Genomic DNA, 57671 nt, shown 5'->3' with positions numbered 1-57671 from the left:
GATCTACGGCGCCTTCGACGCCGCGACCCCCACGATCGCCTACTGCCGCATCGGTGAGCGCTCCAGCCACACCTGGTTCGTGCTGACGCATCTGCTCGGCTTCGAGCGGGTCCGCAACTACGACGGCTCGTGGACCGAGTGGGGCAATCGCGTGCGCGTCCCGATCGCCGTCGGCGAGGAGCCGGGCGACGCCCCGGCCAAAGCCTGATGTCGTTGCCACCCGAGCTCGCGGAAATCGTCGACGACTTTGCCGCACTTGGTGATTCGGACAAGGTGACGCTGCTCCTCGAATTCGCCGAGGAGCTCCCGCCGCTGCCCGACCACCTCACCCAGGAGTCGATGGAACCGGTACCCGAATGCCAGTCGCCGGTATTCCTGTCGGTCGACGCCGCCGACCGCGACGCGGTGCGCGTGTATTTCAGCGCGCCGCAGGAATCGCCGACGACGCGCGGCTTCGCGGCGATTCTGCATCAGGGTCTCGACGGGCAGTCCGCCGAGGTGATCGCAGCGGTGCCCAGCGACTTCTACTTCGACCTCGGTCTGGGCGCGGTGGTGTCCCCGCTGCGCTTGAACGGGATGGCCGGAATGCTGGCCCGTATCAAGCGGCAGGCCGCGCAGGGCCACTGATCCACCGCAGCCGCACCCGCCGACGAAGGTTCGCCATGGTCACCAGCCGCCTGTTCCGACTGTCCGTCGCGCTGCTCCTCGCCCTGCCGGCGCTGCTGCTCACCTCCCCGGCGTCGGCGTGCGCATGCGGCGGGATCGCCAGCAACGACGCGACCGCGCGGGTGCACAGCGAGACTTCGATACTGTCGAAACGCGGCGATCGCGAAACCATCGACATGCGCTTGTCGATGACGTCGGTGGCGCCCGACGCCGCGCTGCTGGTCCCCACGCCCGCCCCGGCCACCGTCTCGGCCGGCGACGCCGCCACATTCACCCGCTACGACGAGATCAGCGCGCCCCGCGTCGAGACCCGCACGCATTGGTGGATCCCGTCGTCGGACACCGATGGCGTGACGGCAGGCGCGGCACCGCCCGGCGGTGCGTCGACCGGCGCCCCGACCGTCGTGCAACGAGTCACCCTCGGCCCGCTCGAGGCCGCCGTGCTCGCCGGCGGCGACGTCGACGGCATCCGAAAGTGGCTGTCGGACAACGGATACCGACTCCAACCCAAGCTCGTCCGCGCGCTGGCCCCGTACGTCGGGCAACACTGGTCGTTCGTCGCGCTCAAACTCGCGTCGCCCACGCCACTGTCCGGGCCCCTCGATCCGATCCGCCTGACCTTCGACTCCAGCAGCCTCGTGTACCCGATGCGCATGTCGGCGGTGGCCGACGCGCCGCAATACGTGACCACCTACGTCGTCGCCGAGCATCGCCAGCAGCGCATCGACGCCGACGCTGCCGGGCAGTCGGTCACCACCGTCTACGCCGGCCGGATCGACGACGCCTACCTGACCAAGATCACCACCGCTGTTGCGCGTCCGGACACCATCACGACCGACTTCGAATTCGCCCGTGCCCCGACGGACGACCCCGTTGCCCAAGTCACCTACGCCGACGAAGACGTGCGGATCTTCGGCGTGATGGCCGGGCCGTTCCTGACCGCCGTCGGGATCGTTCTCGCGGTCCTGGCGACCACCGCGGTCCTGCTCGTCGTCACCCGGCGGCGCACCGTCCGACGCCGATAACGCACGTCACGGTCACACCGGATTGTCCGACCTGGTTGGATGAACAGTGTCCGCCGCGCCCTCGGCGTCGCACCCGCATGTCCAGACCCCCTCAGATCGGAGCGCGCAGGTGTCCGTTGTCCGTCGTCACCGGCCCAGCGCCCGATGAGGTTCATCCAGATCCTCGAAGACACCGTCGCGCCCGGTGCACTGGTCGAGTGGACCCCGATCACTCCGCCGCGCGACGAATGGCACAGCGATTCGCGGCTGACCTCGCATAATCACGAGGCCCACCTGCGCGGCGCGATCGCGCACTATCGGGCGACCGGCACCGAAGGCGGCCGCGAATCGTGGTTGGGCTTGGCGATCGAGTTCGACGAGCCGATGTCGGTGCCCGCGATCCGCGCCGCGCTGACCGAGTGGATCGACCGGCACGAGGTGCTGCGCAGTCACGTGGTGATCCGGGGCGAAGGATCCACCGGGGAGGGACTGCGTCGTGTCAGCGTCGCGCCCGGTGCGGTCAAGTTGAAGATGGGCCGCATCGGCTGGTATTCCTCACCCGACCTGCTGATCGAGCAGATCGCCGGTTCGTTCGACCGCGCCACGGCACCCACCCGATGGCCCGCGTACGTCTTTGCGACGGTGGCCCGGGAGGGCACGTTCACCCTGTTGTTCGCCGCCGACCACTCGTTGCTCGACGGCTACTCGCTCATCATGTCGCAACACGAATTGGTCGAGTTGTATCGCGCCAACCGCGACAAGGCCATGTCACGCGTCGCCGTCAATCCCAATCCTGAACCGCCACAACTCATTTCGGTTGGCAGCTATGTAGACTTCAGCGCTCAGGAGCGTCGTACCGCCGACGCCGCCGACGCCACGCATCCCGCGCTGACGGTGTGGTCGGCGTTCCTGCAGGGCGCCACCGAACTGCCCGCGTTCGGCATTCGGCGGGCCTCCGCCGACGCCGCACCCACACCGCAGGCGTCGCTGACCGCCGAGGTCGCCGACGACGAGCAGACCAACCGATTCACCGCGGTCGTCGCCGAAGCCGGTGGAAACCTCCAGGTCGGCATCATGGCCGCACTCGCCGTCGCCTATCGTCGGGCGTTGGGCCTCAACGACTTCCGGGTCATCATGCCGCGGCACACGCGCCACGAGGAACGGTGGCTCGGCTCGCTCGGCTGGTTCGTGGCCCTGGCGCCGTTCTCGCTGGACACCTCCGACGACCCCACCTTCGACCACGCCGTCGCCCGGGCCGCCAAAGAATTGCGCCGTACCAAGCCGGCGGCGTCGCTCCCGTTCCTGCGGGTCGCCGATCTGCTCGGCATCACCGGTGCACCGCGGTTCGTCGTGTCGATTCTCGACACCCGTTACGCCCCGGGAGCCCGCGAGGCCGACGCCGGGCGCGCGACGGTCCTGCGGTCACACGCCTACGCACCCGACGAGCTCTACATCTGGGTCAACCGCACACCGTCGGGGCTGCGGCTGTCGGCCCGTTATCCCGGCGACTCGCCGATGACCGACGATGTGCTGCGCTACCTCGACGAGTTCGGCCGGCTGATCGCCGAGATCGGCGACGCGTCGACCTATTCGACCTGACCACCCGCACCGACCAGCCGAAATGATTCGCGAAAAGACAGACCGAGCAATCGTTCGGGGGTTGCCGGAAGGCGTCGATGCCGCCCCGCTAGTATCAGGTGTTGTGCGTCACCCGGCGCAGTGTCACTACATGTCCAGGAGATCAAGTGCCCACTGAACAAGCAGCGATCACGAAGGTCCTCATCGCCAACCGCGGCGAGATTGCGGTGCGCGTGATCCGCGCGGCGCGCGATGCCGGAATCGCCAGCGTGGCGGTCTACGCCGAGCCCGACGCCGATGCGCTGTTCGTGCAGCTGGCCGACGAGGCCTTCGCACTCGGAGGCCAGACCTCCGCCGAGTCGTACCTCGTCTTCGACAAGATCCTCGACGCCGCGGCGAAGTCGGGCGCCAACGCCATTCACCCCGGCTACGGCTTCCTGTCCGAGAACGCCGACTTCGCCCAGGCCGTCATCGACGCCGGGCTGATCTGGATCGGCCCCTCGCCGCAGTCCATCCGCGACCTCGGTGACAAGGTGACCGCCCGTCACATCGCCGAACGCGCCAGCGCACCGATGGCCGCGGGCACCAAGGACCCGGTCGCCGATGCGTCCGAGGTCGTCGAGTTCGCCAAGGAGTACGGCGTTCCGGTCGCCATCAAGGCCGCATTCGGCGGTGGCGGTCGCGGCATGAAGGTCGCCCACACCATCGAAGAGATCCCCGAGCTGTTCGAGTCCGCCACCCGCGAGGCGATCGCGGCCTTCGGTCGCGGCGAGTGCTTCGTCGAGCAGTACCTGGACAAGGCACGCCACGTCGAAGCGCAGGTCATCGCCGACCAGCACGGCAACGTCGTGGTTGCCGGTACCCGCGACTGTTCGCTGCAGCGCCGCTTCCAGAAGCTCGTCGAAGAGGCACCGGCACCGTTCCTGACCGATGACCAGCGCGCGCGGATCCACAGCTCGGCCAAGGCCATCTGCCGCGAGGCCGGCTACTACGGCGCGGGCACCGTCGAATACCTCGTGCAGGGCGACACCGTCTCGTTCCTGGAGGTCAACACCCGGCTGCAGGTGGAGCACCCGGTCACCGAGGAGACCGCGGGCATCGACCTGGTGCGTCAGCAGTTCCGCATCGCCGAAGGGCTCGCCCTCTCCATCACCGAAGACCCCACTCCGCGTGGCCACGCCTTCGAGTTCCGCATCAACGGCGAGGACGCCGGCCGCGGCTTCCTGCCCGCACCCGGCCCGGTGTCGGTGTATCGCGAGCCGTCGGGCCCGGGCGTGCGTGTCGACTCCGGCGTCCGCCAGGGCGACGTCATCGGCGGCCAGTTCGACTCGATGCTGGCCAAGCTGATCGTCACCGGTGAGAACCGCGACCAGGCTCTGCAGCGGGCGTCGCGTGCGTTGCGCGAGTTCGAGGTCGAGGGTCTGGCGACGGTCATCCCGTTCCACCGCCACATCGTGGAGAACCCGGCGTTCATCGGCGACGGTGAGAAGTTCGACGTCTACACCAAGTGGATCGAAACCGACTGGGACAACCCGATCCAGCCCTACACCGGTGGCGAAGCGATCGACGAAGACGACAACGCACCGCGCCAGACGGTGATCGTCGAGGTCGGGGGCCGACGCGTCGAGGTGTCGCTGCCCGGTGACCTCGCGCTGGGCTCCGGCGGTGCGTCGAGCAACGGCGTCGTCCGCAAGAAGCCGAAGGCGCGTACCCGCAAGAAGGGCGGCGGCGCCGCGGCCTCCGGCGACAGCGTCGCCGCACCCATGCAGGGCACCGTGGTCAAGGTCGCCGTCGAGGAGGGACAGGAAGTCGCCGAAGGCGATCTGGTGGTCGTGCTCGAAGCGATGAAGATGGAGAACCCGGTCAACGCACACAAGGCGGGTGTGATCACCGGACTCGCAGTCGAGGCCGGCGCCGCCGTCACCCAGGGCACCGTCCTGCTCGAGATCAAGTAGTCCGCACGACGATGGAACCGGTCGAGATCAACGCCGGGGCGTGGTATCTGCGGGCATTGCGTGACGACGAACGCGTCACCGACGTCCCCGCGCTCACCGACCTCGGGATAGGTGATCCGGCCGGATTCGTCGTCTCCGCTGCCCGCGGCTGGGCCGACGAGACTCGATTCACCTGGGCCGTCTGCGAACCCACCACCGGCGAGATGCTGTCGCTGATCGTCGTCGACGCCACGCCCGCGGTTCTGCGCGCTCAGGCGCGCTCGGGCAGCGAGTCGACGCTCGACGACGCGGTTCCAGCGGTCACGAGGTTCGTCGAAGGGGCGCTGGGGATCGCCTTACCGTCGTAATCGGAGTCCCTTCCACAAGATCGACAAGACAGCCCAGCTCACTATGCGTGGAATACCAGGCATAGGCCCGAAAATTCGGCCCCCTTGCACACTTTTCGTGGTACTATGATTGTAATTTAAAGCATAGGAGCAGCATGCCACGGCCGCGGAGAACTTCGTCGACTCACGTCTCCGCTACGCCTGAAATATCACGCATAAGCAGCCACCTAGTCGAGCGTCGCGTCAAATTGGGCCTCACCCAACAGGTCCTCGCCGACCTCAGCGGAGTGTCGCGATCGAGCATCCAATCTCTCGAGCACGGCCTCGGCGGAATTCGTTTGGAATCACTGATCGCCATTGCCGACATCCTCGGTATGCGTGTCGACGTGACCTCGGCCGAAACCCCATCCGTCCATGCCGATTGACGACTACGCGGCCCTCAAAGACGTTCCCGCCGCGGATGTACTCATCAGCGGGACGCACGCCGCCACCCTCACGCGAGGGCAACGCGACACAATCACCTTCCGATACGACCCGACGCAACTCAAACTGGCTGGCCCGGTTCGTACCCACTCGGTGTCGTGGTCATTGCCCGCCGGAGGCGACGCCACCCCCGTGGTCACAACGGCGGGAGCCGTGCCCGCGTTCTTCGCCGGACTACTGCCCGAAGGAGTGCGACTCGGCGCTGTCGTGGCCTCGACGAAAACCTCCATCGACGATCACCTCACACTGCTCATCGCCGTGGGCAGCGACACAATCGGCAACGTGACGGTGGTACCGACCGGATCCACGCCCGAGGTCGTCGAACCTGCGGTCGATGTATCGAAAGAGGTTGACTTCCACTCCCTTTCGGAGCTGCTGGCCGTATCTCTCGACGTCGATCCGGTGGCACTCAGCGGCGTACAACCAAAGGTGTCCACGAGCCGTCTGACGTCCACTGCCCGCTCCAAATCCGGTGCCGCCATCCTCAAACTGGGCCCGCCCCAATTTCCGCGCATCGCCGAGAACGAGCACTTCTTCATGACCGCCGCACGAGCATGCGGACTACGCACCGCCGACACCGAGGTCGTCCACGACACCGAAGGGCGAACCGCGCTACTCGTAACCCGCTTCGACCGCACGACAAACCGGAAGGGCGACACTCATCCCATCGCCCAAGAAGACGCCTGCCAGGTGCTCGGCCTCTATCCGGCTGCGAAGTACCGACTCAAGACCGAGCAGGCAATCACCGGACTCGCACGGGCGTGTGCCGACGGCGGCGGTTCAGCCGCGGCGGCAACGCTCGACCTACTCACCACGGTTGCCTTCTCGTGGCTCATCGGCAACGGCGACTTGCACGGCAAGAATCTCTCGATCTTCGCACCCGACGATTTCTGGCAACCCACACCCGCCTACGACCTGCTCACTACTCAACCGTATTCCGGGTGGCGCGATCCCATGGCAATGAACCTCTACGGACGCGCGAATCGGTTGACCCGAACACATTTCATCGAATCCGGCGTACGGCTCGGTCTCCGCGCGCGTGCCGTCGAACGTATGCTGACGACCCTCGTCGCAGCATTCGAGCCGTGGCCCGGGCGATGCGGAGAGATTGGTTTCGACGACGCCGCAACCGAGCGACTATCCGCACTGCTGGAGCATCGCCGCACAACCTTGAGGTAGTCCCTACTCTCGCCAGTACATCGCCCCCAATGCCGTCGCCGCGGTTCGTCGAAACGCGGACGCGACCAGTCACTCGGCGAGGGGCTGCGTGGCAGACTGTGACCGTGGACATCACTCTCCGGCCGGTCGGCTACGTGCGAAGTTCCCGCCACGACGCCGTCGACGACGATTGGGATTCCGAGACGGCCTCGATCGTCCTCGACGCGGACGTGTTCACCCCCGGAGCTCTCGCCGAGCTGGATACTTTCAGCCACATCGAGGTGATCTACCACTTCAACCGGGTTCCATCGGAGAAGATCGAGTTCGGGGCACGCCACCCGCGTGGCAATCCCGAGTGGCCGCGAGCGGGCATCTTCGCCCAGCGGGGCAAGAATCGCCCCAATCTTCTGGGCCTCACCGTCTGTGCGGTCGTCGGCGTCGACGGGCTCACCGTCGACGTGACCGGACTCGATGCGATCGACGGAACCCCGGTCTTGGACATCAAGCCCTACCTGCGTGAATTCGCGCCACGAGGCACGACACGGCAGCCCGCATGGTCCACCGAGCTGATGAGCGAATACTGGTCGTCGGCGGACTGAACGTGCGGCCGACTCCAGTCCCCGCCGGTCGGACCGTGATACCGCGACCGGAAACCGCGCAGCGGTGATCGTCGGAACGTCCGGACAGGACGAGTTGCACCGGTTGCTGTCGGCTTTCGGTGGGTTGGGCACCGTCCGGCGATGCCTGATCGCAGTGGACGGCAGTGCCGGACCGCAACTGCTCGGCACGGCAGGGGTTGCGATTTCCGCCGAGGCGATGATCGCCGCGGCGGCGTCGACCGCGGGTCGCCTCTGGATGGACGTCGGGTGGCTAGCACCGATCGTCGTCGACGGGGAACGTGTGGGGGCGGTGCTCGTGGACTGCGCCGACGCCGACAACACCCGGCAGACGTCGGCGGCCCTCGCCGACGCGGCGGCGAGCGTGATCAGGCATGCGGTGGCGGAGTTGGACCATGTCAAGGCGCTGCGCGCCCTCGTCGACGTGGCAAAACAGCTGCATGCCGCTGAGGTCGACGCCGAGCGGGTGTTGGAGTTCATCGTCGAGCAGGCTCACGAGCTCGTGGGCGCCGACGCGACATGGCTCGCACTCGCCGACGTCGAGCACAACGTGTCGCGGCCAGTCGCGGTCCGCGGCGCGCGCACACCGGGGCTGCTGGCGCTGCGCGTCGAACTCGGTCAGGGAGTCAACCAGATGACTCTGGCAGCTGGCGATGTCGTCCTCATTTCGGACGAAAACCACACGGACCCAAGGCTTCCCGCACATGCACGGGATGTGTTGAGCGACGAGGGCATCGTATCGCTGGTGGGAGCCGCGCTGGTGCACCACGACGATGTGATCGGCAATCTGTTGGTCGGCTTCCGCCGGAACACGGCACTGCCACAGGATGTGAAGTATCTGTTGGGTGCATTGAGCAGCCAGGCCGCGCTCACCATCGCCAACTCCCGGCTCTATGAGTCGCTGCGCGCACAGAATGATCTTCTGCGACGCCATTCCGAACTCAGTGCACTGTTGACCGAATCATCGCTGGCGGGCGGAGATCAGCACACCATCGCCACCGACCTCGCGCGAGCGCTCGGCAGCGATGTGATCGTCGAACGGTGTGACGAGCCCGCAAGCGTATGGCGGTATTCGGCATCGGAGTCGGCACCGCGTGCGGCCGTCACCGACACCCCGGACACGAGTGCGCGCGCGGACATCCGCGTCGGCGGAGAGCGCGTCGGCTGGCTGTATTTGGCGCGAGCCGAGCCGCACACCGATTTCGACATGGCGGCACTCACCATCGGGGCCGCTGCGATAGCTCTGGAACTGACCAAGCAGCGTGCGGCGATGGAGGCCGAATGGCGGGTCAGCGGCGAGTTGCTCGAGGAACTGCTCCGGGCCGGCGGCCGGTATTCCGAGAGCGTGCAGCGGCGGGCTCGGCAGGCCGGATTCGACGTCACCGCGCGGTCGGTCGTCGCGGTCGTCGAGGCACGGCCCGGTGCCGACCCGGCCGCCGCGTGGGCGCTGTTTCGAGCGGCCGGCACCGCTGCGGGGATACTGGTCGGCACCCGCGGCGAGCGAATCCTTGTCGCGCTGCCGCACGATCGTGACCCTCGTGGATGGCTTCAACAACTCGTCGACCGCGCTCGGTCGAAGGAGATAGCGCTGGTCGCCGGGCTGAGTGAGTCCCACGCCGATCTCGGACACGCACTGACCGAGGCGATGGCAGCGGTCAAGTTGGCTGCCGAGGGCAATCAATCGGCGATCGTCGTGGACGCGGCGGCGTTGGGTCCCCTACGCATCCTGCTCGATGCCGCCGACACGTCGCAGATGGTCGACCTGGTGCGACGCACTCTCGGTCCATTGGCCGATTACGACCGTCGGCGACACAGCGACCTCCTGGCGACGCTGCGCGCATTTCTCGATGCCGGCGGAAACCATCCGCTGACCGCCGAGCGCAGCAATGTCCATCTCAACACCGTCAAATACCGTCTCGGTCGGGCCGCCGAGGTTCTCGACCGCCAATTCGCCGATCCGGCAACACGATTCGAATTCTCGCTCGCGTTCGCGGTGTGCGACGTGCTCGACGATCTCGGTATTTCTCCCTGGGCGTTCAGCGACGACTGACGCAGCTCCGTCGGAAGTGTTGGCCCACTAGGCCATAGTCGTGGTCGAAATCTAGTCCTGACCGGACATGGCTGGGCAGGTCGTCGCGGGGCATCGTATGTCTCAGACAAGGGCGACCAAGTCTCCCGCCGGATCGAAAGGACTCTCCCATGATGCTCACCACACGACGAATGCCGGCGCCACTGGAAGCGGCCTGCGCGACGGTGACGCTGCGCGTGCTGTCCGCACAGGCCGGGTTCGTCACTGGAGGTACCGCGTTGATCGAGGTGTCACCGACCGAGCCGGCGACCGATCTGCGGCTCACTCTCAACGGCGCCGACGCGACAGCACAACTCGCGCCCGCGGCAGCCGACGGTACCCGTCGAGGCGTGCTGCGCGGCTTCGTCGTCGGCGAGAATCGGCTCGTCGCCGAGTCCGACGGCGGGCAGGCCGTGCTCGTCGTGACCGACTACCCGACCGAGGGGCCACTCTTCAGTGGGCCGCACCTGCAGCCGTGGTCGGTCACCACCGAGGCCAACGGACTGGGACCTGCCACCGACGAGTACGGAAACGCGCCCTCGCACATCGACTATCACTACCTGAGCAGCCGGACGGAGTCATTCGAGACATACGACCTGGGGAATCCGCCGCGACCGGACGAGATCGCCACGACGACCACCGACACCGGTCACACCGTTCCCTACGTGGTACGCAGGGAGATCGGGGCCGCCAACCGCGGAATCTTCGAGCTGGCGGTCCTCTGTGACCCCGACCGCCCGTGGTCGGCGGTGAGCCCGCAACCGGGGTGGAATCACAAACTCTGGATCTACGCCTACGGCGGCTGGAACCAGATGTGGTCGCAGAGTTCGTTCAATGAGCTGGCACGCTACACGTCGGTCGACGACACGAATGCGCCCGCGCCGAATATCAACGTGTTCAACGACATCGGATTGCGGCGCGGCTTCATGGTGGCTCGCACCACCCTCATGCAGTCACGGACCAATTCCGACCCGATCCGCGCCGCGGAGTCGCTGGTCATGCTCAAAGAGCACATCATCAAGAACTACGGCACCATCCGGTACACGTTCGCATCGGGCGCGTCGGGCGGTTCGATCATGCAGCAGATGATCGCCAACCAGTACCCCGGGATCCTGCAGGGCATCATCCCGATGTCCAGCCTGCATTCGACCTGGTATCTGCCCGGTCTGCTCAACGAATGTCGACTCCTCGAACGCTATTTCACCCAGGTCTCACCGACGTTGTGGCGCGACGCATCGCAGCGGTTGGCCGTCGACGGCCACCGCTCCGAGGAGGTCCGCGACTTCTTCAACACGGTCTTCGACACGCACGCGGTCGGCGGAAACACTCCGACGCGGGGAACCGGCCTCCCGGACGAGGTCGTCTACCACCCGATCGACAATCCTGGCGGCGCCCGCGGGACCCTGCAGGACTATCAGGTCAACTACCTCGGCCGACGCCCGGAAAGTCAGTGGACAGCATCCGAACGCGAAGCCGGGCGAGGATTCGCACACCTCCCGTGGGACAACACCGGCACGCAATACGGCCTGCGGGCGATGCTCGACAACGCGATCACGGTTGAACAGTTCGTCGATCTCAACGAGCACATCGGCGGCGTCGACATCGACAACGCGATCACCGCGACCCGCACCGAGGCGGACCCCCAAGCGATGGCCCGTCTACACCGCACCGGGCTGGTGAACGACTTCACCAACCTGGACACCGTCGCCATTCTCGACCTGCGCAACCCGGAGTTCGAGGACCCGATCCGCAGCCACACGCAGTTTCACACATGGGTCACGCGTGCGGGCCTGACCGATGCGCACGGACATGCCGACAACCACGTCGCATGGATCGTCCCCGGATTCGCAACCGGTTCCACGCCCACCGACGCGGCCTTCTCGGCCATGGATCGCTGGCTCGCCGCCGTCGAAGGCGATACCGACACGCGGCCACTCGCCGAGAAGATTGCGGTCAACAGACCAGCCGACGTCGTCGACGGGATCTGGAGCCTCGACGGGCACCGGACCGGCGACCTGGACGATTACAACCGGCGTTTCCCGTCATATGGCGACGCGACGCTGGTCGCGGCCTGCGGCGACCTCAGCGCCTATCGCACACCGAAACCGCAACTGAAACCACTGGATCGCGCCGACTACGGGGACGTCGAATTCACCGACGCACAGTGGGAACGAATGCGGCGCACCTTCCCGAACGGCGTCGCCGACTGGAGCAAGGCGGGAATCGGCGCAACCGCCGCGGTGCCGTGGCTGACGTATCGGCACGGACCCGACGCAGACTCGCTGTTCGATTAATGCGCAGAGCCGCAATCCATCCCACAACCATCGCCGACGCCGCTACAAGACAAAGGATCTATGAATCATGGCTGAAATCTATCGCACCCATCTCGCTGACTACGCCGAGCAATTCGGCTCCTTCCTGCGGTTTCGCCGGGAAGACGGGATTCTCGAAGCACGATTGCACACCGACGACGGACCGCTGCGCTGGAACCTCGAGGTGCATCGCGGCCTCATTCCGGCGATGGCCGCAATCAATGACGATCCGGAAAACGAATGCATGATATTGACCGGAACCGGGGACACATTCCTGGCCGAATTCGATCGCCCGAGCTGGGAAACACACGGCTTCAACGGGAAGTTCGGCGCCTATCAAGGCTACGACATCTTCTACCGCGACCAGACCCGCGAGCCGTTCGCACTGCTGAACCTGCAGATTCCGGTCATCGCCGCCATCAATGGCCCGTCTATCGTGCACGCCGAACTCGGCCTGCTCAACGACATCGTGCTGGCATCGGAGAACACGCATTTCTACGAAGGACATTGGGACGGATTGGGAATAGTGCCCGGTGACGGTGTGCACACGCTTTTCCGTGAGCTCCTCGGCCCCAACCGCGGACGCTACTTCCTCCTCACCGGCCAACGGCTGAGCGCTCGTCAAGCGCTCGACCTCGGCCTGGTCGGAGAGGTACTCCCCCAAGACCAATTGCTCGACCGCGCCTGGGAATTGGCCCGCTCGGTATTCATGAGCAAGAACCGTATCCAGCGCAGACTCACCCGCTCACTGCTCATCCAGCCATGGCGAGAGCTGTTCGTCAAAGAATTGCCCTCGGGAATGGCTCACGAAAGTCTCGGCTGCTACGACTACTGGCCGATGTCCGACGAGCCCGGCTACGACATCAGCACCCTGATCAAACGCGAACCCAGTACACCGTAGTCACGTCCGCGTGAGGGCACTGACGCTGGGCCGAGCGTTGGCGAACGCCACCCACCCCGCGGGTTGAGCCGGGCGAACGCCACCTAATCCGCTGGTTGAGCCGCGAGGAGCGCTAGCGACGAGCGTGTCGAAACCCCTGTACCACAATGCATTTGATGCTAGCGCACGTGTCGAACTGTGATGGTATCGACCATTGAAGCGTGTGCACCAAAAGGGTGCACACGCGTCACTTGCCGGGTGTCATCGCCGATGTTGGCGCGCATCATCGAAAGTCGTTGTGGCTGAGAGGTTTCGACACGGACTCGGCTAGCGCTACTTCGACTCGGCTAGCGCCTCGCTCAGCACGGCGCTCGTCCGGCTCAACCAGCGGAGCGGGTGCCATCGGTGGAACCAGGTTGAGCCGGGTGAACGCCACCCAATCCGCTGGTTGAGCCGGGCCGAAGCGCTAGCGAAGGCCCGTGTCGAAACCCCGCAAGCCGACGACGCCAACGCACCAAACACCCAGCGACAGTGGGCAACTCGTCTCGCCAGGGTTTCGACACGGGCGCGGCGAGCTGCGCTCGTCGGGCCCGGCTCAACCAGCGGAGTGGCTGGCCGTCGCTGCGCTCGTCGGGCCCGGCTGAACCAGCGGAGTGGGCGCTTCGTCAACCAGCGGCTAACCACCTTACGACCGCGCGTACGGACGCAGCGGTGGTTCGCGATCGACCATCGTCGGCGCCGTCCAAGTGGTGGTGAATCCAGAAGCGTACAGCTCAGCGATCGCGCCCGGCGCGGCTTGTGGGTCGACCCCCACGCCGAAGCGTTCACCGCAGACCCGCTTGTCGATGGCAGCGGGTCGAACATGCCCCGGCGCGGAAAGCGCACGAACGACGATCGCCGCCGCCACAGCGTCGAACGGAGCCATACCGTGCGTGACGATGCGGCCCGGGCATACATCCTGGATCAAGATATTCCCGCCGGTATTGCCGGGAATGAAGTAATTCTCGCCCGTCTGAAGTGGCCTGATCAGCTCGTCGGATGTGCTGCCGATAGCGGTGTAGACCGGCCCGGTCGGCACGGGCGCACGATTGAGCGCTTTGATGAATGCCGACCCGGGCTGGAATTGCCACAGAGCGGGAGCACATTTGCCGAGTACGCAATTGAAGTTTCCGGCGAGGGTCCCTTGGTTGGCGCCTTCGAGCGTGATCAGCCGATCGGTGCGAGCCCGGACGTCGGGCCACCAACGGTTGGCCCATCGAATGAGCGGGCCCCCTTGGCTGTAACCGACGACCGACACCTGCTTTCCCGTGCGGGCCGAGATGCTGCGCACCGCCGCGACCACGTACTCCGCGTTCGTCTGGATGTCTCCCATTTCTCTGTCGGGAATATTGACCATGCACCAATCGAAGCCCTCATGAGAGAGCGTCTTCGCGAGTCCCTGCCCGTAATGGGTCGGGCCGTCACCCGCAGTACCGTGCACGAGCAGAACGGTCTGGCGGCTCGGATGAGCCGCGGGCGGACAGGTCAACGCGGCGCGCAGGCTTGCGGCCGGAACATCGAGCTCGGGCCCTTGCACTGGCTGGGCCCCTCCCGAACCTGCGCCCAGCACCGCGGACCCGCATGCGAGGACTACCCCCATCAGCGCTCCGGCAAGGCGTTGTATTCCACGTTCAGACATCACTTCTCCCTAGCGGTGCTCGTTGACAGCAGTCCGTCAGTCGCCGACCGACGCACCACGACGTCGCGCCGCCAGTGTGAGGTACATCACTGAGGTTCGGACTGGGACGAGCATACTTCCGAACCAAATGGTTCGGCAAGAGGCCCGAGGAACCTGTGAGCATGCCGCCCGACCCAGGTCGGCTGATCTACGATGGGCCGATGCGGCAGGCCGGGGTCGAGACGATGTCCAGAATTCTCAGCGCCGCCAAGACCGAGTTCGCCCAGTACGGCCTGGCGGGTACGCGCATCAATCGGATCGCCGCCAACGCGCGGGCCAGTAAGGATCGCCTCTACTCCTACTTCGAGAGCAAAGAGGATCTCTATGCCGAGGTGCTGCGCAAATGGATGACGACGACGGCTGAGACGACCGCGTTGGCCGAAGACGACGTCCTCGGCTACGTCGCACGGCTGTTCGACGACTACGTCGCCAATCCCGAGAACGCGCGGCTTCAGCAGTGGGCCCAACTCGAGATCACCGAATCACTCGATCCGGGCGATCCTCGGATCGTCGCCGCCCGGCACGCGGTCGGCAAGATACGTGCCGCTCAATCAGCCGGGTACGTCGACCCGTCGTGGGACGCCGCGGAACTGCTGTCGATGCTCACCAATATCGCCCGCGTTCTCGCCCTCCCCGAGCGTCATCCCTACCTCGCGGGTGGCGGCCGCCCCACAGCCGAGCGCCGACAAGCCGCATTGGAAGCCGCGCGACGACTCACCGAGACCCGATAGCCCGCACGGACGATTCATTCTCGCCAGTACATCGCCTCCAATGCCGCGGCAACCGCAATCGCGTTGTGCTCCAACGGAACCGGCAGCAGTTCCGTCGCACGCGCCACTCGTCGTACGACGGTGTTGCGGTGCGTGTACAGCCGGGCCGCCGTCGTCGTCGAGTTGCACCGTTCGACGAACCACACCCGAAGGCATTCGCGCAGTTCAGGATCCGCCGCGGCGAGCTCGCCGAGGGTCTGCGCGACGAAGCCGTCGACCACCTCCCGGTCCTCGCTCATCGCGCCGATCAGCGCGAGGTCGTCGTAGCGCACCACCGTCCTCGACGACCCCAGACGCACCGCCGTCCGATCCGCGGTGAGCGCCTGGAAGTGGCTGCGCCGAAACCCTTCTCGCCCCCGGCCGGACTGTCCGACGGCGATCCGGACGCCGTCGGCGAAGATGCCCGCGGCGTCGAACGTCGACGTCGGAAACCACACCCACAGTCGATCGGCTCCGGCCAGGACGGTGAGCCGCGCGGTGATTCCGTTCGCCGTCATCAGCGAATCGCACAGTGCCTCGAGCTTGTTCATCGACGCCCCGACGCCGGTGAGCACGACGGCGGTCTGCGGACCCGACAATCGGTAGTGCAGCTGCGACTCCGCGCGCGCCTGCTGGATCGGCGCGCCCTCCAGGATCAGTGCCACCGCCGCCCGGCGCTCCGCGTGCGTGTCACCGGCCAATTGTGCTCGGGCGACGTCGATTTGGTCGGCGATCGCTCGCACCGTGTCGTCGATGAACGTGGTGATCGACCTCGACGTCAGATCGAGCACCTCGCGCAGCAGCTCGGCGTCGTCGCACACGGTGAAGCAGATCTCCATCCATCGACGCCACGCCGTCGCCTCGGCGGTGCGAAACGCGTCGAGCATGCCGGCGTCGAGGCCGCGGCGAACCATTTCACGCACCATGGCGGCGCCGTCGTCGACGACGCGAACCGGCACCCGCGCTCCCGGCGCCGCGAAGTTGTGACTGACCCAATGCTCCAGATTGGCCTCGTTGGCGGCCAGCAGCGCTTCGATGAGCACTGCGTCGTCGGCGATCTCGTCGAGTCGGACGCCGCGCAGCGCCGAAGCGTTGTACTCGGTGATCCAGTCTTCGGGTGGATCGGCCACCCGAATCAACGCTGATCGGATGACCTCGACCGCGGCTGGCGAGGGCAGTTCCCACTCGGATTCCATTGGTCGATTATGAACCTCACGACCAGCGATCCTGGTTCAAATCGCCATTGCTCAACTGCTGCGACGACACGCACCATTGAAGTCAGAACAACGACAACGCACCAGGAGCAGCCATGCCAGACACCACCACCGATGTCTTCGACGTCGTCATCCTCGGCGCCGGCATCTCCGGCATCGGCGCCGCCCACTACCTGCGCACCGAGCATCCGGAGAAGTCGTTCACCATCCTCGAGTCGCGCGAGACCATCGGCGGCACCTGGGACCTGTTCCGCTACCCCGGCATTCGCTCCGACTCCGACCTGCACACCTTCGGCTACGAGTTCAAGCCCTGGCGCGACAAGCAGGCGATCGCCGACGCTCCGCGCATCCTCGACTATCTGAATGAGGCGGTCGCCGACGACGACCTCGCCGGCCACATCCGATTCCAGCGCCGGGCGATCGCCGCGGACTGGTCGACGTCGGAGCAGTTGTGGTCGATCACGGTGCGCCACAACGACTCTGACGTCGTCGAGACCGTCAAGACGCGGTGGATCTTCGCCGGCACCGGCTACTACGACTACGACGAGGGGTTCACCCCGCATTTCGAGGGCCGCGAGCGGTTCACCGGCCAGATCATTCACCCGCAGCATTGGCCCGAAGATCTCGACTACCGGGGCAAGAAGGTCGTCGTCATCGGCAGTGGGGCAACGGCCGTCACGCTGGTCCCGTCGATGGCGGCCGACGCCGCGCACGTCACGATGTTGCAGCGCACCCCCACCTACATCCTGCCGCTGCCCCGCGAGGACGCCATCGCGAACACCCTCAAGCGCACCTTCGGCGACAAACGCGGATTCGCGATGGCCCGGCAGAAGAACATCCTGCAGCAGAAGGCCCTCTACAAGCTCTGCCAGCGATTCCCGGATCAGGCACGCAAGGTCATCCGCAGCACCAACGCACGGCTGCTGCCCGACGCATTCGACGTCGACACCCACTTCAACCCGCCGGACAACCCGTGGGACCAGCGACTGTGCGTGGTCCCCGACGGGGATCTGTTCCGTACCCTGCGCCACGGCCAGGCGTCGATCGCCACCGGGCATATCAAGACCTTCACCGAGACCGGCGTCGAGCTCACCGACGGCACCGTCCTCGACGCCGACATCATCATCACCGCAACCGGTTTGAACCTGCAGCTGTTCGGTGGCATGGCGATCAGCACCGACGGCGAGGCCGTCGATCTGTCGAAGTCGGTCGCCTACCGCGGCGCGATGCTGTCCGGAGTGCCGAACTTCCTGCTCGCCATCGGCTACACCAACTCGTCGTGGACGCTGAAGATCGGTCTCCTCTGCGAATACTTCTGCCGAATCCTGACCCACATGGACGAGCGCGGCTACACCTCGGTGCAGCCGGTGCCGGACCCGTCGATGGAGACACTTCCCCTGCTCAACTTCGGGGCGGGGTATGTGAAACGGTCCCTCGACTCGCTGCCCAAACAGGGCACCATGGCCCCATGGCAGATGACGATGAGCGTCTCCGCCGACGTCAAGCAACTGCGCAAGGGCGAAGTCGACGACCGGTTCCTGCGCTACCAGCGAGCGTCGGTGCCCGCGGCGAACGCGGCTCGATAGACGATTTCAGCCCGATACGCGCAAACCGGTCCCCCTGGGCGTCGCAGCTGCTCCCCCACAGCATCTGCTCGGCCCGCGGGGACCGGTTTTGCGTTTACCTGCGCCCTGCCCCGACATCGACGCGAGCAACCGGCACCGATAGACTCGCCTGTGCAATCGGTTTGTTCCCGCATCGGGCATAAGGAGCCCCTCCCCGACACCGGGAACATCGACGCTGGTGCACCGCATCAGCACAAGAGGGAATCCGGTGTGAATCCGGAACTGTCCCGCAGCGGTATGTCGAAACGACCGCCGTCATGAGCACTGGGCCACGGCCTGGGAAGCGACGGCCAGTAGGCGCACGCATTTGTGCCCGTCGACGAGTCCGAATACCTGCCGGTTGTACCGGGCACGCCGTGCCCGGTGGCTCACCGCCTCGTGGACCGGGCGACGTCGAATCGGCAATATTCGTGGTGCTCATATGCGGTGCCACACCGGGGCCGTCTCGACTCTCCCGCGATGGGCGGTGATCCGTCCGATTACCTTGCAGGAGTACAACTCTCATGTCTGATCCACAGACGTTCACCACCACCGTCCTGGGCACGGCCCGGATTGGCCGCAACCGCGAGCTCAAGCGAGCCACCGAGTCCTACTGGGCGGGTCGCATCGACGCCGCCGCACTGCACGACGTCGCCGCCACCATCCGCCGCGACACCACCGCCGATCTGATCGCCGCCGGACTGGATTCCATCCCGGTCAACACCTTCTCCTACTACGACCAGATGCTCGACACCGCGGTCCTGCTGGGCGCGCTCCCGCCGCGCTACGACGACATCGCCGACGACCTCGACCGCTACTTCGCGGCCGCACGCGGCAACGCCGACGTGACGCCGATGGAGATGACCAAGTGGTTCGATACCAACTACCACTATCTGGTCCCCGAGATCGGTCCCGAGACCACCTTCGCCCTGCACCCGGAGAAGGTGCTCGCCGAATTGGCCGAGGCCGTCGCGCAGGGTGCGCCGGCACGTCCCGTCGTCATCGGTCCGATCACCTTCCTGGCACTGGCGAAGGCGGTCGACGGCGGCGCTGCTCCGCTGGGGCAGCTCGACGAGCTGGTCGGCGTGTACGAGGAACTTCTCGCGCGGCTCGCCGACGCCGGAGCCGACTGGGTGCAGATCGACGAACCCGTGCTCGTCACCGACTTCGCCGAGGGATTGCCCGGCCTCGCGGCCTCGGTGTACCAGCGGCTCGGTGAACTTTCCGCGCGCCCGAAGATCTTGGTGGCGACCTACTTCGGCGACGCGGGAGCGTCGCTGGCCGCACTCGCCGGCACCCCGGTCGAGGGTATTGCGGTCGATCTGGTCCGTGGCTCGGTCGAGTCGGTCGCCGCAGTTCCCGCACTGGCCCGCAAACTCGTGGTCGCCGGAATCGTGAACGGCCGCAACGTGTGGCGCACCGATCTCGACGCCGCGCTCGCCACGCTGGGGACCGTGCTGGGATCCGTCGGCTCGCTCGCCGTGTCGACGTCCTGCTCGACTCTCCACGTACCGTACGCGCTGACTGCCGAAGAGGGCATCGACGACAACCTGCGGGGCTGGCTCGCCTTCGCCGATGAGAAGTTCACCGAGGTCGCCACCCTCGCAGCGGCGCTGCGGGACGGGCGCGAAGCCGTCGCCGATCGGTTCGAGGCGTCGGCGGCGGCATTGGCGACGCGCGCCGACGATCCACGGCTGAACAACACCTCGGTGCGCGAGCGGCTGACCGCGATCACGACCGCGGACATCACGCGCGGCGACGCGGCACAGCGCGCAGCCGAGCAGCGGGCACGCCTGGATCTGCCCGAACTGCCGACGACGACCATCGGGTCGTACCCGCAGACGGGCGACATCCGCAAAGCCCGCGCCGACCTGCGCGCCGGCCGGATCGATGACGCGCAGTACCTCACGCAGATGCGCCAGGAGATCGCCGACGTCATCGCACTGCAAGAGAAGATCGGCCTCGATGTGCTCGTGCACGGTGAGCCCGAGCGCAACGACATGGTGCAGTACTTCGCCGAACAGCTCGACGGATTCCTCTCCACCCAGAACGCCTGGGTGCAGTCGTACGGCTCGCGCTGCGTGCGCCCGCCAATCCTGTTCGGCGATGTGGTGCGCACCGCGCCGATGACCGTCGACTGGATCACCTACGCCCAATCGCTCACCGACAAGCCCGTCAAAGGCATGCTGACCGGTCCAGTGACCATCCTGGCGTGGTCGTTCGTCCGCGACGATCAGCCGCGTTCGGCCTCGGCCTTCCAGATCGCGCTGGCGATCCGTGACGAGACCGTCGACCTGGAGCAGGCCGGCATCGGCATCATCCAGGTCGACGAGCCCGCGCTGCGTGAACTGCTTCCGTTGCGCGACGCCGACAAGGCCGCGTACTTGAAGTGGGCGGTCGACGCGTTCCGGCTGTCGACGTCGGGGGTCGACGACGGGACGCAGGTCCACACCCACCTGTGCTATTCGGAATTCGGTGAGGTCATCGGTGCGATCGCCGAACTCGACGCCGACGTGACGTCCATCGAGGCGGCCCGATCGGCGATGGAGGTGCTCGACGACCTCAACGCGATCGGCTTCTCCAACGGTGTGGGGCCAGGCGTCTACGACATCCACTCCCCGCGGGTGCCCTCCACGGACGAGATCGTCGAATCGCTGCGTGCTGCTCTCAAGGCAGTGCCGGCTCAACGTCTCTGGGTCAACCCGGACTGCGGCCTGAAGACCCGGGGTACCGCCGAGACTGTGGCATCGCTCAACAATCTGGTCGCCGCGGCGCGGTCGGCGCGCGAATCGCTCGGCTGAGCGAGCGCTGCTCTGCTGCCGGTTGAGCGAGCGCAGCGAGTCGCTCTGCCGGTTAAGCGAGCGCAGCGAGTCGCTCTGCCGGTTAAGCGAGCGCAGCGAGTCGCTCTGCCGGTTGAGCCTTGATCCGCCGATGGTGGGCCCTCTCCGCTGGTTGAGCCGCGAGGAGCGCTAGCGACGAGCGTGTCGAAACCCCTGTACCACAATGCATTTGATGGCAGCGCACTTGTCGAACTGCGATGGAATCGAACATCGAGGCTGTGCACCCATAGGGTGCACACGCGACACTTGCCGGGTGACATCGCGACATTGGCGCGGACCGTCGAAAGTCGTTGTGGCTGAGAGGTTTCGACACGGACTCGGCTAGCGCTACTTCGACTCGGCTAGCGCCTCGCTCAGCACGGCGCTCGTCCGGCTCAACCAGCGAGATGAGTTCTCCATCGGTGGATCCAGGTTAAGCGAGCGCAGCGCTCCCCTCTGCCGGTCGAGCGAGCGCAGCGCTCCCCTCTGCTGGTTGAGCGAGCGCAGCGAGTCGAAACCACAGTCCCACAACAGATTTCGGTATGTCGACGGCGAGTCCGGCAGTATGACATGAGAACTGTCGAGTGCACCGCCTGGGTGCACGACGCAGATGATCACGACACGCCGGACTCCGGCGGGAGGATCGTGCGAAATCGATTGGGTCACAGTGGTTTCGACTCGGCTACGCCTCGCTCAACCAGCGGGGCGGGGTCGGGCCGGTATCGACTCACACGCTCGCAACCAGCGGGGTCGGACGGGCCGGGTATCGACTCACACGCTCGCAACCAGCGGGGCGGGGTCGGGCAGGTATCGACTCACACGCTCGCAACCAGCGGCGTCGGGCCGACGTCGACTCGGCTGTGCCTCGCTCAACCGATCGGGCGCCGCTCGACGGTGACCGAAGGGTTACCGGGGCGGAGTCCACCGCTGTTCGATGTTGCCGAATCGCCAGATCGCCACGGCAAGAGTCCATGCCACGACGAACAGACCCACGATCACGTAACCCGCGTAGTCGAGGTTCGTGTCGGCGACGGCTGCCAGCGGGCCCGAGGTGATGTCGAGCCGGTCGGCGAGGACTCCGATCAGTTCGATGGTGCCGATGACGAGCGCGACGGCCACCGAGATCGACGTGATGGTCATGTTGTAGAAGATCTTGCGGACGGGTGTCACGAACGCCCAGCCGTACGCGTAGTTCATCAATACACCGTCGGTGGTATCCATCAGGCACATCCCGGCGGCGAAGAGGATCGGCAGCACCAGTACCGCGTAGAAGGGCAGGTTGAATGCCGCGGCTCCCCCGGCCAGAACCAGCAGCCCCACCTCGGTGGCGGTGTCGAAGCCGAGACCGAAGAGCACCCCGATGGGATAGATATGCCACGGCTTGGTCACCGACTTGGTGAGTCCACCGAGGAACCGGTTCATGAATCCCCGTGAGTCGAGCTGCTTTTCGAGTTCGTGTTCGTCGTAGCGGCCGCGGCGGAGTTCACGGAAGACGCGGATGATGCCCAGCAGCGCGATCAGATTCACGATTCCGATGACCCACAGAAACACTCCGGACACCGACGGACCGATGAGACCGGTGACGGTATGCAGGGCCGAATCATCGTTCTCGACGGGCCCGACGAGCGCTCGAACGCCGAAGGCGAGTAGCACCGACAGGGCGAACACGATCGTCGAATGTCCGAGCGAGAACCAGAATCCGACCGACAACGGCTTGCGGTCGATGTGGTTGTCGAGGTTGTCGGCGATCAGTTTGCGCGTCGTGTTGTCCACGGCGGCGATGTGGTCGGCGTCGAATGCGTGACGCAGCCCGAAGGTGTAGGCGAGCAATCCGACGCTGACGGTGAACACCGGGTGATCCCCGCCGAGGTGAAAGTGCTGTGGCGCGACAGCCAGGAGAAGCACACCGAACCCGACGACGTGGAGCAGGACGATGAATCCGGTCATTCCCGCGAGTGACATCTTGTCTGCTCCCGAGAGGCTCGCCCGGAATTGCCGCAGCGGGTGTGATCGGTCGGGTGTGGCCGCAGTGGTCATCGAACTCCCTGGAGACAATCGATCTGTGGTGATCGCCGGACGTCGGGGACAAGTCTGTCGCGTTCGGAGCATAACCGCAGCGCGAACCGCCCCGGACGGCGAGATCTCCGTCCGGGGCGCTCTGGTGGGTCGTCGCTAGCCGAACTCGACGATCAGATCACCGCCGTCGACTTGCGCCGACTTTCCCAAGGGCAGCGTCGCGATCACACCCGAACGCGGCGCCGTGATGGTCGACTCCATCTTCATCGCTTCGATGGTGCCTACCGGATCTCCCGCGGCGACGTCGTCGCCGACTTCAACCGAGAGCACCACTACGCCGCCGAACGGTGCGCCGAGATGAGTCGGATCGTCGGGGTCGGCGCGTCGTACCTTCTCTGCCGTGACGTCGAACGACCTGTCACGCACCGCGACCGGACGCAACTGGCCGTTGAGCTTGCACATGACGGTGCGGATTCCGCGTTCGTCGGCATCGCTGATCGCTTCCAGACCGATGAGCAGGTCGACGCCGGGTTCCAGGGGGACCCGTTCTTCTCGTCCGGACCGCAAGCCGTAGAGGAACAGGTTCGCCGACAGCACCGACGTGTCACCGTACAGTCGGCGATGTTCTGCCAGCTCGGCGGTCGGTCCGGGGAACAGCAGCCGATTGAGTGCATCCCGTCGCCCAGCGCCGGACTGCCCAAGTGCCTCCCGATCGGCCGCGGTCAGATCCGTCGGCGGCACCGCCGGCGCCCGGCCGCGCAGCACCTCGGTCCGCAGCGGCTCCACCCATCCGCCTGCCGGCTCACCGAGCTCGCCGCGGAAGAAGCCGATGACCGAGTCGGGAATGTCGAACGACGACGGGTTGGCTGCGAACTCATCCGCACTGGCACCTTTCGCGACCAGCGTCAGCGCCAGATCGCCGACGACCTTCGACGACGGCGTGACCTTGATCAACCTGCCCAGGATTCGGTCCGCGCCCGCGTACGCGTCTTCGACCCGCTCGAACTGGTCGGCCAGCCCCAGCGATGCGGCCTGCTGGTACAGGTTGGACAACTGCCCACCGGGAATCTCGTGCCGGTAGACGCGACCGGTCGGAGACCCGTGACCGGACTCGAACGGTGCGTACACCTTGCGCAACAATTCCCAGTAGGGCTCGAGAGCGCACACCGCATCGAGGTCCAGCCCGGTGTCCTTCTCGGTACCGGCCAGCGCGGCGACGATCGCGGAGAGCGCTGGCTGACTGGTCGATCCGGCCAGCGGTGCACTGGCGCCGTCCACGGCGTCGACACCTGCCTGCACGGCGGCCAAATACGTCGCGACCTGTCCGCCCGCGGTGTCGTGGGTGTGCAGGTGCACCGGCAGGTCGAAATTCGACCGAAGCGCGGTGACGAGCGTCGACGCCGCCGCCGGTCGCAACAGCCCCGCCATGTCCTTGATCGCGAGGACGTGCGCACCCGCGTCGACGATCTGCTCGGCCAGTCGCAGGTAGTAGTCGAGCGTGTACAAATCCTCGGCGGGATTCGACAGGTCACCGGTGTACGACATCGCCACCTCGGCGACGGCACTGCCCTGTGCCACCACCGCGTCGATCGCCGGTCGCATGGCGTCGACGCTGTTGAGCGCATCGAAGATGCGGAACACGTCGACGCCGGTTCGGGTCGCCTCGGCGATGAACGCGTCGGTGACCTCGGTCGGATACGGCGTGTATCCCACAGTGTTCTTGCCGCGCAACAACATCTGCAGGCAGATATTCGGAATCGCCTCGCGCAGCTTCTCCAGTCGTTCCCACGGATCCTCGTGACAGAACCGCAGCGCCACGTCGAATGTCGCACCACCCCAGCATTCGACCGACCACAGCTGCGGGGTCATCGACGCCACGTACGGAGCAACGGCCGTCAGACCGCTGGTGCGGACTCGGGTTGCCAACAGCGACTGGTGAGCATCGCGAAACGTGGTATCGGTGACGCCGACCGCCGATTGCGAACGCAGTTGAGCCGCAAACGCTTTGGGCCCCAGTCGCAACAGGTCGTCGCGGCTGCCCGGGCTCGGTTCACTCAACTGCAGTCCGGTCAGCTTCTCCCGGGGACGCACCACACGATCGGGCAGGCCGTGCGGTCGGTTCACCGTGACGTCGGCGAGGTAGTTGAGCATCCTGGTGGCGCGGTCCGACGATACGTGTGCATCGAGGAGTTCGGGGTGATCGGCGATGAAGCTCGTCGTGACCCCACCCGAGTTGAACTCCGGGTGCGCCAGCAACGCCTGCAGAAAGCCGACATTGGTGGCGACACCACGAATCCTGAACTCCGCCAACGCTCGTCGGGCACGCGCGAACGCCGCGCCATGGTGACGCCCGCGGCAGGTGACTTTCACCAACATCGAATCGAAGAAGCCGGTCACCTCGGCGCCGAGGTTGGTGCCGCCGTCGAGGCGGACACCCGCGCCACCCGGCGCACGGTAGGCGGTGATGCGCCCGGTGTCCGGGCGGAAATCGTCGGCGGGATCCTCGGTGGTGACCCGGCACTGAACAGCGCTGCCCCGCAGCGTGATCGAGTCCTGGCTGATGCCGAGCTCGGCCAGCGTGGCACCGGCCGCGATCCGCAGTTGAGCGGCGACGAGATCGATGTCGGTGACCTCCTCGGTCACCGTGTGCTCCACCTGAATCCGTGGATTCATCTCGATGAACACGTACCGCCCGGTGACATCTCCCGTCGCTCCGCTCGCCCCGGTGACATCTCCCGTCGCTCCGCTCGCCCCGGTGACATCTCCCGTCGCTCCGCTCGCCCCGGTGACATCTCCCGTCGCTCCGCTCGCCCCGTCCGGACCGAGGAGGAACTCGACGGTACCCGCACCGCAGTAGCCGATCGACCGAGCGAAGGCGACGGCGTCGGCGCACATCGAATCACGCAGCGCCGGATCGAGATTCGGCGCCGGAGCGATCTCCACGACCTTCTGATGGCGGCGCTGCACGCTGCAATCACGCTCGTACAGGTGCACCACGTCGCCGGACTGATCGGCGAGAATCTGCACCTCGATGTGCCTCGGCGAGGTCACCGCCTGTTCGATGAATACCGTGCCGTCGCCGAATGCCGACGCCGCTTCGCGCGATGCGGCTTCCAACGCGGCACGCAACTGCGCCGGGTCGTCGACCAGCCGCATCCCGCGGCCGCCGCCGCCCGCGACCGCTTTGACGAACAGCGGGTAATGCATGCCCTCGGCGGCCGCGATCAATGCGTCGATGTCGGTGCCGGGATCGGTCGAGGCCAGCACCGGGACACCGGCCGCGCTCGCCGCCGCGATGGCCCTCGACTTGTTGCCGGTCAGTTCCAGTACAGACGCCGGCGGGCCGACGAACGTCAGACCGGCGTCGGCGCACGCCCGCGCCAGATCCGGGTTCTCCGAAAGAAATCCGTAGCCCGGATATATCGCGTCCGCACCGGCGCGGCGCGCCACGTCGATGATCGCCGGGATGTCGAGATACGCCCGTACCGGATGTCCGGGTTCGCCGATCTGATATGCCTCGTCGGCCGAATTGCGATGCAACGCATTGCGATCCTCGTACGGGTACACCGCAACCGTCGACAGGCCCAGCTCGTAACACGCACGGAAGGCGCGCACCGCGATTTCGGATCGGTTGGCGACGAGCACCTTCCGCATGGTCATGCCCCCAATGCCCGTTGCGGCTGACCGTCGTACGCCGAGAGCGGACGGATCAGCGCGTTGTGCGCGGTCTGCTCGATGATGTGCGCGGTCCACCCGGTGATCCGGGCCATGACGAAGATCGGTGTGAAGGATCCGATGTCGAAGCCCATCAGGTGATATGCGGGACCGGTCGGAAAGTCCAGATTCGGCTTGATCCCGGTCCGCTTGACCATCTCGTCCTCCAACTCGCGATAGATGCCGAGCCATTTGCGTTCACCGAAATGTTCGGATACCTCGACGAGCGCCTCGTACATCGTCGGCACCCGGGAGTCCCCGTTCTTGTACACGCGGTGGCCGAAGCCCATCACTTTGTCCTTGGCGGTCAGCTTGGCGTCGAGCCAGTCACGAGCACGCTCGGGACGATCGATGTCGATCATGTCGTGCATGACAGCCTCGTTGGCGCCCCCGTGCAGCGAACCCTTCAGGGCACCGATCGCGGCAGTGACGGCGCTGTAGATGTCGGACTGGGTCGACGTGACCACGCGCGCGGCGAATGTCGAGGCGTTGAAACTGTGCTCGGCGTAGAGGGTCATCGACTTCTCGAATGCCTTGACGATCACCGGATCCGGGATCTCGCCGAAACACATGTTGAGGAAGTTCTCCGCGTACCCGAGGCCGTGATGCGGCTTGATCGGATCCAGGCCGCGCCGGCGGCGCATGTCGGCGGCGACGATCGTCGGCAGGACGGCGAACATGCGAAGCGCTTTGTCCAGGTTGGCTTCCGCGGAAGGCACGTCCTCGTCGGGGTCCTCGGCTCCCAAGTAGCTGATCAGGGTCCGTACGACGTCCATCGGGTGGCAGTTGTCGGGAATCCGGGCCAGTACCGATTCGCCGTTGCGATCCAGGCGCCGACTCGCCCGCTCCCGCTGGGTGAAGAGCTGAAGTTGCCCCGGGGTAGGCAACTCGCCGTACCACAGGAGATACGCCACTTCCTCGAAGCTGCGATGTGCGGCCAGGTCTTGGACCGCGTAGCCGCGGTAGGTGAGCGAGTTGGTCTCCGGGACCACCTTCGAGATCGCCGTGGTGTCGACGACGACACCGGCCAGTCCCTTGTAGATGGTCGGGGTTGGTTTCGTTTCGGCGGTGGTCATCGGTCCGCGCTCCCTGCGGTTGAGTGTGACGGAATCGTGAAATTGAATGTGGCGGTGTCGAACTGGTTGTATTCGGAGTAGCGCAGCAATTCGTAGAGCCGTGACCGATGCTGCATCCGATCGAGAAGTTCTTCTTGCGTGCCCGCTGACGCGATCTGCCTCAATCCGTCTTCGACGGCCCCCATCGCGATGCGAAGAGTGGTCACCGGATAGATCACGGCGTTGTAGCCGACGTCGGAGAGCTGGGCGGCGGTGAGCAGTTCGGACTTGCCGAACTCGGTCATATTCGCCAGCAACGGCACATCGACGGCGCTGCGGAACTTCTCGAATTCGGCCAGATCCGTCAGTGCCTCGGTGAAGATCAGATCTGCTCCGGCGTCCGCATACGCTTTGGCTCGGTCGATCGCCGCATCCAACCCCTCGATGGCTCGGGCGTCGGTCCGGGCGCAGATGACGAAGTTCTCGTCCCGCCGCGCCGCCACGGCCGCCCTCAGACGTTTGATCATGTCGGCCGCGGGGACCACCGCCTTGCCGTCGAGGTGACCGCAACGCTTCGGGTTGACCTGGTCTTCCAGGTGACAGCCCGCCAGGCCGGCGTCTTCGAGTGCGGCGACGGTGCGCGCGGCACTCATCGGCTCGCCGAAGCCGGTGTCGGCGTCGATCAAGGTGGGTAGCGCGCCGGCCCGGGCGATTTGCCCGCCACGCGAAGCGACCTCGGTCAGTGTGGTCAATCCGATGTCGGGCAGTCCCAGGTCGGCGGCGAGGACGGCCCCGGACACGTACACACCCTCGAATCCGAGGTCGGCGATCAGTTTCGCGACCAACGGGGAGAACGCTCCCGGCCAGCGCTGCAAGGTGCCCGACGCCAGGCCGGCCCGCAACGCCCGCCGCTTGTCGGCGTCGCTGACCGCGGAGGAGAACAGGTCGGTGGCGAAATCCTCAGTGTCGCTCATCAGAAGATGCCCTCGCCGATAACCGGCGCGGCGTCGAGCACCGACTGCTCGACGGCGATGTTCAGCGCGTCGAGTTCTCCGGCGGGGATGTCGGCGAGTCCGGCCGCGACGTCGAGGAAACGTCGCTGTTCACCCGTGCCGATCACGCCGTCGGCGAGCCCGGTGAACTTCGCGACGTACTGATCGCGCGCAAAGGGCCGGGCCCCCAGGGGGTGCGCGTCGGCGACGGCGAGTTCGTCGACGATCTCGCTGCCGTCTTTCATCGTGATCACGGCGCGCGCGCCGAACGCCTTCTCGTTCGGATCCTCCGAGTGGTAACGGCGAGTCCACTCGGGATCCTCGACGGTGGAGATCTTGTTCCACAGCGCGACGGTGTCCGGGCGGGAAGCACGCTCCGGCGCATACGATTTCACGTGGTCCCAGGACCCGTCCTGCAGCGCGACGGCGAAGATGTACATCACCGAATGGTCCAGGGTCTCCCGGCTGGCCGTCGGATCGAACTTCTGGGGATCGTTGGAGCCGGTGCCGATCACCACGTGGGTGTGATTCGAGGTGTGCAGCACGATCGATTCGATGTCGTCGATGTGGGGAATGTGCGCACGCATCCGCCGAGCGAGGTCGATCGGAGCCTGGCTCTGGTACTCGGCCGAGTGCTCTTTGGTGTAGCTCTCCAGGATCGCGCGTTTGGGCTCGCCGAGCCCGGGCAGCGGCACGGTGTATTCACCGTCGGGGCCGTCGAGCAGCCAGGCGATGACACCGTCCTCCCCCTCCCAGATCGGCGCCGGGGAGCCCTCACCGCGCATCGCCCGATCGACGGCCTCGATGGCGACCTTGCCCGCATACGCCGGGGCGAACGCCTTCCAGCTGGAGATCTGCCCCTTGCGGGACTGCCGGGTGGACGTCGTCAGATGCAATGCCTGCCCGACGGCCTGGTAGATGGTCTGATCGTCGAGTCCGAGCATAGTTCCGAGGCCGGCGGCGACCGACGGGCCGAGATGGGCGACATGGTCGATCTTGTGCTTGTGCAGGGAGATTCCACGCACGAGGTCGATCTGGACCTCATAGGCGGTGGCGAGCCCGCGGATCAGATCCCTGCCGCTGACACCCTTGTGCTGCGCGACGGCGACGAGGGGCGGGATGTTGTCGCCGGGATGCGAGTACTCGGCGGCGAGGAAGGTGTCGTGGAAATCGAGCTCGCGGACCGCGACTCCGTTGGCCCATGCCGCCCACTCCGGCGAGAAACTACCGGGAACGCCGAAGACCTGTGCACCCCGACGATCTCCCGTCGCTTCGCTCGCCCCGGTTTGGGCGGGATGCGCCAGGGCCTGTGAACGCGCGGTGGTCACCGGTCGCCGGATGACCGACGCGGCGCTCACCGAAGCGTTGTCGATGACGCGGTTGATGATCATCTCGGTGGTGTCCGCGGGCACGTCGACGGGGTCGACGGCGAGCTGAGCGATCTTGTACGCAAGATGCTCGGACTGGGGGAAGTCGTCGGCGCTGCGGCGGGTTCGTACGGTGTGATTGATCATGTTTGCACCGTACGCAGAGCCGCTACTTCCTCGAAAGACCCTGCACAAGCGTAATTTCGCGAACATTTCGCGCGATTTTTGCGAATGTTGTGTACACGAGGACGCGTAAGCTGCGTAGTCATGGCCAAGATGTTCGCCGGCGCTCGCCTTCGACGCCTCCGCGAGGAGCGCGGTATCAGTCAGGCGGCGCTGGCCAGGCGGCTCGACCTCTCGACGAGCTACGTCAACCAGCTGGAGAACGATCACCGGCCCTTGACCGTCGCGGTGCTGCTCACATTGAGTCGCGAATTCGACCTTGCGGGCGACTATTTCGCCGCCGACGCCGACGCGCGGCTCATCGGCGACCTGACCGAAGTCTTCGCCGCGCACTCCGACCTCGGCGACGCCGAACCGGGCCAGATCGACGAACTCGTCGCGCGAATGCCGGACGTCGGCCGGGCGTTGGTGACCATGCATCGCCGATTACTCTCGGCGACAACAGAATTGGAGACGCGAAACGCACGGGCCACCGGTCAGCCCGACGACTATCCGCGAACGCCGATGCCGTTCGAAGAAGTACGGGACTTCTTCTACGACCGCAAGAACTACATTCACGAGCTCGACGTCGCAGCGGAGGAATTCTTCGATCACCACGGATTGGACATCGGTGGCCTCGATGAGCAACTGGCGGTGATCTTGGAGCGCGAGTTGGGATTTCGCGTCGTCGTCGACGACGGCGACCGCAAGCGGGTCTTCGATCCGGTCAATCGGGTCATCCGCATCGCCCGGCGTCTGGGTCCGGGACAACGCGCATTTCAGCTCGCTACCCAGCTCGCATTTCTGACCCAGGACTCGTTGCTCGACACGATCGTCGCCTCGGCCCCAGACCTGACCGACCAATCGGCGTCGGTCGCACGAATCGGATTGGCGAACTACTTCGCGGGCGCACTGGTCCTGCCGTACAAGCGATTTCATGCGGCGGCCGAGGAACTCCGGTACGACGTCGAACTGCTCAGCCTCCGGTTCGAAGTGGGATTCGAGACGATCTGCCACCGGCTGTCGACATTGCAGCGCTCCCGGCTGCGTGGCGTTCCGTTCATCTTCGTCCGCACCGATCGAGCGGGAAACATCTCCAAACGCCAGTCCGCCACCGCATTTCACTTCTCGCGGGTCGGCGGAAGCTGTCCCCTGTGGGTGGTACACGATGCGTTCGCCACGCCGGGCCGCATCGTCACCCAGGTGTCGTCGATGCCCGACGGCCGCTCATACTTCTGGCTCGCCCGCACCACCGACGAAGCGCGGCGGGGATATCTCGGTCAACGCAGCAGCTTCGCCATCGGACTCGGCTGCGACCTCGCCTACGCCGATCGGCTGGTGTACTCGACCGGCGTGGACCTGACCGATCCACGCCGCATCGTGCCGATCGGCGCCGGTTGCAAAGTGTGCGACCGCCCGGCGTGCCCGCAGCGCGCGTTTCCGCAGCTGGGGCACGCCGTCGTCGTCGACGACAATGTCGCGGAGGCCAGCCCTTACCGGTCGCCGGGGCAGGACGTGGCGTCGCACCGACATTAGGGAGTGTCGACGGCCAGGGAACCTTCGGCGACGCCACCTGCCGCGGGCACTTCGCCTCTGGCTGCCGGGGTCCGGCTGCGCCGGATGATTTCGGCGATGGCGAACACGATGAGGTTCGGAGCCAACGCGATGAGTCCGGAATCCCAGGTGCCGATGTCCACGTGAGCGAAGGTGAGCCAGCCGACGACGACAACTCCGGTGATCATGCCGAGAATGATCGGCACCGCACCGACTTTCACCTTGTTCGCGAGCCCGAACAGAATTCCCGGCGCCATCTGCGCGAGACCGCCGTAGGTCAGCAGCAGCAGACCGGCGATGTCGTAGTTGGTCAACCCGAAGATCAGCGACAGCAGCACCGCGGCCGCCACGAAGACCGTGTTGAGCCGAAGCTTGCGACGCTCGCCGGTCACGACGATCAGATTCTGCGAGATCAGCGACGAGATTCCCATCGCGATGGCGGCGGCGGGCACCATGGCCGCGGCCGCGCCGGCGATAGCGATGACCGCCACCAGCGAATCCGGCATTGTCTGATGTGCCGTCGTGAGCAGAACCGCGTTACCGCGGGTGGTCGACGGAAGGATCAGAATCGCCCCGCACCCGACGATGATCGGAGCGAACAGCGCGAATTGATACAGGCCCAGCCACGTGTAGTTGTCGCGCAGCACCGCACCCGTCTTCGCCGCGAACAGCGGCGGCCACAGATGCGGGAAGGTGTTCAGACCCGCGCCGATGCCGGTGATGATCACCGACGTCAGGAAGAAGGTGGTTCCATAGCCGGGCGCATTCACGGTCAGCAGATCCGGGCTGTGCGTGGCCAGCTCACCGAAGATGTGCGGCACCCCGCCCACCGAGATCAAGACGGCCACCAGCACCAGCACCAGCGCGATCACCATCAGCGCATCCTTGAGCATCGCCACCCGCGCGATGCCGCGAATACCGGCCCACGCCACGAAAGCGATCACCAGCACGCTGGCCACCACCATCGACAGACCGCGGCCCGACTTGCTGCCCGTGGCCAGTTCGACGATCAACCCGAGACCGGTGAGTTGAAGCTGGAGGTAGGGCAGCAAGAACAGTGCGCCGACGACTGCGGCGAGTTTGCCCAGCATCGGGCTGTTGAACCGATCGGTGAAGAAATCCGCCTGAGAGATGTAGCCGCGACTGCGTCCGAGCCGCCAGATCCGCGGGCCGACGAAGTAGAGACCGATCGCGGCGATCGACAGGTAGGCGATCGCGAAGGTGGCGCTGAGTCCACCGGTGAAGGCGATGCCCGCGAGGCCGAGGAAGCTGAACGTCGTGAGCGATTCACCGGCCTGCAGGAACCAGGAGGTCCAGCGTGGGAGGTTACGGCCGCTGACAGTCCACTCTCCCATGGTGGTGGCCTTGCGCCCGACGATGCCGAGCGCGCCGATCAGGAAGATTCCGCCGAAGATGAGCACGGTGAGCATCAGTGACCTCCGCCTTGCGTCGCGGTGGAGACTCCGGCCGCCTCCGCCTCGTGCAGGTCGGCGGCGTCGGCTTCGGCGCCGCCGCTGCGCCGATAGGACGCCTCGACAAGACGCAGCGCCACGACGGTGCCGATGGTGCACAGCGCGCTCCAGATCAGCACCGACGGCACCCCGAACCAGAGGTGATCGCCGTCGACGTAGGACAGCAGTGGGGTGAGTAGAAAGCCGACTATCGGCACGGCGGCGATCGCGAGGCGCAACGGAGTGGCGAGTCCGTTGTCGAGGGCGTTGACATTCATCGGTTGATCCCTTCCAGATCAGGTGTTCGCAGACCGAACGCGGTTGCTTCTTCGAAGGCTGCGGCGACCGCGAGCAAGGTGGCTTCGGTCCGTGCCCGGGTGATGATTTGCAGGCCGACGGGCAGGCCGTCGGTGGTGAATCCGCCGGGCACCGACATCGCCGGTACGCCCAGGGCGGTGATGAGACAGCACGACTCCATCCAGCCGAGGTAGTCGTGCTGCTCGACGCCGGCGACCATCGACGGCCAGGTCAGCTCGGCGTCGAACGGCGTCACCTGGCTGACCGGCGCCAACAGGACGTCGTAGTCGTCGAAGAACCTGTCGGCGGCCCGCTGCAGTCGAGTCAGTTCGGCCAGCGCGCGGCCGACCTGCGGCCCGCTCAGTCGGGCTCCCTCGGAGATGTTCCAGACGAGGTCGGGTTTGAATCCATCGGGTGTCGCCGCGTACATCTGCGCGAAGGCGGCCTCGAACTCCACGGCGCGCAGGGTGCGGAAGGCCTCGAACGCACCGTCGAGGTCCGGGCAGGCAGGTTCGACGTGTGCGCCGAGGTCCTCGAACACCGCGACGTTCGGGGCGAGCGTGTCGAGCACGTCGGCCTCGACCGGCACCCGGTCGCCGAGTGTCGGTGCCCACGCGACGCGCATCCCGGCGAGTGATGCCGGCGTAGGCGCCGCATAGGCGGCGGCGTCGGAGTCGTAGGACAACGGGTCGGCGCGATGTCGCCCGGCGATCACCGACAGCAGCAGGCCGACGTCGCCGACCGTGCGGGCCATCGGGCCCGCGGTGCCCATCGGCAGGTAACCCAGCAGTCCGGTGGGATCGGGCACGAGGCCGGGGGTCGGCCGCAAGCCGACGACGTTGCAGAACGACGCCGGGTTGCGCAACGAGCCGCCCATGTCGCTGCCGTCGGCGATCGGCTGGAAGCCCGCCGCCAACGCGGCTGCGGCGCCGCCGCTGCTGCCACCGGCGGAGCGGGTCGGCGCATAGGGGTTGCGGGTCACGCCGAACACCGGGTTGAAGGTGTGCGACCCGGCCGCGAACTCCGGCACATTGGTCTTGCCCAGCCGCACCACTCCGCCGACCTGCATGCGACGCACGATCTCGTCGTCGGCGTCGGGCACATTGTCGGCCAGAAGCGGTGAGCCGCAGGTGGTTCGCAGTCCGGCGGTCGCATGCGTGTCTTTGATCGAGATCGGCAATCCGGCCAGCGGACCCAGCGGCCGCCCCGCGCAGCGCTCATCGTCGATCGCGGTCGCGACGCGCTCGGCTGTGTCGAGATCGACGGTGACCACCGCATTGACGGTCGGATTGTGGCGCGTGATCTGGGCGACGTGGGCGTCGAGCAGTTCGCGCGCGGAGAGTTCTTTGCGTTCCAGCAGCGCGAGCTGCTCGCGGGCGCTGCGGAAGACGAGTTCAGTGTCCATGGACATCCCTTGAGTGACTGTGACGACGCTCGCAGTCGATCACGTTGTTGAGTCAGATCACACTAGACCATGAATGACGGAAATCGTCAATAGCTCGCGTGATATCGACGGATATACTTCTCAGTGATCAAACCGGTGCCGGTTTCATCGATTCGGCGCCTGTAGTCGATAATGGCGACGTGCCGGTGGACGAAATGGACATGCTCGATCGCCGCATCGCGGCGGCACTGCAGGTAGACGGGCGGGCCAGTTGGCGCCAGATCGCCGAGGTGCTCGACGAACCGGTGCGCATGGTGAGCCGTCGCGCCAACGCGCTGCTGGCCGCGCAGACCGTGCGGGTGACCGCCGTGTTGGACCTCGTGCACTGGCACCTGGCGACGCTGACCTGCGCGCCCAAGGCCGCCGACGCCGTGGCGCGGGCGGTCGCCGGACGCGGCGACGTCAACATGGTGTACACGCTGGCGCACGGTGGGCTGGTCCTCGCCGAGACCAGAGTCGAACGAGGTTCGACGATCATGAACCTGTGGACCGAACTCGGCGCGATCGACGGCGTCGAACAGGTGACGCTGGAGCCGATCCTGCGATACTTCCGCACCATCGACGACTGGCGACCGGCGATTCTCACCCCCGACGAGATCGCGCGGCTGGAAGTGCCCACCGATCCGGTGTCGTCGCAGGAGCCGCACGAACCGCTCGACGACGTCAACGCGGCGATCGCCGACGCGCTCATCTCCGACGGCCGACGTCCCTACGACGCCCTCGGAGCGCTGGTGGGCATCTCCGAGCCGACCGCGCGTCGGCGCGTCGAATCATTGCGGCAGCGGGGGGTGCTGCGTATCCGCGCATTGGTCTCGCCGCAGGCGCTGGGTCTTCCGGTCGAGACGATGATCTGGGTCGACTGCCCGCCGGCGGCGGCGTCGACGGTCGGCGCCGCGATCGCGGCGTTGCCGCAGGTCGCCTACGCGGTGCTGACGCTCGGGTCCTCTGCCGTGGTCGCCTACCTGGCCTGCGTCGACAATCGGCAGTTACGCAGCGTGCTCACCGACTCGCACTGGGGCACGGACGTGACCCGCATCCGTTCGACGACGGTGCTGCGCGCATTCAAACGAAGCGGCCTGCTGCTGTAGGAACACACCCCCGCCGCTGGTCGAGCCGGGTTTCACCGGTTCGGGCACTCCATCTGCTGGTTGAGCCGCGAGGAGCGCTAGCGACGAGCGTGTCGAAACCCCTGTACCACAATGCATTTGATGGTGGCGCACTTGTCGAACTGTGATGGAATCGAACATCGAGGCGTGTGCACCCAAAGGGTGCACACGCCTCACTTGCCGGGTGTCATCGCCGATATTGGCGCGGACCGTCGAAAGTCGTTGTGGCTGAGAGGTTTCGACACGGACTCGGCTAGCGCCTCGTCCGGCTCAACCAGCAGAGTGGCGCTTCGGCCGGTGCATCCTGGTCGAGCCGCGCTGCCCTCCCCGCCGCTGGTTAACCGGCCCACACCGCCGGTTGAGCCGGGCCGAAGCGCTAGCGAAGGCCCGTGTCGAAACCACGCCACGCCACCTCCAAAAATACTGTGGCACAACGGTTCCGATACGACCTCGGCCAGCCACAACCAGCAGACGACGGCCCCGACTACAGCGGGGCCAGCTCGGTGACCTCCCGACGGAAGGGAACGTCGTCGTTCGACCGCTGAGGCGCGTCGAACTCCTCCGCCGCCCGCCGGCCCGACCACACCGCAGCCGCGATCGTGCCGGGAGCCAGGCAGTCCCCGACGCTGCGCACGCTCGCCAGGTCTCCGGCGTCGCGTCGTGCCACCAGATCCAGATACAGCTCTTCCTTCGGCAGCCGCGCGGTCACCAGCACCACGGCGTCGCACTCGACCTCGCGCGGCGAGTCGGTGTAGACGTCGGCGATCGTCACTCCGCCGACGCCGATCGCGTTGAGTGCGTGATCGGTGATCCGCTCGATGCCACTTTGGATCAGGCGCCGCTGGATCCGGTTCACCTCGAAGGTGTTGACCGTCCACGGCGACACCTGTGGGCTCGGCGTGACGATGGACACGTCGTATCCCTTGGCGCGCAACAGTTCTGCGACCACGCCGCCCATGTAGTAGTGGTCGTCGTCGTAGACCACGACACGTTTGCCGTCGGGCAGCCGGTCGGCGAACAGATCGTCGGGACCGAGCACCTGCGCACCCGGCGCGATCGGTAGCGGCCGGGTATGCCAGCGGCCGACGCCGTCGGTGCGCCAGGTGGCCCCGGTGGCGACCAGTACGTGTTGGAACTCGAATTCGACGATGTCGTCGGCGGTCATCGGGCTCTCGCGGAAGATCTCTACGTTCGGCAATTGCGCCAGCGCGCTCTCGCGGTAGTCGCGGACGCGATTCCACGCCGACAGTCCCGGCAGCCGCGATTCGCGGGTGACCCGGCCGCCGAGTTCACGTGACCCTTCCATCAGCGCGACGTCGTAGCCGCGGACACCCAGCGCTCGGGCGGCTTCCAGCCCCGACGGCCCGGCGCCGACGATGAGCACGCGGCTGTCGGATTCCTTGGGCCGGCTGAACTCCGGATGCCAGCCGCGCCGCCACTCCTCGCCCATGCTCGGGTTCTGGGTGCATCTGATGGGAGACATCGTCTGGTCGCCCGTCACGCAGATGTTGCAGCCGATGCATTCGCGGATCAGCTCGAGCCGGTTGTCGCGAATCTTGTTCGGCAGGAACGGATCTGCGATGGACGGGCGAGCCGCGCCGATCAAGTCGAGGATGCCGGTCTTGACCTGGCGCACCATCGCGTCGGGTGAGGTGAACCGCCCGACGCCGACCACCGGCTTGGTGGTCAGCTTCTTCAGTCCGACGACGAACTCCTCCTGTCGCCCCTCCGGAGCGAACCGCGACGTCATCGAATCGCCTTCCCAGCTGCCCATGGCGAAATCCCACAGATCGGGGAGCTCCCCGAGTTCGCCGAGCACCGCCTCGATGTCCTCGCGGTGAATACCGTCGTGCGTCTCCTCTTCGACGGTGATGCGGCAGGCCACCGCGGCCCGGCCGGCGACTTCCTCCACGGTGTCTTCGAGCAGCTCACGCAGCAGTCGCATCCGGTTGATCACCGAGCCGCCGTATTCGTCGGTGCGGCTGTTGTAGCGCGGCGAGAGGAAGTGATGCAGCGTGCTGTAGCCGTGCGCGCCGTAGACGTAGATGACGTCGTAGCCGACCTCCAGACTCCGGCGGACCGCGTTGCGGTGCCAGCGGCGCAGGTCGGCGATGTCGCTCTTGGTCATCGCGCGGGCCTGAATCGGAGCGATCGTGTCGGGTGCCACCGGCAGGTGGGACGGGCCGATCGGGATCTCCCGCGACAACTGGTTGGGAGCGTTCATTCCGTTGTGCGCCAACTCGATACCGGCCAGCGCACCGCCCTCGTGAATGGCGTCGGCGATGCGGGCCAGCGCGGGCAGATCCTGGTCGTCCCAGATCCGGAGTTCGATGAAGGGCGCGATGTCGGAGGTCGCGTGGATCTCCACCTGCTCGGTGCAGACGACCGACCAGCCGCCCTCCGCCTTGATCTTGCGCATCGACGCCTGCGCGCTCGGGTCGCGATAGCCCATACCGTTGCAGTGGGGCACCTGGTAGAAGCGGTTCTTCGTGGTGACCGGTCCGATCTTGACCGGCTCGAACAGGATGTCGTACGGGGATGTCATGGGAGGGCCTCCATGGTTGGCGGAGCGGGTTGTCGGCGGCGGGAGGGGCTGGCTCCCACCTCGATCTCGACGGCCGTGCTCGGCCGTCGTCGGGTCGTGTTGATCGATACCGTCGATCGGCGGTGTCAGTCGGTGGGGTCGATCGGTCGTGCGGGGCCGGCTTGGCCGTGGCTCGCCGTCGGCCGTGGTTCGTTGGGGCGACAGAGGTTGTGAGCACTCAGTGCTCGCGCCAGCACCTCGTCGTCGAGCAGTGCCGAGCGCCGCACGACGTCGGGGATCGACGCTCCGGTAGCGATCGCCTCGGCGACGAGTGCGGTGGCGGCCTCGTAGCCGAGTACCGGACTCAGCGCGGTGGCCAGGCTCGCCGAGCCGAGCACGGCGTCGCGCATGCGATCTGGGTTGGCCGTGATTCCGTCGACGCAGCGCTCACCCAGGACCTCCACCGCTGCGGTGAGGTGAGTGAGCGACGACAGCAGCGACCGGGTGATGATCGGCTCGAAAGCGTTGAGCTGCAACTGTCCCGCCTCGGCCGCCATCGTGATGGTGAGGTCGTTGCCGATCACCTCGTAGGCGACCTGGTTGACCATTTCGGGTATCACCGGATTCACCTTGCCCGGCATGATGCTGGACCCGGCCTGGACGGCGGGCAGGTTGATCTCACCGAAGCCGGCGCGCGGGCCCGACGACAACAACCGCAGGTCGTTGCAGATCTTCGACAGCTTCACCGCGGTGCGTTTGGTGACTCCGGAGAGCTGGACGAAGGCGCCGACGTCCGACGTCGCTTCGACGAGGTCGCGCGCGGTGGTCAGCGGCAGCCCGGTCAGCCGGCGCAGTTCCTCGCATGCCATGGCCGCGTACTGCGGATGCGCGTTCAGCCCGGTGCCGATGGCGGTGCCGCCGAGGTTGATCTCGGCCACCAGCAACGACGCCTCGGCGATCCGGTCGGCATCCTCGGCGACGGTCACCGCGAACGCCCCGAACTCTTGGCCGAGCGTCATCGGCACCGCGTCCTGCAATTGTGTACGACCGAGTTTGAGCATCTCGGCGAACTCCGCCGACTTGACCGCGAAGCGCTCCGACAGGTCGCGGACCGCCTGTTCGAGGGAGCGCGTCGCGATGCCGACGGCCACCTTCACCGCCGTCGGATACACGTCGTTGGTGCTCTGCCCCAGGTTGACGTGCTCGAGCGGATGCACGACCTGATAGTGACCCCGTTCGTGGCCGAGAATCTCCAGTGCCCGGTTCGCGATGACCTCGTTGGCGTTCATATTGGTCGACGTGCCCGCCCCGCCCTGTATCTGGTCGACGACGAACTGGTCGTGCAGTGCGCCCTCGCGGATCTCGATACACGCCGCGACGATGGCGTCGGCGATGTTCGGGTCCAGCTGGCCGAGCCGCCGATTAGCTTGCGCCGCAGACTGTTTCACCGCGGCAAGGGCGACGATGAGGTCACCGTAGCGGGCGATCGGTACACCGGTGATGGGAAAGTTCTCCACGGCGCGTGCGGTGTGCACGCCGTAATAGGCGTCGGCGGGCACGGGGTGGTCGCCGAGCAGGTCGTGCTCGGTGCGGACGTCGGTCGTGGTGAGATCGGACACGCGTCTACTCCTGTGGTGGATCGCCGGCCGCCGAGCGGTCGGTGGTCAGGCGGCTGCGGATTCGTCGGTCGCGGGCGGCGTCGGCGAGCGTGCCCGCCAACGCGAGCGCGCCCTGCGTGATCGCCGTCTGGGCCGCGGCGGTGAGGGTGGCCGCGGCGAACTCGGGTTGGTGATTGACCGCCGGCAGTGAATCGATGCCGATATAAGGGTGGATGGCGGGCAGTACCTGGGAGACGTTGCCCATGTCGGTGGAGGCCCGCGCCATCATCGCGTCGGGGCCCGAGCCGAATCGACGTCCCACGGCGACGGCGCGCCGCTCGTAGCGGGCGAGCAATTCGTCGTCGGTGCGGAATTCGGCGTAGGGCTTGGACTCCGGCGACACGCTGAGCCGAGCTCCGGACGCGAGCGCCCCCGCCTCGAAGCAACGCATCACCCGGGGCTCCACCTCGGCGAGTTCGGCGAGCGTCTCCGCGCGCACATACCAGCGCCCTGCGGTTCGCTCGGCGATCGAGTTGGGTGCCTCACCGCCGCGAGTCATCATGCCGTGCACCCGCACCGTCGAGGGCAGCTGTTGGCGCAGCAGACCGATGGCGACCTGGGCGATGGTGAAGGCGTCGGCGGCGTTGACGCCCCGTTCGGGATAGGCCGCGGCGTGCGCGGACCGTCCGGTGTACTCGATGTGACTGTGCGACACCGCAAACGGGTGTGCGCGCGCCACATCGGCCGGTCCGGGATGGATCATCGCCGCGGCGTGCTGCCCGTCGAATCCACCGCGTTCGAGGAGCTCGATCTTGCCTCCCCCGCCCTCTTCGGCCGGGGTGCCGAGCACGGTCAACGTCAGCCCGAGGTCGTCGACGACGGGTGCCAACGCCAACGCCGCGCCGACGCTGATGGCCGAGATCAGGTTGTGCCCGCAGGCGTGCCCGAGTCCGGGCAACGCGTCGTACTCCGCGCACACCGCGAGATGCAGATCGCCGCTCCCGATCCGCGCGGCGAACGCCGTCGGCAGGCCGCAGTAGCCCTCGACGACGTCGAATCCGTTGTCGGACAGTTCATTTGCTACCCGTGGAGCCGAGCGGACCTCCTCCCACGCGATCTCCGGATGATCGTAGAGATCACGCGACAGGGCGATCAGACGTGGGTGGACGGCGTCGACGCCGGCTTCCATGCAGGTGTCGACGGTCGTCATTTGTCCCCCGGTACGCCGTACGACGGCGCGCTCGTCGGGTCCAGGGCACGGATCCGGTAGTCAGCCTTCTGCGGCTGCCAGATCTGCCACAGCGCGGTCAACTCGGCGAGCGGATCGTCGGCGAAGTCGACCCGCAGGTCGGTCACCGGCCACTCGACGTCGTCGACCACCTTCAGCCCGGCCGAATGCACCGGCCCGGCCTCGCCGCCCGCGGCCACCGCCGCGCCGAAGCCGTCGAGCAGACGCCCCTCGAAACTGTCCGACCCGCTCTCGGCGTAACCGCGCAGCAGTGCCGCGATCACCGCCTCGTCGGCGAGCAGGTTGCCCGCGGCGACGGCCTGGTCGCCTTCGGCGTGGGTGTGCACTCCGAGGCTGCGCGCGCCGGAATGCACGGCGGTGTTGCCGCGGCTGTCGACGACGGTGAGCTGCCGATAGTCGGGGAACTGTTCGTGGGCGAGTGCGGCGTCGACGGCGGCTGCCGCATCGTTGCCCGCGGCGAGCGATTCCAGCACTCGCGACCCGAGAGCGGGATTGGTGACGTTCTGCGACGCGACGACGCCGACGGCGGCGCGGGTATGGGCGCACCGCGACGCCACCGCCGGACTCGACGAACAGATCACGATGCCGAAGGAGCCGGTCGAGGGTTCACGCGCGACGAGGGAGAAGGTCACCGGCCACCGTCCTGCGCTTGACTGACGACCGCGGTCGCGTCGATCTCGACGAGCCATTCCGGTCGGGCGAGCGCCTCGACGACCAGCCCCGTCGACACCGGAAACACGCCTTTGAGCCAGCGTCCCATGATCCGGTAGACCGTCTCCCGGTAGCGGATGTCGGTCAGGTACACGGTCACCTTGACGACGTCGCGCAGCGAACTGCCCGACTCGTCGAGCAGCATGGCGATATTGCTCATCGCCTTCTCGGTCTGGGCTGCGACGTCGCCGATACCGACCGATTCGCGCGTGTCGAGGTCTTGCCCGATCTGTCCGCGCAGGTACACCACGCCGCCCGCGACGACGGCCTGGCAGAGGTCGTTGTCGAGGTTCTGCTCGGGGTAGGTGTCCTTCGTGTTGAAGGTCCGGATGCGCCGGTGGGTCACCTGCGGGGCGGTCGGGGAGCTCATGAAAGGCACTCGATTCGAGAGGTCGCGGATAGGACTTCGCCCATCGTGTCTCAGCTCGCACGAAAGGTAAATCACAAAGATTCGCGCCACTGCATCGAAATACGTTATGGCTCCTGCATAAGACAAGCAGATGCAAGCCATCGATTAAATCACCAATGGTTTTCATCGGCTACTCTCGCTCCGAGCGTCGCGAGCAGTCACCATGGGGTGATGGACACCGAGACACCCAGCACAATCGACTGGCACGCGCGCGCTGCCGAACTGACCTATCCCCGACAAGTATTCATCGACGGCGGGTGGACCGACGCGCGGTCCGGCGATACCTTCGCCGTGGTCAACCCCGCGACCGGTACGACGCTGACCGACGTCGCCGCCGGCGACGCCGCCGACATCGATGCGGCCGTCGCCGCGGCGCGGCGCGCCTACGACGAACGCACCTGGGCGGGATTGCCCGCCGCGCAGCGTGGCGCGGCGCTGTGCCGCCTGGCCGACCTGCTGCTCGAGCACACCGACGAACTCGCCCTGCTGGTCACCACCGAGATGGGCAAACCGATCCGCGACTCGCTCGACGTCGAGGTACCCGGTGCGGCGGCGGTGTTCCGCTTCTACGGCGAAGCGATCGACAAGCTCCCCGGCGAACTGCCCGCGACCCCGGACGGCAGCATCGCCATGGTCCGTCGGGTGCCGCTGGGCGTCGTCGGAGCCGTGGTTCCGTGGAACTTCCCGCTGGACATCGCGTCGTGGAAGGTCGCTCCGGCGTTGGCCGCGGGTAACAGTGTGGTCCTCAAACCCGCGGAGGAGTCGCCGCTGTCGGCGCTGCGGCTCGCCGAACTGGCCCTCGCCGCAGGCATTCCGGCCGGGGTGTTCAATGTCGTTCCCGGACTCGGGGCCACCGCCGGCCGGGCACTGGGTCTGCACCCCGACGTCGACTGCCTCACCTTCACCGGATCGACCGAAGTGGGCAAGAAGTTCCTTGCCTACAGCGCCGAGTCGAATATGAAACAGGTGTGGCTGGAATGCGGGGGCAAGAGCCCCAACATCGTGTTCGCCGACTGCGCCGACCTCGATCAGGCCGCCCGGATGGCGTGCTTCGGGATCTTCGGCAACCAGGGCGAGGTGTGCTCGGCGAACAGCCGGTTGCTGGTCGAGCGCGAGATCGCCGACGAATTCGTCGCGCGCCTGATCGCCCACGCCGCCGCCTACCGGCCCGGCGACCCGCTGGACCCGACGTCGGCGGCCGGTTCGATGGTGTCGCGCAAACAACTCGACCTGGTGCTCGACTACGTTCGGCGCGCACGCGCGGACGGACGCATCGCGCTCGGCGGCGAGCGGATCGGGGACACCGGCTTCTTCATGGAACCGACCGTCGTGACCGATCTGGCGGCGCAGTCGCCGGTACTCTCCGACGAGGTCTTCGGCCCACTGCTGGCGGTCATCGCCTTCGACACCGAGGAAGAGGCGGTCGCGATCGCCAACGACACCCCGTACGGCCTGGCCGCGTCGGCGTGGACATCGAATCTCGATCGGGCACTGCGGATGTCGGACGCACTGCACGCCGGCACGGTTTCGATCAACACGGTCGACGCCCTGTCACCGGGTACCCCGTTCGGCGGCTTCGGCGCGTCGGGATTCGGTTCGGACCTCTCGGTGCACGCCATCGACAAGTTCACCGGTTTCAAGACGACCTGGATCGCCCGCTCCTGACGCTCTGCGGCTCACCCGACACAAAAGCGACGACCCGAACGGAATTTCCGTTCGGGTCGTCGCCCTTGTGTCGGGTTTGCGTGTCCATGCCCGTCCGACGACGATGCCCCCACCCGCTCGGGGTGGGGGCATCGACGCTCTGCGTCAGCGGTCAGACGGACGCGGCCTCCGTGGCGCCCTCATAGGCGAGGTAGCCGCGCTGGATGGAGATCTGGTCGGCGAGGTACTTCGCGTCGTGCCATACGCCCCAGATGAAGCTCGATCCCCGCCGCGACAACCACGGCAGCCCCAGAAAGTACACGCCCGGTTCGGTCGACACGCCACGCGAGTGTGCCGGACGCCCGGCGTCGTCGAACGCGTCGACCTTCAGCCAGTCGTAGTCGGTGGCGAAGCCGGTGGCCCAGATGATCGAGGTGATGCCCGCTGCGGCGAGATCGAGTTCCCGGATCGGGTTGCTGACGCAGTCGGGCTCGGGGCCCAAGACCCGCGCCTGCGGTTCCTCGGGGAGGTCGAGGCCGTTGCGCTCGATGTAGGCGTCGGCCTCGTCGAGCATGGACAGATAGTTGGCGTCGCCGGCGGCGATGTTGTGCCGCAGGTCGTCGCCCAGGAGCAGTGCGCCGTCGACGAAGGCGTTGGCCCGGCCGAGCAATGTGATCCCGCTGGTGGCGAGTGCACGGAAATCGACGGTGTGCCCGCCGTGCGCTCCGCTGACCGCGATCGTCACATGCTCGGCGCCCACCGGCGGTGCGACCGCGTCCCACTTGCCCAATACCCCGAGCCACCAGCAGAAGTCGCGGCCACGGTAACTGCGCGGCGGCCGGTCGTGCGGCCCGACCGCGAGATAGACCTTGCGGCCGGATTCGGAGAGTTCGTCGGCGATCTGCACGCCCGACGACCCGGCTCCGACGACGAGTACCGCGCCCGGGGCCAGCTGCTCGGGATTGCGGTACGAGACGGAGTGCAGCTGATCGAACCCGGCGTCGGCGGGGACGACCGATGGGATGATCGGGCGCTGGAAGGCTCCGGTCGCGGCGACGACGTATCGGGCGTCGATCGGACCGTCCGACGTTTCCACCGCGAACCCCGACCGCCCGGTGTTGGCCCGCACGGAGGTCACTTCGACACCGGTCCGGATCGGCGCGCCCACCTTGTCCGCGTATGCGGAAAGGTAGTCGGCCACCTGGTCTTTGGAGGCGAACGCATCGGGATCGACGTCGAATTCCAGACCGGGGAAGCGGTCGTGCCAGGCCGGCCCGTTGGCGGCCAGCGAGTCCCACCGCCAGCTGCGCCAGCGTTCGGCGACCCGATCACGCTCGACGACCAGGTGGGGCACCCCACGGGCCGTGAGATGCTCACTCATCGCTATTCCGGCCTGGCCGGCGCCGACGACGAGCACCTCGATCTGGTTGGACATTCCACCCTCCGTTGCTTTCGAAGATTCACATTCGCTGGTCTTATGATTCATTTCCGACCTGCATCTGTACAGCTCATAGTTCTTATCCACTGCATCGATATTGATGATCTAGTGCGTCGCAGCGCGGCGTCATCCGGCTTCGACGTCGGACACGAGTTCCGCCGGGCGCGGCGCGTCGAAATTCGACACACCGCGGCGCACCGGCTTGCCTCGGACGTAGCCGACCGCGCCGATCGCGCCGAGTACGGCGAGCGTCCCGAGGGTGAAGATCTCGAACGTCGCCGGCGACACTCCCCAGGTCTTGGTGAAGTCGTAGGAGATGCCGAACAGCGCCTCGAGCGTTCCGGGGAACACCGCGACCCACGCACCCAGCACCACCCACACCAGGCAGAGCATGCACAGGGCGACGAAGCCGCGATCGCCGACCGGCACCCGGAACGGGCGCTCGACGTCGGGGAAGTGCGTACGCAGGCGTGCCACGGCGGGCAGCACGATGAGGTAGCTGAGCAGGTAGGTCGAGATCGAGATGCTCAGCACGACGCCGAAGATCGCGCCGCTGCTGCCCGAGAGCTGCATCGCGGCGATCATGAACACCGTGGCGATGACGCCGGAGGCGAAGTTCACCCGCGTCGGAGTGCCCAGGCGCGGACTGAAGTATCCGAAGAAGCCGCCGAAGAAGGCACCGTCGGCCGCGGCCATCGCCTGCATGCGGTCGCTGATGATCATCCATGCCGCCCCCTGAGTGACGAGGATGACGGCGAACATGACGGCGGCGATGGTCAGCATGACATTCGTCGCCGCGCCGTAGACGCTGAACACGGTGGCCACCGCTTCCATCAGGCCGCCGATGCCGGTGATCTTGTCCGCGGGCACCACCAGCAGAATCGCGAGAATCGGCAGCAGGTAGCAGCCGACCGCGAGGGCGCAGGCGCGGGCGATCGAGATCGGAACGTCGCGGGCGGGGTTCTTCATCTCACCCGCCGCGCTGTTGCCCGACTCGAATCCCAGGTAGGAGAACAGCAGCAGCGGCGTGACCCCCAGCAGACCGGCGATGGTCGGCGAGAAGTCGCCCAGACTCAACCCGGTCACCCCGTTGCGTACCGCATAGACGACGGTGGTGCCGAGGAAGAGCAGCAGGAAGACGATCTTGCAGATCGCGCCCATCGTCGGGATCCATTTGCCTCGCTTGAGGCTGATGATGGCCGCCAGCACGGTCAGCCAGACGAAGCAGATCTTAAAGACGTAGTCGGTGATCGAGTTCGGCGTGATACCGGAGACGTAGTGGGCCCAGGTCTCCGCGGCGATGAATGCCATCGAGCCGCCGACCCACACCGGTTGGGTCACCCACGTGAGCAGTGAGGCCAGGGCCGCGGCCTTGCGACCGAAGGCGGTGCGCACCCAGACGTAGACGCCGCCCTCACCGGTGAACGCGCCGCCGACTTCGGCGAAGATCAGGCCGTAGGGCAACAGGAAGGTCGCCGCGAGGATCAGCGCCCAGGTGAACGTCTGCGCGCCGTAGCCGGAGACCTGACCGAGCACCTCGACCGACACCACGGCGGCGACGATCAGAAAGACGATGTCGAACCGTCCGAGGCTCTTGCGCAGATGGCCGGTCTGCTCTTGGGCCAGCTGGGTGAATTCTGTACTCATGCGGCTACCTCGACGGGCTGGACGAACTGTGTCATACGTCATACGTTGACATCGACGCCACAATGCGTACAGCGCAGATAATCTGTGCATTGAATCAATTTCATCGATGATGTGTACGGATCGCGCACCGCCCGAGGCTCAACGACTGCGCCCTAGTGATCTAATCGATGAATCCCATCGGAAAGAGTGATGATGACAGCCCCTAAGGATCCGTCGTTCACGCTGGTTCAGCTCCGCTATTTCGCCGCTGCGGCCGAGCTCGGCAGCATGACCGCCGCGGCGAAGACGTTGATGGTTTCGCAGTCGGCGGTGTCGACCGCGATCGCCCAGCTGGAGAAGGAACTCGGCGTCCAGCTCCTCATCCGTCAGCATGCACGCGGGCTGGTCCTGACGACTGCCGGACGCAACTTCTTCCAGGAGTTGCGCGGCTTCTTGGCGCACTCGATCGAGTTGGCGGATTCGGCTGCGCGCCTTGGCAATGCGTTGATCGGCGACCTCACAATCGGCTGCTTCTCCACGATCGCACCCTTCGGTCTGCCCAAGTTGCTCGGCGAGTACGAGCAGCGGTTCCCGCAGGTGCGGATGAACGTCGTCGAAGGGGAACACGAGAGTCTGACGCGGCTGCTGCGCGACGGCGAGTGCGAATTGGCGCTGATGTACGGCTTCGAGCGCAATGAGGGCATCACCTATCAACCACTGCGATTGGCCAAACCCTACGTGATCGTGTCCCCGACGCATCCGGTCGTGTTGGAGGGTCGCCGCGAGGCGTCGTTGAGCGAATTCGCCAACGATCCGATGGTGCTCCTCGACCTTCCGCACAGTCGGGAGTACTTCCTGTCACTTCCCCGACGTGCCGGATTCACCCCGCAGATTCGGTTCCGCAGCACCGGTTACGAGACGGTTCGCTCGCTCGTGGCACACGGATTCGGATTCTCCATCCTCAATCAGCGGCCGGAGCACAACCTCACGTATGACGGCCACGAGGTAGCCGTCCTCGAACTCACCGACGACGTGCCCGCGCTCGAACTGGTCATCGCCCATCTCTCGGGTATTCGGCTGACCGGCCGGGCCGCGGCATTCATCGAGTTGTGCAAGCGCGACTTCGCGCAGTCCTGATCGCCGCCCGGCCGATCACTCCGCCGACAGTCGGCGCAACGTGTCGACCAGATGGCCGAATTCCTCGGCCTGGACCAGGACGTGCGCACGCGCGGCCTCTTCGGCGGCGTGCGCGTCCCCGCTCGCGACGGCGTCGGCGATCTCGCGATGTTCGGACAACGATCGCCGCATCCGGTCGGGAACACGCAATTGAAGCCGACGATAGGGCTGCAGCACTCGCGTCAGCGCGACACTCTGACGACGCAGGAAGTCGTTGCCGCACGCGTCGTTGATCACGTCGTGAAATCGGGCGTTGGCGTAGTAGTAGCCGTCGGCATCGCCGGCGTGGGCGAACGTCTCGCACTCGATCATCGCCCGTTCGAGATCCGCCAACGCCCCCGATTCGATGCGCCGGGCCGCCAGCCGGGCCGCCATCCCCTCGAGTTCGGCCATCACCTCGAACCTCTCCGCCAGTTCGGTGACTCCCAGTTCGGTGACGTAGGTGCCCTGTTTGGGGCGGATCCGCACCAACCCCGACCGCTCGAGCGCCTGCATGGCCTCCCGGATGGGCGTGCGTGAGCAGCCGAACTCGCTCTCCAACCGGGCCGGATCGAGCCGCTGCCCCGGCCGGTATCTGCCCTCGACCACGGCGTTCTCGATCGCGTCGCGTACCCGCTGCGACTCCGAGATGCTCCTCATGCTCGTCCTCCGTGGTCGTCCTCAGGTCGTCGCCGACGCTTCTGTTCAGAAACCTCTGGCACTCTCTTGTTTTATACCCTATGGTTCTTGTTATATATAACAGCGAGGCGTACGCATACATCGGAGCCTCGGGAAGGACTGCGACATGCAGCACCGCACAGCTGACAGCACCACGCCCACCGGCCTCGACGAGTTGGAATCACTCTGCGCGACCCTGATGAGCGACGTCGGCGACGCATCCATGCGAGCGCTCGCGACGCGGGCCCTGGCCGTCTACGCGACCCTCGACGACACCGATCGAGTCGCGTTCTTCACCCACATCACCGAACGGTACGACGTCGACGCCGACGCCGTGCGCACGTCGTTTCGACGCTGGGAGGACGCCCTGGCACGCGGCTCCAACGGCACCGCCGAGATGGTTGGGCTGTTCGACGTCGTCGAACCCGCGCGCCAACAACTCCTGCGCCGACTCAACCACGCCGACGGCGCGACCCTGATCCTCACCGACATGCGGTCGGACCTACGCCGACAGCTGCCCGCCCATCCGGAGTTGCGTCCCCTCGACCACGACTTCCACCACTTGCTGACCTCCTGGTTCAACCGCGGTTTCCTCCGGCTGGAGGAGGTCGTCGCCGACTCTCCGTCGGCACTGCGTGACAACCTCCGACGGTATGAGAAGGTCCACCCGATGGCGGACGCCGGCGCGATCACCCGGCGCCTCGAGCCGCCCGACCGGCGCATCTACGCGTTCCTGCACCCCGCGACCGGCGACGTGCCGCTGGTCTTCGTCGAAGTCGCGCTCGTCGTAGGCGTTCCCGACGCCATCGGACCGCTGCTCGACGACGCCCCGCCGATCGACCCCGACACCGCAGACACCGCGGCCCTCTACTCGATCAGCAACGCCCTCGACGGGCTGGCCGGCGTGTCGTTCGGCGGCTTGCTCATCAAGCAGGTCATCGAGCAGGTCCGCGGGCAACTCCCCCATCTGCGACGATTCGTCACGCTGTCGCCGATCCCCGGGTTCCGTCGCTGGCTCGACGCGCAGGATGACGCTGAACTTCGCTGCCTGACAACGGAATTGGAGCAGTTCGGCGGCATAGCGGAGCTGAACTCCGCCGAGCGCGCCCGACTTCGGCCCGGGCTGCTGCGAGCTTTGACGCGCTACATCACCGTCGAACGGCGGGCCGACGGGCGTCCCCTCGATTCGGTCGCCCGGTTCCATCTCAGCAACGGCGCGGCCGCCTGGCGCCTGGACTGGCCGGCCAATATGTCGTCCGCGGCGTGGCGGGAGTCGTACGGCGCGATGATCAACTACGACTACCGCCCCGACCAGCTGGAGCGACGGCACGAGGAGTTCGCGCGCCACCGCACCATCGCCGTCGATGGACCGATGTCCGCGCCGCAACCCGCCTGAACCCACCGACGTCCCCGAAAGGCAACCACCGCATGACATTTCGCAGCATCTACCAGTCCTTCACCGACCGCGTCGCCGAACGCCCCGACGCGACGCTGTTCGAGCTCCCCGACGGCCGGACGATCTCGTACGCCCAGACCGCGCAGACCGTGCATCAGATCGCGGCTCGTCTGCGCGCCGACGGCGTCGCGCCCGGCGACCGAGTGGCGATGCAGGTCGGCAAATCACCCGAAGCCATCGCGCTGTATCTCGCCGTGCTTGCGATCGGCGGCGTGTTCCTGCCGCTCAACACCGCCTACACCGGCGCGGAGATGGACCACTTCTTGACCGACGCGCAACCGCGGGTGCTGGTGTGCGCACCGGAACGACTCGCCGAGTACGCCCCGCGCGCCGACGACGCTCTCGTCGTCGAGACGCTCGGCACCGACGGCGACGGCACTCTCCTGAGCAGCTCCGAGCACAACTCCGAGGTCTATCCGGCCACCGCGGAGGAACCGGCCGCCATCCTGTACACGTCGGGGACCACCGGCCGCTCCAAGGGCGCGGTGCTGACCCACGGGAATCTCGCGTCCAACTGCGCCGTCCTGGTCGCGTTCTGGGAGTTCACCGCCGACGATCGGCTGATCCACGCGCTGCCGATCTTCCACGTCCACGGCTTGTTCGTGGCGATGAACATGACGCTCACCACGGGGGCGTCGGCGTTCTTCCTGCCGAAATTCGACCTCGACGCCGTGCTCGGTCTGCTCCCGCGCGCAACCGTCTTGATGGGCGTGCCGACCTTTTACACCCGACTCCTGGGCGACGAGCGACTGACCCGTGAGTCGACGGCGTCGATGCGATTGTTCGTATCCGGTTCGGCGCCGCTGCTCGCCAGCGACCAGGAGGCGTTCGCCGAGCGTACCGGGCACGCCATCCTGGAGCGTTACGGAATGACCGAGACCGGGATGAACTCGTCGAACCCCTACTCGGGCGGTCCGCGCAAGTCCGGCACGGTCGGCAAGGCGTTGCCCGGCACCGAGATCCGCATCGTCGACGGCCAGACCGGCGAGCGCCTGCCCGACGGCGAGGTCGGCAGCATCGAGGTCCGCGGACCCAACGTCTTCGCCGGCTACTGGCGTCTGCCGGAGAAGACCGCGGCCGAGTTCCGGCCCGACGGATACTTCATCACCGGTGACGTGGGCCGCTTCGACGAGGACGGCTACCTCTGCATCGTCGGGCGCGACAAGGACCTGGTGATCTCCGGCGGCTTCAACGTGTATCCGAAGGAGATCGAGGAGCGTATCGACGCGCACCCGATGGTTCTCGAGTCCGCGGTGATCGGCGTACCGCACCCGGACTTCGGCGAGACCGTGGTGGCCGTCGTCGTGCCCGCGCCCAACACCCGACCCGACGCCGACGACATCCTCGCGTTCGTCGCCCCCGATCTCGCGCGTTTCAAACAACCCCGAGCCGTGCGGATCGTCGACGCCCTGCCGCGCAACGTGATGGGCAAGGTGCAAAAGGCCGAGCTGCGCAAGACCTACGGCGACCTGTTCACCGGGTAGGGCGCCCCGCCGCGCACTCGCCACCACCCCGCTCCCCGAGTGCCGAAGCGAGACACCCCCGCCGCGCACTCGCCACCACCCCGCTCCCCGAGTGCCGAAGCGAGACACCCGCGGCCGCGCTCTCGCCACCACCCCGCTCCCCAGTGCCGAAGCGAGACACCCGCGGCCGCGCTCTCGCCACCACCGCGGTCCCCGAGTCCCGAAACGAGACACCCCCGCCGCGCACTCGCCACCACCCCGCTCCCCGAGTGCCGAAGCGAGGAACGAGCTTCGGTGTAACGAGGGGTCGGTGAGACGAAGAACCCACCCCGACCTCGCCGTGACCTATCCTCGCAACAACCCCTTGGCCACGTGCGTCACCTGAATCTCGTTGCTGCCCGCGTAGATCATCAACGACTTCGCGTCACGCGCGAGCTGCTCCACCCGATATTCGGCCATGTAACCGTTGCCGCCGAACAGCTGCACCGCTTCCATCGCGACTTCGGTTGCGGCCCGCGAGGAATACAGTTTCATCGCCGACGCCTGCGCGAGCGTGGGCGGCTTGCCCGCCTTCGCGGCCTCCATCGCGACGAACAGCATGTTCTGCACGTTAAGACGGGCGACCTCCATCTCGGCCAGCTTGAGCTGGATGAGCTGGAATTGCCCGATCTCCTGGCCCCACAGCTTGCGCGTCTTGGCGTAGTCGATCGAAAGCCGTTGTGCCTCATTGATGATTCCCAGCGACAGTGCGGCGATGCCGATGCGCTCGGCGGTGAACCCCTGCTTGGCCGAGTCGCCGCCGCGCTTGTCGCTGCCGGTGTCCTCGGTCTCGCCGAGCAGACGATCCGCCCCGACCCGGACGTCGTCGAAGAACAGTTCACCGGTGGGTGAGCTCATCATGCCCATCTTCTTGAACGGCTTGCCCTGGGTGAGGCCGTCCATCCCGGCGTCGAGCACGAAGGTCAGCACCTTGCGGTCACGCATCGGGGTGTCGTCGCCCTCGTCGAGCTTGGCGAACACCACCATCGTGTCCGCGTACGGCCCGTTGGTGATGAACGTCTTCTGCCCCTTGAGGATGTAGCCGCCGTCGCCGTCGCGGCGCACGGTGGTCTTCATGCCGCCGAGGGCGTCGGAGCCGCTGTCGGGTTCGGTGATCGCCCACGCGCCGACCTTCTCCATCGTGACCAGCTCGGGCAGCCAGCGCTTCTTCTGCGCCAGCGTGCCGCGGGACTTGATGGTCGACACGGTCAGTCCCATCGACACGCCCATCGACGCGATGATGCCGAGACTCACTCCGGCCATCTCCATGTTCAAAATGAGGAACATCGAGCCCCCGAGACTGCCCGGTCCGCTTGACCGGCGCTCCTCCCCGGACTCCTCCGCCTCGAGTTCTTTCTCCAATGCCTCACGGTTCATCGCATCGATACCGAAGGTGGACAGCATCTTTCGGGTGATGTCGTACGGTGGGAGCTGTCCGGTCTCCAATTCGTCGATATGCGGCCGCACCTCTTTGTCGATGAACCCGCGCAGCGCGTCGCGCACCATCAAGTCTTCTTCGGACCACTCGAACATTCAGGCTCCTCGAAATCAGCGCGTTCCCCAAGAGAGGAACACGTTCCAGTTCATGTCCCAACTCTGTCAGGCGGGGATGTTCGATGTCCAGACGGGTCTGCGGTTTAGCCGCACGACGGACCATCATCCCCGATGTTCGTAGACATTCGACGCAAAGCAGACATCATCTTGACGCGGCTCGAAGAGCCGTGGTCACCTTGACTCACATATGACGGCCCACGGAACCCGGTGCGACTCCGGGACGGTTGCGCCACTGTGTATCCGATTCACGGATCGGATGAGTCAGATACGTCGCCGTCATCAACGTAGCCGACCTTATTTGGGGCGCATAACCCCACGGAGGAGTTTCAAATGACCAGCCATGTTTCGCCGGCACCCAGGATCGACGCTGCCGCCTCGGGCGAGGCCCTCTCCACCGCCCGTGTAGTCACGATTCTGACGATCACCGTGTTGCTGGCTCTGCTCGCGTACTACTTCATCGGCGTCGATGAGGGAATGTCCTCGGTCTTCGGAAAGACAATGGTCGTCCACGAATGGGTACACGACTCCCGCCACTTCCTCGGATTCCCTTGCCACTGAAGCCACGTCACTGAAACCACACGGGGACAACAGAACATGGAATTGCGTGTCATCGGCCGCGGAGCTTTCGCCGGCCTGATTGCGGGAATCATCGGATTCATCTTCGCGAAGATCTTCGCCGAACCGGTCATCGACAAGGCGATCGACTACGAGTCGGGTCGCGGCGACATCCTCAATGCGCTGAACCAGGCTGCCGGACGCCCACTCGAGGCCGACGGACCGGAGATCTTCAGTCGTTCGATCCAGTCGACGTTCGGAATTGCGACCGGCATCATCGGTTTCTCGATCGCGATGGGCGCGCTCGTCGCCGTGGCCTATCTGGCATTGCAGGGACGTTTCGCGATACGAGCCCAGACATTGGCGTGGATGATCTGCGGTTTCGGTTTTCTCGGCGTCTATCTGCTGCCATTCGTGAAGTACCCGGCAAACCCGCCGGCGATCGGCCACGACTTCACGATCCATACCCGCGGCGAGCTGTACCTGACGATGGTCGCGGTATCGCTGATCCTGCTCGGCTTGACGGTGATCGCCGCCTACCGGCTCACACCGCGCATCGGTCGCTTCCGTGCAGTGCTCGTCAGCTGCCTCGGTTTCCTCGTCCTGTACGGACTCGTCGTCGGCCTCCTCCCCTCCCTGGGCGACTTGTCGGCGAACGTGGATCACGCCGGTGAGTTCGGATTCGCGCGTGCCGCGACCGAGACTCCGCAACCCATCACCAACATCCTTTCGACGCCGCTCACGGTCGACGGCAAGACGATTGCACCCGGGCAGATCGTCTATCCCGGGTTCGACGCCGACGCGCTGTGGAAATTCCGCTGGTACTCACTGATCAATCAGGCTCTGATCTGGCTGATCACCGCAGTTATTTTCGGCGCGCTGATGGAACGGCTGGTCGGTGGTAAGGCGACCGAATCCGGGCAACCCAGCAACGAGGTCCCGCTGACCAGTTCGGCGAGCAGGTAGGATGCCCGCATCACCTCGCTAGGTCCGTTCTTCACCGTCGAAATCCACACGCTCGGGTCGCCTCCCCGCGCGTCGTGGGAACCGATGAGCACACTGCTGCACGACGACGTCCTGTTTGCACGCGTGAACCGTGTCCGGCGCGCCTTGGCGACAGGGCTGCCCGACGACGCGCCGAGCGTCGAACTCCGGGTCGCAGCGTCGGTGACCCACCTGGGATTGGTCGCTCGCGTCATCGCACCGTTGGTGGCGCGCGAAGGGTTCGGCGCCCCGGCGATGTCGCTACTGCCCGAAGACCTGCATTGGCAGGATCGGCTGGGCGGGCCCTACCCGCTGTCGATCGCGATAGCCGAGCACGGCGACGATCAATGGCACGACTCGCTGATCGGACACCTCACCGAAACGGTGGCCACGCGACTGGATGTGAGCCGCAAAGTCCTCGAAGGCAACGTCGCGTCGGCGGCGAACAGCGCAGCGCAGATGATTGCGCGCGCGTCTCCGAACGTTGCACGGTCGGCGTTCAGCGCCGCGGATTCGATTCTGGCCCGACCCGGCGTCGAATCCGGGCGAGCCGGAGCAGGATACCGTCGCCGCAGCTGCTGCCTCATCTACCGTGTCAGCGGTGACACGGCAGCAGTCTGCGGCGATTGTGTACTCGGCTGACGTCAGCTGACGGCTGCCGCACTTCGATCGCGATCGGTCGCCTCCGAGCGGCGCGACATCAGCCAGATCAGGACCGCGAACACGAGCCCGAGAACCGTCCACAGAATCACCTGATTGGCGATCGTGTACGTCCGGAACAGACCGATCACCTCAGCGGGAAACCCCGGGTACACGATCTGGCCCGCGTCGTTGGTGACGGGATCGGGGATCTCGTGGAACTCCGGCAGCAGCGATGCGACGACGGTGATCACCGCCAGGTACCCGACAGCCGCGGCTACCGCGGCGGGGAGTCCGCCGATCCGCGGGCGAAGCCAATACGCGGCGACGGCCGCGAGTACGGCCGCAGCCAGTGCGACCAATGTGATGGTCAAGTAGGCGCCGGATCGCTCGCCGATGGTCTCCGAATCCCCGACCGCCGGAGGGTTGGGGGGATAGACGAAGAACGGCACACCGACCACCGCGATGAAACCGACGAGGGTGACACCCGCAGCTGCCACGCGGGGATCGGTCGCTGGATACCGCCGTCCGACATACGCCCACGTCAAGGTGAACGCCACCGCTAGAAACGCTCCCATCGCCACCGCGAACACCAGGGTCCCGGTGCCCGCCCCGATGTTTTCCTGGATGCCGCGGGTGAACAGTTCGTGTTCGTGCTCGTGCGTGCCCGCCAAGGTGGCCTCCGCATCCGATCGTCCACCCTCGTAGTCGATCGCCCTGGTCACCTGCGGTTCAATGAAGATCCGGGCAAAGACATACGCCACGATTCCGGCGACGAGTCCCGCCAGCAGACCGGCGCCGATGAACTTCTTCTCCATGGTTTCGCTCCCGGTTCGACTCAGTGGCAGGGGAAGCCGAGATAGTGGCGTGAATCGTGGACGAGCTCATGGATGTGGGTGTCTGAGCCGAACACCGACACCGCACCCTGGTCGTAGCCGAGGAAGTAATAGGCCAGGCCCGCCAACACGACGGTCAAGGTGAGCACCAGCGCAGCGCTGGCCACCGATAGATCTGGCACCGCGAGGGCGGGTGCTTTGCTGCCGGTCTGCATCGAAGCAGTCATGAGAGTTCCTTTCCCGGATACGCGTCCGGTCATGATCGAGTTACGCCGACCGCCTCGTCCTGACTCGCCCGCAGGCTCACAGTGGCGCGACCGTTACGGACTTTCACCGTATTCCAGGCAACCAGCGCAAAACATGACTCTATACCCACCGCTCACGGCGTCGTGTCACACCTGGGAGGCAAGATGGTCATGTGCCGCCCGCCGTCCTGACCCGATTCTCCCCGGCAACCCGCCGGTGGTTCAGCGATGCCTTCGACGCGCCCACCAAGGCCCAGACCGGCGCCTGGAACGCCATCGCCGACGGCGACAACACCTTGGTCGTGGCGCCGACCGGATCCGGCAAGACGCTGTCGGCGTTTCTGTGGGCGCTCGATCGACTCTCCGCCGAACCACCCGAAACCGATTCGCGCGGCAAGCGCAAGACCCGAGTCCTCTACATCTCCCCGCTCAAGGCCCTTGCCGTCGACGTCGAACGCAACCTGCGCGCGCCGCTCGCCGGGATCGCCCGGGCGTCGGCCGAACTGGAACTCCCCCCGCCCGACGTCACCGTCGGGCTGCGTTCCGGTGACACGCCCTCG

Annotated in this window: 46 protein-coding genes and 2 riboswitches (2 of these 48 running past the window's edge); of the genes, 25 read left to right on the top strand and 21 right to left on the bottom strand. The window is 66.3% G+C overall.

Translation table 11 applies throughout. From position 1 onward, the window contains the following. The 12 genes from HH308_RS07820 to HH308_RS07765 form a co-directional block, all read left to right on the top strand. A protein-coding gene (locus HH308_RS07820) for a sulfurtransferase (RefSeq protein WP_170193624.1) crosses the window boundary here: on the top strand, positions 1-208 show its 3' end. The gene continues 689 nt to the left of window position 1, outside the view; only the last 208 of its 897 coding nucleotides appear in the window; the start codon falls outside the window, past its left edge; its stop codon occupies positions 206-208. Next, positions 208-627 (top strand): SufE family protein, encoded by a 420-nt coding sequence (locus tag HH308_RS07815; protein WP_170193623.1) that lies wholly within the window; start codon positions 208-210, stop codon positions 625-627. The genes HH308_RS07820 and HH308_RS07815 overlap by 1 nt, the downstream gene beginning before the upstream one ends. A 35-nt stretch (positions 628-662) precedes the next feature. After that, the gene (locus HH308_RS07810; protein ID WP_170193622.1) at positions 663-1691 is read left to right on the top strand and encodes a DUF2330 domain-containing protein; all 1029 of its coding nucleotides are present in this window, start codon (positions 663-665) and stop codon (positions 1689-1691) included. Positions 1692-1835: 144 nt separating this feature from the next. Then, the gene (locus HH308_RS07805) at positions 1836-3269 is read left to right on the top strand and encodes a condensation domain-containing protein (protein ID WP_170193621.1); all 1434 of its coding nucleotides are present in this window, start codon (positions 1836-1838) and stop codon (positions 3267-3269) included. A gap of 146 nt (positions 3270-3415) precedes the next feature. After that, positions 3416-5203 (top strand): acetyl/propionyl/methylcrotonyl-CoA carboxylase subunit alpha, encoded by a 1788-nt coding sequence (locus HH308_RS07800; protein WP_170193620.1) that lies wholly within the window; start codon positions 3416-3418, stop codon positions 5201-5203. 11 nt (positions 5204-5214) lie between these two features. Continuing rightward, positions 5215-5550, top strand: a complete 336-nt coding sequence (locus HH308_RS07795; RefSeq protein WP_170193619.1) for a hypothetical protein — start codon at positions 5215-5217, stop codon at positions 5548-5550. A 134-nt stretch (positions 5551-5684) separates the two neighbouring features. Next, positions 5685-5954, top strand: coding sequence for a helix-turn-helix domain-containing protein (locus tag HH308_RS07790; RefSeq protein WP_170193618.1), 270 nt, complete (start codon positions 5685-5687; stop codon positions 5952-5954). Beyond that, positions 5944-7191, top strand: coding sequence for a type II toxin-antitoxin system HipA family toxin (locus HH308_RS07785; protein WP_170193617.1), 1248 nt, complete (start codon positions 5944-5946; stop codon positions 7189-7191). The genes HH308_RS07790 and HH308_RS07785 overlap by 11 nt, the downstream gene beginning before the upstream one ends. A gap of 104 nt (positions 7192-7295) precedes the next feature. Then, positions 7296-7769, top strand: coding sequence for an SAM-dependent methyltransferase (locus tag HH308_RS07780; protein ID WP_170193616.1), 474 nt, complete (start codon positions 7296-7298; stop codon positions 7767-7769). A 64-nt stretch (positions 7770-7833) separates the two neighbouring features. Next, complete coding sequence (locus tag HH308_RS07775; RefSeq protein ID WP_170193615.1) at positions 7834-9837, top strand: helix-turn-helix domain-containing protein; 2004 nt, start codon at positions 7834-7836, stop codon at positions 9835-9837. Between the two features lie 149 nt (positions 9838-9986). Next, positions 9987-12149: a DUF6351 family protein gene (locus HH308_RS07770; RefSeq protein ID WP_170193614.1), complete on the top strand. Its 2163-nt coding sequence runs from the start codon at positions 9987-9989 to the stop codon at positions 12147-12149. Between the two features lie 67 nt (positions 12150-12216). After that, positions 12217-13068, top strand: coding sequence for an enoyl-CoA hydratase/isomerase family protein (locus HH308_RS07765; protein ID WP_170193613.1), 852 nt, complete (start codon positions 12217-12219; stop codon positions 13066-13068). A gap of 664 nt (positions 13069-13732) precedes the next feature. Here HH308_RS07765 and HH308_RS07760 read toward each other — a convergent pair. Beyond that, on the bottom strand, positions 13733-14725 hold the full coding sequence (locus HH308_RS07760) for an esterase/lipase family protein (RefSeq protein ID WP_170193612.1): 993 nt from the start codon (positions 14723-14725) through the stop codon (positions 13733-13735). A 200-nt stretch (positions 14726-14925) separates the two neighbouring features. Here HH308_RS07760 and HH308_RS07755 point away from each other — a divergent pair, with 200 nt between their 5' ends. Then, positions 14926-15495 carry a TetR/AcrR family transcriptional regulator gene (locus HH308_RS07755; RefSeq protein WP_170193697.1) on the top strand — a complete coding sequence of 190 codons (570 nt, stop codon included), beginning with the start codon at positions 14926-14928 and terminating at the stop codon, positions 15493-15495. A gap of 14 nt (positions 15496-15509) precedes the next feature. Here the strand turns inward: HH308_RS07755 and HH308_RS07750 are convergent, their stop codons facing one another. Next, entirely contained in the window at positions 15510-16709 is a 1200-nt protein-coding gene (locus HH308_RS07750; protein WP_170193611.1) for a PucR family transcriptional regulator, read from the bottom strand. A 113-nt stretch (positions 16710-16822) separates the two neighbouring features. On the opposite strand from HH308_RS07750, the gene HH308_RS07745 reads away from it, so the two are divergent. After that, complete coding sequence (locus tag HH308_RS07745; RefSeq protein WP_170193610.1) at positions 16823-18313, top strand: flavin-containing monooxygenase; 1491 nt, start codon at positions 16823-16825, stop codon at positions 18311-18313. 192 nt (positions 18314-18505) lie between these two features. Next, positions 18506-18707, top strand: a riboswitch (cobalamin riboswitch). Between the two features lie 148 nt (positions 18708-18855). Then, positions 18856-21132 carry a 5-methyltetrahydropteroyltriglutamate--homocysteine S-methyltransferase gene (gene metE, locus HH308_RS07740; RefSeq protein ID WP_170193609.1) on the top strand — a complete coding sequence of 759 codons (2277 nt, stop codon included), beginning with the start codon at positions 18856-18858 and terminating at the stop codon, positions 21130-21132. Between the two features lie 924 nt (positions 21133-22056). Here the strand turns inward: metE and nicT are convergent. The 5 genes from nicT to prpD all read right to left on the bottom strand — a co-directional run bounded on the left by nicT (position 22057) and on the right by prpD (position 30441). Then, complete coding sequence (nicT, locus tag HH308_RS07735) at positions 22057-23187, bottom strand: Nickel transporter NicT (protein ID WP_170193608.1); 1131 nt, start codon at positions 23185-23187, stop codon at positions 22057-22059. 135 nt (positions 23188-23322) lie between these two features. Further along, positions 23323-26820, bottom strand: a complete 3498-nt coding sequence (locus HH308_RS07730; RefSeq protein ID WP_170193696.1) for a pyruvate carboxylase — start codon at positions 26818-26820, stop codon at positions 23323-23325. Positions 26821-26822: 2 nt separating this feature from the next. Beyond that, on the bottom strand, positions 26823-27956 hold the full coding sequence (locus HH308_RS07725) for a bifunctional 2-methylcitrate synthase/citrate synthase (RefSeq protein WP_170193607.1): 1134 nt from the start codon (positions 27954-27956) through the stop codon (positions 26823-26825). Beyond that, positions 27953-28909 (bottom strand): methylisocitrate lyase, encoded by a 957-nt coding sequence (gene prpB, locus HH308_RS07720; protein ID WP_170193606.1) that lies wholly within the window; start codon positions 28907-28909, stop codon positions 27953-27955. The genes HH308_RS07725 and prpB overlap by 4 nt, the downstream gene beginning before the upstream one ends. Further along, complete coding sequence (prpD, locus tag HH308_RS07715) at positions 28909-30441, bottom strand: 2-methylcitrate dehydratase PrpD (protein WP_170193605.1); 1533 nt, start codon at positions 30439-30441, stop codon at positions 28909-28911. Before prpD ends, prpB begins: the two co-directional genes overlap by 1 nt. A gap of 120 nt (positions 30442-30561) precedes the next feature. Here prpD and HH308_RS07710 point away from each other — a divergent pair, with 120 nt between their 5' ends. Beyond that, positions 30562-31992: a short-chain fatty acyl-CoA regulator family protein gene (locus HH308_RS07710; protein WP_170193604.1), complete on the top strand. Its 1431-nt coding sequence runs from the start codon at positions 30562-30564 to the stop codon at positions 31990-31992. On the opposite strand, the gene HH308_RS07705 is transcribed toward HH308_RS07710, so the two are convergent. Genes HH308_RS07705 through HH308_RS07695 form a run of 3 tightly spaced genes read right to left on the bottom strand, consistent with a single transcriptional unit; the run spans position 31989 to position 35163 of the window. Further along, on the bottom strand, positions 31989-33440 hold the full coding sequence (locus HH308_RS07705; protein WP_170193603.1) for a sodium:solute symporter family protein: 1452 nt from the start codon (positions 33438-33440) through the stop codon (positions 31989-31991). The genes HH308_RS07710 and HH308_RS07705 overlap by 4 nt on opposite strands. Beyond that, positions 33440-33739, bottom strand: a complete 300-nt coding sequence (locus HH308_RS07700; RefSeq protein ID WP_170193602.1) for a hypothetical protein — start codon at positions 33737-33739, stop codon at positions 33440-33442. Before HH308_RS07700 ends, HH308_RS07705 begins: the two co-directional genes overlap by 1 nt. Continuing rightward, complete coding sequence (locus tag HH308_RS07695) at positions 33736-35163, bottom strand: amidase (protein WP_246284358.1); 1428 nt, start codon at positions 35161-35163, stop codon at positions 33736-33738. Before HH308_RS07695 ends, HH308_RS07700 begins: the two co-directional genes overlap by 4 nt. Before the next feature lie 179 nt (positions 35164-35342). Between HH308_RS07695 and HH308_RS29700 the strand changes: the two genes are divergently transcribed. Further along, positions 35343-36290: an Lrp/AsnC family transcriptional regulator gene (locus tag HH308_RS29700; protein WP_170193600.1), complete on the top strand. Its 948-nt coding sequence runs from the start codon at positions 35343-35345 to the stop codon at positions 36288-36290. A gap of 502 nt (positions 36291-36792) precedes the next feature. Here HH308_RS29700 and HH308_RS07685 read toward each other — a convergent pair. From HH308_RS07685 to HH308_RS07665, 5 genes are all read right to left on the bottom strand, one after another. Further along, on the bottom strand, positions 36793-38853 hold the full coding sequence (locus tag HH308_RS07685) for an oxidoreductase (protein ID WP_170193599.1): 2061 nt from the start codon (positions 38851-38853) through the stop codon (positions 36793-36795). A 125-nt stretch (positions 38854-38978) separates the two neighbouring features. Then, on the bottom strand, positions 38979-40451 hold the full coding sequence (locus HH308_RS07680; protein ID WP_170193598.1) for an aspartate ammonia-lyase: 1473 nt from the start codon (positions 40449-40451) through the stop codon (positions 38979-38981). Positions 40452-40455: 4 nt separating this feature from the next. Further along, a complete protein-coding gene (locus HH308_RS07675; RefSeq protein ID WP_170193597.1) occupies positions 40456-41640 on the bottom strand; it encodes a M20 family metallopeptidase in 1185 nt (394 codons plus the stop codon). Beyond that, on the bottom strand, positions 41637-42311 hold the full coding sequence (locus HH308_RS07670; protein ID WP_170193596.1) for a DUF1028 domain-containing protein: 675 nt from the start codon (positions 42309-42311) through the stop codon (positions 41637-41639). Before HH308_RS07670 ends, HH308_RS07675 begins: the two co-directional genes overlap by 4 nt. Next, the gene (locus HH308_RS07665) at positions 42308-42760 is read right to left on the bottom strand and encodes a RidA family protein (protein WP_170193595.1); all 453 of its coding nucleotides are present in this window, start codon (positions 42758-42760) and stop codon (positions 42308-42310) included. The genes HH308_RS07670 and HH308_RS07665 overlap by 4 nt, the downstream gene beginning before the upstream one ends. Positions 42761-42970: 210 nt before the next feature. Here HH308_RS07665 and HH308_RS07660 point away from each other — a divergent pair, with 210 nt between their 5' ends. After that, entirely contained in the window at positions 42971-44464 is a 1494-nt protein-coding gene (locus tag HH308_RS07660; protein WP_170193594.1) for an aldehyde dehydrogenase family protein, read from the top strand. A 151-nt stretch (positions 44465-44615) separates the two neighbouring features. Here HH308_RS07660 and HH308_RS07655 read toward each other — a convergent pair whose 3' ends face one another. Next, positions 44616-45878: a flavin-containing monooxygenase gene (locus tag HH308_RS07655; RefSeq protein ID WP_170193593.1), complete on the bottom strand. Its 1263-nt coding sequence runs from the start codon at positions 45876-45878 to the stop codon at positions 44616-44618. A gap of 129 nt (positions 45879-46007) precedes the next feature. After that, on the bottom strand, positions 46008-47528 hold the full coding sequence (locus tag HH308_RS07650; protein ID WP_170193592.1) for an APC family permease: 1521 nt from the start codon (positions 47526-47528) through the stop codon (positions 46008-46010). Between the two features lie 189 nt (positions 47529-47717). Here HH308_RS07650 and HH308_RS07645 point away from each other — a divergent pair, with 189 nt between their 5' ends. After that, entirely contained in the window at positions 47718-48644 is a 927-nt protein-coding gene (locus tag HH308_RS07645; RefSeq protein ID WP_246284356.1) for a LysR substrate-binding domain-containing protein, read from the top strand. Positions 48645-48659: 15 nt separating this feature from the next. Here HH308_RS07645 and HH308_RS07640 read toward each other — a convergent pair whose 3' ends face one another. Beyond that, on the bottom strand, positions 48660-49322 hold the full coding sequence (locus HH308_RS07640; RefSeq protein ID WP_170193591.1) for a GntR family transcriptional regulator: 663 nt from the start codon (positions 49320-49322) through the stop codon (positions 48660-48662). Between the two features lie 145 nt (positions 49323-49467). On the opposite strand from HH308_RS07640, the gene HH308_RS07635 reads away from it, so the two are divergent. Beyond that, a complete protein-coding gene (locus HH308_RS07635) occupies positions 49468-50736 on the top strand; it encodes a malonyl-CoA decarboxylase domain-containing protein (RefSeq protein ID WP_170193590.1) in 1269 nt (422 codons plus the stop codon). 32 nt (positions 50737-50768) lie between these two features. Next, the gene (locus tag HH308_RS07630) at positions 50769-52280 is read left to right on the top strand and encodes an AMP-binding protein (protein ID WP_170193589.1); all 1512 of its coding nucleotides are present in this window, start codon (positions 50769-50771) and stop codon (positions 52278-52280) included. A gap of 324 nt (positions 52281-52604) precedes the next feature. On the opposite strand, the gene HH308_RS07625 is transcribed toward HH308_RS07630, so the two are convergent. Continuing rightward, positions 52605-53831 carry an acyl-CoA dehydrogenase family protein gene (locus HH308_RS07625; protein WP_170193588.1) on the bottom strand — a complete coding sequence of 409 codons (1227 nt, stop codon included), beginning with the start codon at positions 53829-53831 and terminating at the stop codon, positions 52605-52607. Between the two features lie 351 nt (positions 53832-54182). On the opposite strand from HH308_RS07625, the gene HH308_RS07620 reads away from it, so the two are divergent. The 3 genes from HH308_RS07620 (at position 54183) to HH308_RS07610 (ending at position 56033) form a co-directional block, all read left to right on the top strand. Beyond that, positions 54183-54410, top strand: coding sequence for a CbtB domain-containing protein (locus HH308_RS07620; protein WP_170193587.1), 228 nt, complete (start codon positions 54183-54185; stop codon positions 54408-54410). 36 nt (positions 54411-54446) lie between these two features. After that, on the top strand, positions 54447-55373 hold the full coding sequence (locus HH308_RS07615) for a CbtA family protein (RefSeq protein ID WP_170193586.1): 927 nt from the start codon (positions 54447-54449) through the stop codon (positions 55371-55373). Positions 55374-55457: 84 nt separating this feature from the next. Next, positions 55458-56033 carry a (2Fe-2S)-binding protein gene (locus tag HH308_RS07610; RefSeq protein WP_170193585.1) on the top strand — a complete coding sequence of 192 codons (576 nt, stop codon included), beginning with the start codon at positions 55458-55460 and terminating at the stop codon, positions 56031-56033. Between the two features lie 2 nt (positions 56034-56035). Here HH308_RS07610 and HH308_RS07605 read toward each other — a convergent pair whose 3' ends face one another. Next, on the bottom strand, positions 56036-56848 hold the full coding sequence (locus tag HH308_RS07605; RefSeq protein WP_170193584.1) for a CbtA family protein: 813 nt from the start codon (positions 56846-56848) through the stop codon (positions 56036-56038). Between the two features lie 20 nt (positions 56849-56868). Then, the gene (locus HH308_RS07600; RefSeq protein WP_170193583.1) at positions 56869-57093 is read right to left on the bottom strand and encodes a CbtB domain-containing protein; all 225 of its coding nucleotides are present in this window, start codon (positions 57091-57093) and stop codon (positions 56869-56871) included. A 33-nt stretch (positions 57094-57126) separates the two neighbouring features. Continuing rightward, positions 57127-57231: riboswitch (cobalamin riboswitch) on the bottom strand. A gap of 53 nt (positions 57232-57284) precedes the next feature. Between HH308_RS07600 and HH308_RS07595 the strand changes: the two genes are divergently transcribed. Continuing rightward, on the top strand, positions 57285-57671 hold the beginning of the coding sequence (locus HH308_RS07595) for an ATP-dependent helicase (RefSeq protein WP_170193582.1). The gene runs 4308 nt beyond the window's last position; the window shows 387 of its 4695 coding nt (coding positions 1-387); it begins with the start codon at positions 57285-57287; its stop codon lies off the right edge, out of view.

The sequence above is a fragment of the Gordonia asplenii genome (genome assembly GCF_012933505.1).
GTDB classification, from domain to species: Bacteria; Actinomycetota; Actinomycetes; order Mycobacteriales; family Mycobacteriaceae; genus Gordonia; species Gordonia asplenii.
This window is presented reverse-complemented; position numbering and strand designations above follow the sequence as displayed.

What these genes read in the sequence shown, in the direction of transcription:
- metE (WP_170193609.1), top strand. Translation starts at nt 18,856, where the DNA reads ATGTCTGATCCACAGACGTTCACCACCACCGTCCTGGGCACGGCCCGG.
- HH308_RS07725 (WP_170193607.1), bottom strand. Translation starts at nt 27,956, where the DNA reads ATGACCACCGCCGAAACGAAACCAACCCCGACCATCTACAAGGGACTG.
- HH308_RS07750 (WP_170193611.1), bottom strand. Translation starts at nt 16,709, where the DNA reads ATGGAATCCGAGTGGGAACTGCCCTCGCCAGCCGCGGTCGAGGTCATC.
- HH308_RS07710 (WP_170193604.1), top strand. Translation starts at nt 30,562, where the DNA reads ATGGCCAAGATGTTCGCCGGCGCTCGCCTTCGACGCCTCCGCGAGGAG.
- HH308_RS07695 (WP_246284358.1), bottom strand. Translation starts at nt 35,163, where the DNA reads ATGGACACTGAACTCGTCTTCCGCAGCGCCCGCGAGCAGCTCGCGCTG.
- HH308_RS07615 (WP_170193586.1), top strand. Translation starts at nt 54,447, where the DNA reads ATGGAATTGCGTGTCATCGGCCGCGGAGCTTTCGCCGGCCTGATTGCG.
- HH308_RS07785 (WP_170193617.1), top strand. Translation starts at nt 5,944, where the DNA reads ATGCCGATTGACGACTACGCGGCCCTCAAAGACGTTCCCGCCGCGGAT.
- HH308_RS07675 (WP_170193597.1), bottom strand. Translation starts at nt 41,640, where the DNA reads ATGACGACCGTCGACACCTGCATGGAAGCCGGCGTCGACGCCGTCCAC.
- HH308_RS07705 (WP_170193603.1), bottom strand. Translation starts at nt 33,440, where the DNA reads ATGCTCACCGTGCTCATCTTCGGCGGAATCTTCCTGATCGGCGCGCTC.
- HH308_RS07730 (WP_170193696.1), bottom strand. Translation starts at nt 26,820, where the DNA reads ATGCGGAAGGTGCTCGTCGCCAACCGATCCGAAATCGCGGTGCGCGCC.
- HH308_RS07810 (WP_170193622.1), top strand. Translation starts at nt 663, where the DNA reads ATGGTCACCAGCCGCCTGTTCCGACTGTCCGTCGCGCTGCTCCTCGCC.
- HH308_RS07795 (WP_170193619.1), top strand. Translation starts at nt 5,215, where the DNA reads ATGGAACCGGTCGAGATCAACGCCGGGGCGTGGTATCTGCGGGCATTG.
- nicT (WP_170193608.1), bottom strand. Translation starts at nt 23,187, where the DNA reads ATGACCACTGCGGCCACACCCGACCGATCACACCCGCTGCGGCAATTC.
- HH308_RS07665 (WP_170193595.1), bottom strand. Translation starts at nt 42,760, where the DNA reads ATGAGCTCCCCGACCGCCCCGCAGGTGACCCACCGGCGCATCCGGACC.
- HH308_RS07650 (WP_170193592.1), bottom strand. Translation starts at nt 47,528, where the DNA reads ATGAGTACAGAATTCACCCAGCTGGCCCAAGAGCAGACCGGCCATCTG.
- HH308_RS07790 (WP_170193618.1), top strand. Translation starts at nt 5,685, where the DNA reads ATGCCACGGCCGCGGAGAACTTCGTCGACTCACGTCTCCGCTACGCCT.
- HH308_RS07655 (WP_170193593.1), bottom strand. Translation starts at nt 45,878, where the DNA reads ATGTCCAACCAGATCGAGGTGCTCGTCGTCGGCGCCGGCCAGGCCGGA.
- HH308_RS07805 (WP_170193621.1), top strand. Translation starts at nt 1,836, where the DNA reads ATGAGGTTCATCCAGATCCTCGAAGACACCGTCGCGCCCGGTGCACTG.
- HH308_RS07700 (WP_170193602.1), bottom strand. Translation starts at nt 33,739, where the DNA reads ATGAATGTCAACGCCCTCGACAACGGACTCGCCACTCCGTTGCGCCTC.
- HH308_RS07755 (WP_170193697.1), top strand. Translation starts at nt 14,926, where the DNA reads ATGCGGCAGGCCGGGGTCGAGACGATGTCCAGAATTCTCAGCGCCGCC.
- HH308_RS07610 (WP_170193585.1), top strand. Translation starts at nt 55,458, where the DNA reads ATGAGCACACTGCTGCACGACGACGTCCTGTTTGCACGCGTGAACCGT.
- HH308_RS07605 (WP_170193584.1), bottom strand. Translation starts at nt 56,848, where the DNA reads ATGGAGAAGAAGTTCATCGGCGCCGGTCTGCTGGCGGGACTCGTCGCC.
- HH308_RS07600 (WP_170193583.1), bottom strand. Translation starts at nt 57,093, where the DNA reads ATGACTGCTTCGATGCAGACCGGCAGCAAAGCACCCGCCCTCGCGGTG.
- prpB (WP_170193606.1), bottom strand. Translation starts at nt 28,909, where the DNA reads ATGAGCGACACTGAGGATTTCGCCACCGACCTGTTCTCCTCCGCGGTC.
- HH308_RS07660 (WP_170193594.1), top strand. Translation starts at nt 42,971, where the DNA reads ATGGACACCGAGACACCCAGCACAATCGACTGGCACGCGCGCGCTGCC.
- HH308_RS07685 (WP_170193599.1), bottom strand. Translation starts at nt 38,853, where the DNA reads ATGACATCCCCGTACGACATCCTGTTCGAGCCGGTCAAGATCGGACCG.
- HH308_RS07635 (WP_170193590.1), top strand. Translation starts at nt 49,468, where the DNA reads ATGCAGCACCGCACAGCTGACAGCACCACGCCCACCGGCCTCGACGAG.
- HH308_RS07625 (WP_170193588.1), bottom strand. Translation starts at nt 53,831, where the DNA reads ATGTTCGAGTGGTCCGAAGAAGACTTGATGGTGCGCGACGCGCTGCGC.
- HH308_RS07745 (WP_170193610.1), top strand. Translation starts at nt 16,823, where the DNA reads ATGCCAGACACCACCACCGATGTCTTCGACGTCGTCATCCTCGGCGCC.
- prpD (WP_170193605.1), bottom strand. Translation starts at nt 30,441, where the DNA reads ATGATCAATCACACCGTACGAACCCGCCGCAGCGCCGACGACTTCCCC.
- HH308_RS07645 (WP_246284356.1), top strand. Translation starts at nt 47,718, where the DNA reads ATGATGACAGCCCCTAAGGATCCGTCGTTCACGCTGGTTCAGCTCCGC.
- HH308_RS07770 (WP_170193614.1), top strand. Translation starts at nt 9,987, where the DNA reads ATGATGCTCACCACACGACGAATGCCGGCGCCACTGGAAGCGGCCTGC.
- HH308_RS07760 (WP_170193612.1), bottom strand. Translation starts at nt 14,725, where the DNA reads ATGTCTGAACGTGGAATACAACGCCTTGCCGGAGCGCTGATGGGGGTA.
- HH308_RS07620 (WP_170193587.1), top strand. Translation starts at nt 54,183, where the DNA reads ATGACCAGCCATGTTTCGCCGGCACCCAGGATCGACGCTGCCGCCTCG.
- HH308_RS07640 (WP_170193591.1), bottom strand. Translation starts at nt 49,322, where the DNA reads ATGAGGAGCATCTCGGAGTCGCAGCGGGTACGCGACGCGATCGAGAAC.
- HH308_RS07630 (WP_170193589.1), top strand. Translation starts at nt 50,769, where the DNA reads ATGACATTTCGCAGCATCTACCAGTCCTTCACCGACCGCGTCGCCGAA.
- HH308_RS07765 (WP_170193613.1), top strand. Translation starts at nt 12,217, where the DNA reads ATGGCTGAAATCTATCGCACCCATCTCGCTGACTACGCCGAGCAATTC.
- HH308_RS07815 (WP_170193623.1), top strand. Translation starts at nt 208, where the DNA reads ATGTCGTTGCCACCCGAGCTCGCGGAAATCGTCGACGACTTTGCCGCA.